Annotated in this window: 55 protein-coding genes and 1 pseudogene (1 of these 56 cut by a window edge); 35 read left to right on the top strand and 21 right to left on the bottom strand. The window is 59.3% G+C overall.

What is annotated here, in order from left to right:
• The 13 genes from AOA62_RS24955 to AOA62_RS24890 form a co-directional block, all read left to right on the top strand.
• Positions 1-360 carry the final stretch of a transaldolase family protein gene (locus tag AOA62_RS24955; RefSeq protein WP_099550101.1) on the top strand. Its footprint begins 864 nt before the window's first position, so 360 of the gene's 1224 nt are visible here — the last part of the coding sequence; its start codon lies beyond the left edge, outside the window; it ends in the stop codon at positions 358-360.
• Complete coding sequence (locus tag AOA62_RS24950) at positions 357-1085, top strand: sulfotransferase family protein (protein WP_099550082.1); 729 nt, start codon at positions 357-359, stop codon at positions 1083-1085. The genes AOA62_RS24955 and AOA62_RS24950 overlap by 4 nt, the downstream gene beginning before the upstream one ends.
• Positions 1086-1095: 10 nt before the next feature.
• Complete coding sequence (locus AOA62_RS24945; RefSeq protein WP_017135316.1) at positions 1096-1821, top strand: SDR family oxidoreductase; 726 nt, start codon at positions 1096-1098, stop codon at positions 1819-1821.
• The gene (locus AOA62_RS24940) at positions 1818-2954 is read left to right on the top strand and encodes a hypothetical protein (RefSeq protein WP_017135315.1); all 1137 of its coding nucleotides are present in this window, start codon (positions 1818-1820) and stop codon (positions 2952-2954) included. Before AOA62_RS24945 ends, AOA62_RS24940 begins: the two co-directional genes overlap by 4 nt.
• Before the next feature lie 12 nt (positions 2955-2966).
• The gene (locus tag AOA62_RS24935) at positions 2967-3737 is read left to right on the top strand and encodes a bifunctional 2-polyprenyl-6-hydroxyphenol methylase/3-demethylubiquinol 3-O-methyltransferase UbiG (protein WP_099550081.1); all 771 of its coding nucleotides are present in this window, start codon (positions 2967-2969) and stop codon (positions 3735-3737) included.
• Positions 3738-3747: 10 nt separating this feature from the next.
• On the top strand, positions 3748-4977 hold the full coding sequence (locus AOA62_RS24930) for a nitrate/nitrite transporter (RefSeq protein WP_099550100.1): 1230 nt from the start codon (positions 3748-3750) through the stop codon (positions 4975-4977).
• On the top strand, positions 4974-5588 hold the full coding sequence (cysC, locus tag AOA62_RS24925; protein WP_099550080.1) for an adenylyl-sulfate kinase: 615 nt from the start codon (positions 4974-4976) through the stop codon (positions 5586-5588). The genes AOA62_RS24930 and cysC overlap by 4 nt, the downstream gene beginning before the upstream one ends.
• Positions 5589-5682: 94 nt before the next feature.
• Positions 5683-6327 (top strand): CGNR zinc finger domain-containing protein, encoded by a 645-nt coding sequence (locus AOA62_RS24920; protein ID WP_099550079.1) that lies wholly within the window; start codon positions 5683-5685, stop codon positions 6325-6327.
• Between the two features lie 90 nt (positions 6328-6417).
• Positions 6418-6918, top strand: coding sequence for a sigma-70 family RNA polymerase sigma factor (locus AOA62_RS24915; RefSeq protein ID WP_017135310.1), 501 nt, complete (start codon positions 6418-6420; stop codon positions 6916-6918).
• Positions 6919-6950: 32 nt separating this feature from the next.
• Entirely contained in the window at positions 6951-7901 is a 951-nt protein-coding gene (locus tag AOA62_RS24910) for a FecR family protein (protein WP_099550078.1), read from the top strand.
• A 97-nt stretch (positions 7902-7998) separates the two neighbouring features.
• Positions 7999-10404 (top strand): TonB-dependent receptor, encoded by a 2406-nt coding sequence (locus tag AOA62_RS24905; RefSeq protein ID WP_099550077.1) that lies wholly within the window; start codon positions 7999-8001, stop codon positions 10402-10404.
• 814 nt (positions 10405-11218) lie between these two features.
• Positions 11219-11440: a hypothetical protein gene (locus tag AOA62_RS24895; protein ID WP_099550076.1), complete on the top strand. Its 222-nt coding sequence runs from the start codon at positions 11219-11221 to the stop codon at positions 11438-11440.
• Positions 11441-11453: 13 nt separating this feature from the next.
• Positions 11454-11990, top strand: a complete 537-nt coding sequence (locus tag AOA62_RS24890; protein WP_178110951.1) for a type III secretion effector protein — start codon at positions 11454-11456, stop codon at positions 11988-11990.
• A 25-nt stretch (positions 11991-12015) separates the two neighbouring features.
• Here AOA62_RS24890 and AOA62_RS24885 read toward each other — a convergent pair whose 3' ends face one another.
• Positions 12016-13167, bottom strand: a complete 1152-nt coding sequence (locus tag AOA62_RS24885; protein ID WP_099550074.1) for an MFS transporter — start codon at positions 13165-13167, stop codon at positions 12016-12018.
• A 356-nt stretch (positions 13168-13523) separates the two neighbouring features.
• Between AOA62_RS24885 and AOA62_RS24880 the strand changes: the two genes are divergently transcribed.
• From AOA62_RS24880 to AOA62_RS24860, 5 genes are all read left to right on the top strand, one after another.
• Positions 13524-14510 (top strand): diaminopimelate epimerase, encoded by a 987-nt coding sequence (locus AOA62_RS24880; RefSeq protein ID WP_099550073.1) that lies wholly within the window; start codon positions 13524-13526, stop codon positions 14508-14510.
• A gap of 302 nt (positions 14511-14812) precedes the next feature.
• Positions 14813-16831 (top strand): type VI secretion system tip protein TssI/VgrG, encoded by a 2019-nt coding sequence (gene tssI, locus AOA62_RS24875; RefSeq protein WP_099550072.1) that lies wholly within the window; start codon positions 14813-14815, stop codon positions 16829-16831.
• Entirely contained in the window at positions 16831-17655 is an 825-nt protein-coding gene (locus tag AOA62_RS24870) for a DUF4123 domain-containing protein (protein ID WP_099550071.1), read from the top strand. The genes tssI and AOA62_RS24870 overlap by 1 nt, the downstream gene beginning before the upstream one ends.
• A complete protein-coding gene (locus AOA62_RS24865) occupies positions 17648-18433 on the top strand; it encodes a hypothetical protein (RefSeq protein WP_099550070.1) in 786 nt (261 codons plus the stop codon). Before AOA62_RS24870 ends, AOA62_RS24865 begins: the two co-directional genes overlap by 8 nt.
• Positions 18434-18447: 14 nt before the next feature.
• Entirely contained in the window at positions 18448-20604 is a 2157-nt protein-coding gene (locus AOA62_RS24860; RefSeq protein ID WP_099550069.1) for a lipase family protein, read from the top strand.
• Positions 20605-20613: 9 nt separating this feature from the next.
• Here the strand turns inward: AOA62_RS24860 and codA are convergent, their stop codons facing one another.
• The 7 genes from codA to AOA62_RS24820 form a co-directional block, all read right to left on the bottom strand.
• Positions 20614-21849 (bottom strand): cytosine deaminase, encoded by a 1236-nt coding sequence (gene codA, locus AOA62_RS24855; protein WP_017135300.1) that lies wholly within the window; start codon positions 21847-21849, stop codon positions 20614-20616.
• A 98-nt stretch (positions 21850-21947) separates the two neighbouring features.
• Positions 21948-23216 carry a cytosine permease gene (gene codB / locus AOA62_RS24850; protein ID WP_099550068.1) on the bottom strand — a complete coding sequence of 423 codons (1269 nt, stop codon included), beginning with the start codon at positions 23214-23216 and terminating at the stop codon, positions 21948-21950.
• Positions 23217-23356: 140 nt separating this feature from the next.
• Positions 23357-23980, bottom strand: coding sequence for an NUDIX hydrolase (locus AOA62_RS24845; protein WP_017135298.1), 624 nt, complete (start codon positions 23978-23980; stop codon positions 23357-23359).
• 9 nt (positions 23981-23989) lie between these two features.
• The gene (locus AOA62_RS24840; RefSeq protein WP_099550067.1) at positions 23990-24430 is read right to left on the bottom strand and encodes a GNAT family N-acetyltransferase; all 441 of its coding nucleotides are present in this window, start codon (positions 24428-24430) and stop codon (positions 23990-23992) included.
• A 25-nt stretch (positions 24431-24455) separates the two neighbouring features.
• Positions 24456-24653, bottom strand: coding sequence for a helix-turn-helix transcriptional regulator (locus AOA62_RS24835; protein WP_017135296.1), 198 nt, complete (start codon positions 24651-24653; stop codon positions 24456-24458).
• Between the two features lie 234 nt (positions 24654-24887).
• On the bottom strand, positions 24888-25244 hold the full coding sequence (gene queD, locus AOA62_RS24825) for a 6-carboxytetrahydropterin synthase QueD (RefSeq protein ID WP_003237990.1): 357 nt from the start codon (positions 25242-25244) through the stop codon (positions 24888-24890).
• 76 nt (positions 25245-25320) lie between these two features.
• The gene (locus AOA62_RS24820) at positions 25321-26400 is read right to left on the bottom strand and encodes a patatin-like phospholipase family protein (RefSeq protein ID WP_099550066.1); all 1080 of its coding nucleotides are present in this window, start codon (positions 26398-26400) and stop codon (positions 25321-25323) included.
• A gap of 171 nt (positions 26401-26571) precedes the next feature.
• Here AOA62_RS24820 and AOA62_RS24815 point away from each other — a divergent pair, with 171 nt between their 5' ends.
• Genes AOA62_RS24815 through AOA62_RS24805 form a run of 3 tightly spaced genes read left to right on the top strand, consistent with a single transcriptional unit; the run spans position 26572 to position 28873 of the window.
• On the top strand, positions 26572-26895 hold the full coding sequence (locus AOA62_RS24815) for a PepSY domain-containing protein (RefSeq protein WP_099550065.1): 324 nt from the start codon (positions 26572-26574) through the stop codon (positions 26893-26895).
• Positions 26895-27563: a response regulator transcription factor gene (locus tag AOA62_RS24810; RefSeq protein ID WP_017135293.1), complete on the top strand. Its 669-nt coding sequence runs from the start codon at positions 26895-26897 to the stop codon at positions 27561-27563. Before AOA62_RS24815 ends, AOA62_RS24810 begins: the two co-directional genes overlap by 1 nt.
• Positions 27560-28873 (top strand): sensor histidine kinase, encoded by a 1314-nt coding sequence (locus tag AOA62_RS24805; protein ID WP_099550064.1) that lies wholly within the window; start codon positions 27560-27562, stop codon positions 28871-28873. The genes AOA62_RS24810 and AOA62_RS24805 overlap by 4 nt, the downstream gene beginning before the upstream one ends.
• 109 nt (positions 28874-28982) lie before the next feature.
• On the opposite strand, the gene AOA62_RS24800 is transcribed toward AOA62_RS24805, so the two are convergent.
• Complete coding sequence (locus tag AOA62_RS24800) at positions 28983-31130, bottom strand: methyl-accepting chemotaxis protein (RefSeq protein WP_099550063.1); 2148 nt, start codon at positions 31128-31130, stop codon at positions 28983-28985.
• Between the two features lie 308 nt (positions 31131-31438).
• On the opposite strand from AOA62_RS24800, the gene AOA62_RS24795 reads away from it, so the two are divergent.
• Positions 31439-32758 (top strand): Na+/H+ antiporter family protein, encoded by a 1320-nt coding sequence (locus tag AOA62_RS24795; protein WP_169987274.1) that lies wholly within the window; start codon positions 31439-31441, stop codon positions 32756-32758.
• Between the two features lie 246 nt (positions 32759-33004).
• Positions 33005-34684, top strand: a complete 1680-nt coding sequence (locus AOA62_RS24790; protein WP_099550062.1) for a methyl-accepting chemotaxis protein — start codon at positions 33005-33007, stop codon at positions 34682-34684.
• Between the two features lie 65 nt (positions 34685-34749).
• Here the strand turns inward: AOA62_RS24790 and yegQ are convergent, their stop codons facing one another.
• The gene (gene yegQ, locus AOA62_RS24785) at positions 34750-36063 is read right to left on the bottom strand and encodes a tRNA 5-hydroxyuridine modification protein YegQ (protein ID WP_099550061.1); all 1314 of its coding nucleotides are present in this window, start codon (positions 36061-36063) and stop codon (positions 34750-34752) included.
• Between the two features lie 266 nt (positions 36064-36329).
• Between yegQ and AOA62_RS24780 the strand changes: the two are divergent.
• Both AOA62_RS24780 and AOA62_RS24775 read left to right on the top strand, forming a co-directional pair.
• Positions 36330-36776 (top strand): annotated as a pseudogene (locus AOA62_RS24780) (thioredoxin family protein); the annotation flags it as partial.
• Positions 36777-36869: 93 nt separating this feature from the next.
• The gene (locus tag AOA62_RS24775) at positions 36870-37937 is read left to right on the top strand and encodes an AI-2E family transporter (RefSeq protein WP_017135286.1); all 1068 of its coding nucleotides are present in this window, start codon (positions 36870-36872) and stop codon (positions 37935-37937) included.
• A gap of 31 nt (positions 37938-37968) precedes the next feature.
• On the opposite strand, the gene AOA62_RS24770 is transcribed toward AOA62_RS24775, so the two are convergent.
• The 3 genes from AOA62_RS24770 to AOA62_RS24760 form a co-directional block, all read right to left on the bottom strand.
• A complete protein-coding gene (locus AOA62_RS24770; protein WP_017135285.1) occupies positions 37969-38151 on the bottom strand; it encodes a hypothetical protein in 183 nt (60 codons plus the stop codon).
• A 90-nt stretch (positions 38152-38241) separates the two neighbouring features.
• Complete coding sequence (locus AOA62_RS24765) at positions 38242-38436, bottom strand: hypothetical protein (RefSeq protein WP_010211349.1); 195 nt, start codon at positions 38434-38436, stop codon at positions 38242-38244.
• A gap of 256 nt (positions 38437-38692) precedes the next feature.
• Entirely contained in the window at positions 38693-39046 is a 354-nt protein-coding gene (locus AOA62_RS24760; protein ID WP_017135284.1) for a hypothetical protein, read from the bottom strand.
• Between the two features lie 156 nt (positions 39047-39202).
• Here AOA62_RS24760 and AOA62_RS24755 point away from each other — a divergent pair, with 156 nt between their 5' ends.
• The gene (locus AOA62_RS24755; RefSeq protein WP_017135283.1) at positions 39203-40021 is read left to right on the top strand and encodes a shikimate 5-dehydrogenase; all 819 of its coding nucleotides are present in this window, start codon (positions 39203-39205) and stop codon (positions 40019-40021) included.
• Positions 40022-40141: 120 nt separating this feature from the next.
• Here AOA62_RS24755 and AOA62_RS24750 read toward each other — a convergent pair whose 3' ends face one another.
• Positions 40142-40792 (bottom strand): YceH family protein, encoded by a 651-nt coding sequence (locus AOA62_RS24750; RefSeq protein ID WP_099550060.1) that lies wholly within the window; start codon positions 40790-40792, stop codon positions 40142-40144.
• A 117-nt stretch (positions 40793-40909) separates the two neighbouring features.
• Between AOA62_RS24750 and AOA62_RS24745 the strand changes: the two genes are divergently transcribed.
• Positions 40910-41419 (top strand): DUF1993 family protein, encoded by a 510-nt coding sequence (locus AOA62_RS24745; protein WP_099550059.1) that lies wholly within the window; start codon positions 40910-40912, stop codon positions 41417-41419.
• Between the two features lie 68 nt (positions 41420-41487).
• Here AOA62_RS24745 and sstT read toward each other — a convergent pair whose 3' ends face one another.
• Entirely contained in the window at positions 41488-42708 is a 1221-nt protein-coding gene (gene sstT / locus AOA62_RS24740) for a serine/threonine transporter SstT (RefSeq protein WP_017134563.1), read from the bottom strand.
• A gap of 242 nt (positions 42709-42950) precedes the next feature.
• On the opposite strand from sstT, the gene AOA62_RS24735 reads away from it, so the two are divergent.
• Positions 42951-44108 carry an MFS transporter gene (locus tag AOA62_RS24735; RefSeq protein ID WP_099550058.1) on the top strand — a complete coding sequence of 386 codons (1158 nt, stop codon included), beginning with the start codon at positions 42951-42953 and terminating at the stop codon, positions 44106-44108.
• A gap of 126 nt (positions 44109-44234) precedes the next feature.
• Here the strand turns inward: AOA62_RS24735 and nhaR are convergent, their stop codons facing one another.
• Entirely contained in the window at positions 44235-45137 is a 903-nt protein-coding gene (gene nhaR / locus AOA62_RS24730) for a transcriptional activator NhaR (protein ID WP_017134561.1), read from the bottom strand.
• 134 nt (positions 45138-45271) lie between these two features.
• Between nhaR and AOA62_RS24725 the strand changes: the two genes are divergently transcribed.
• The 4 genes from AOA62_RS24725 to mnmH all read left to right on the top strand — a co-directional run bounded on the left by AOA62_RS24725 (position 45272) and on the right by mnmH (position 48532).
• The gene (locus AOA62_RS24725; RefSeq protein ID WP_017134560.1) at positions 45272-45523 is read left to right on the top strand and encodes a hypothetical protein; all 252 of its coding nucleotides are present in this window, start codon (positions 45272-45274) and stop codon (positions 45521-45523) included.
• Positions 45524-45551: 28 nt separating this feature from the next.
• Positions 45552-46301 (top strand): TerC family protein, encoded by a 750-nt coding sequence (locus tag AOA62_RS24720; RefSeq protein ID WP_099550057.1) that lies wholly within the window; start codon positions 45552-45554, stop codon positions 46299-46301.
• Positions 46302-46394: 93 nt separating this feature from the next.
• Positions 46395-47429: a selenide, water dikinase SelD gene (gene selD / locus AOA62_RS24715; protein ID WP_017134558.1), complete on the top strand. Its 1035-nt coding sequence runs from the start codon at positions 46395-46397 to the stop codon at positions 47427-47429.
• The gene (mnmH, locus tag AOA62_RS24710; protein WP_099550056.1) at positions 47429-48532 is read left to right on the top strand and encodes a tRNA 2-selenouridine(34) synthase MnmH; all 1104 of its coding nucleotides are present in this window, start codon (positions 47429-47431) and stop codon (positions 48530-48532) included. Before selD ends, mnmH begins: the two co-directional genes overlap by 1 nt.
• 118 nt (positions 48533-48650) lie before the next feature.
• On the opposite strand, the gene AOA62_RS24705 is transcribed toward mnmH, so the two are convergent.
• Complete coding sequence (locus AOA62_RS24705) at positions 48651-49706, bottom strand: permease (RefSeq protein WP_099550055.1); 1056 nt, start codon at positions 49704-49706, stop codon at positions 48651-48653.
• 199 nt (positions 49707-49905) lie between these two features.
• Positions 49906-50607 (bottom strand): histidine phosphatase family protein, encoded by a 702-nt coding sequence (locus AOA62_RS24700; RefSeq protein WP_099550054.1) that lies wholly within the window; start codon positions 50605-50607, stop codon positions 49906-49908.
• A 251-nt stretch (positions 50608-50858) separates the two neighbouring features.
• Here AOA62_RS24700 and AOA62_RS24695 point away from each other — a divergent pair, with 251 nt between their 5' ends.
• From AOA62_RS24695 to hemB, 3 genes are all read left to right on the top strand, one after another.
• On the top strand, positions 50859-51557 hold the full coding sequence (locus AOA62_RS24695) for a glutathione S-transferase N-terminal domain-containing protein (protein ID WP_017137779.1): 699 nt from the start codon (positions 50859-50861) through the stop codon (positions 51555-51557).
• Positions 51558-51560: 3 nt separating this feature from the next.
• Positions 51561-52403, top strand: coding sequence for a PhzF family phenazine biosynthesis protein (locus AOA62_RS24690; protein ID WP_099550053.1), 843 nt, complete (start codon positions 51561-51563; stop codon positions 52401-52403).
• Between the two features lie 115 nt (positions 52404-52518).
• Positions 52519-53493, top strand: coding sequence for a porphobilinogen synthase (hemB, locus tag AOA62_RS24685; protein ID WP_017137781.1), 975 nt, complete (start codon positions 52519-52521; stop codon positions 53491-53493).
• A 53-nt stretch (positions 53494-53546) separates the two neighbouring features.
• Here the strand turns inward: hemB and AOA62_RS24680 are convergent, their stop codons facing one another.
• The 3 genes from AOA62_RS24680 to AOA62_RS24670 form a co-directional block, all read right to left on the bottom strand.
• A complete protein-coding gene (locus tag AOA62_RS24680) occupies positions 53547-53933 on the bottom strand; it encodes a hypothetical protein (RefSeq protein WP_017137782.1) in 387 nt (128 codons plus the stop codon).
• Positions 53934-54152: 219 nt separating this feature from the next.
• Entirely contained in the window at positions 54153-54584 is a 432-nt protein-coding gene (locus tag AOA62_RS24675) for a hypothetical protein (protein ID WP_017137783.1), read from the bottom strand.
• Positions 54581-56401 (bottom strand): RHS repeat-associated core domain-containing protein (locus AOA62_RS24670; RefSeq protein WP_178075656.1); only part of this gene is annotated, 1821 nt, incomplete at its 5' end. The genes AOA62_RS24670 and AOA62_RS24675, both read right to left, overlap by 4 nt.

The following is a 56401-nucleotide window of genomic DNA, read 5'->3' as shown; positions in this document are numbered from 1 at the left end:
CACTTGGAGAAGACCGGCTTGTCGGCGACGTGCTACACACTGACGCCGGAGGTGGTTGAGTTTTTGATTGAGCGCGAAAGTCGCGGTAAACCTGTATTTCCTGCAGGGGAACCCTTGAAGCCCCCGGCTTCGACGCTCGCGAAGTTGTTTCGTATTCCGTATTTCTGCGAAGCCTACTGCCTGGATGGCATTGAGCCTTATGACTTTTGCAATCATGAGGCTTTTATCAACACGTGCAATGAGGCCAACAGTGCGCACCGACGCTTGGCCGATTTTTGCACTCGACTCTGCCCCCCTGTGCACGCTTTCAGTCGCTCGCTCAGTGCGATCATGGCGGCCGAATATGGGGTGCTCGTATGAACAAGATGGTCGGGTTATGGGCGCACCCCCGTTCTCGTTCAACGGTGTTGGAGCGCGTGTTTATCGAGCGCAAAGACTTTGAAGTCTTCCACGAGCCGTTTGCTCATATGGCATTTTCTGCAGACTCTGCCATTCCTTCGGATGAATGGGATCATAGTTTTCCAACCACGTATCAGGGCATAAAAGAACGACTGGTCAAGGCCAGGGAGACGGCCAGCGTATTTCACAAAGACATGTGTTATCACTGCCTCGATGACTTAAAAGTAGACGTGGACTTTCTGGCGCAACAAGACAATATCTTTCTTATTCGGGAGCCCGCCAGCAGCATTCTTTCGCATTATCGAATACACCCCAACATGCCGTTGCAAGCCATCGGGCATAAAGCCTTGTATGAGATCTTTTGTGTGGTCACCAAACTCACCGGCAAAGTGCCCTATGTGATTAATGCTGATGACCTGGCGGCAGCGCCGGAGCGCGTGATTGGCAAACTGTGTGACTATTTGGATATTGAATTTCTGCCGCAAGCCATGGTGTGGAAACGCGAGTGCCCTCCGCAATGGAAAACCTGGCGAAGTTGGCACGTCGCCGCAGAAAACAGTGAGTGCATTATTTCGTCGAGTAAGACTCAGCCCGATAAAGAGGTTCTCGATAATACGCCAGCGTTAAAAGCGATGTATGACTATCACCGGGTTTTTTACGCGCGCATGAACGAATTCTGTCAATAGGAAACAGGGCATGAAAAAATTGATTATTACCGGTGCCGCTAATGGAATTGGTAGGGCGACACTGGAGCAGGCGATTGTTGATGGTTACTTTGTGATTGCCGTCGATAAGGACGTGGATGCGCTCAACACCTTGCAACAGACTTACAGTGCGAGTGTATTAGAGACACAGGTTGCCGATCTTTCCAGTGACGCTGTGATCAAGGGCTTTATTCCAAGCCTGTATGAGCGTCATGCCACTATCTATGGGTTAATTAATAATGCAGGGCTGTATCACGGCAAAAGCATTTATGCCTATTCCGATAACGAAGTGGATGAAATGCTTAACGTTAACCTTAAAGCCTTGGTTTACCTTTCCAAAGATTTCGCCGAACGCGAAATGAAGCACGAAGCACCGCGCAGCATCGTCAATATCACCTCAGTGGCAGGGGAAGTGGGCAGTTGTGATGCCCTGTACGGCGCCACGAAGGCTGCAGTGATCGGTTTGACCAAGGCCAATGCCTGGAACTTTGCCCCTTTTGTGCGGGTAAACGCGGTGTCTCCGGCACTGATTCACGACACGGCCATCTACGACACTATTCCTGAATATCGGCGGGCTGAATACGCGCGCCAGGAAATTCTTAAAGACCCCATCCTGCCCAGTGGTGTTGCTGAGGTTATTTTGCTGTTGGTCGGTGAAGGTTTTCGTCATATGACCGGCAAGGTTATCCCGGTTGATAACGGAGCCTACCCACGGTGAGCCAGCCCATACCGAAGAAAAAGTTGCTGTTGGTGGGCGCAGGTAATTTGTGCCTGCACATTCTCAAGATTCTGGCGCCCAGGAACAGGTTCGAGTTTGTCGTGCTGGGGCGCAACGAAGAAATGACCATCCGGATGTGTAACCTGGTGACGCTGTCGTGCGCACAACTGGAGCAGTATGTTGCTATCTCGCCAGTGATCGCGGACTTGACGGATATCGGCAGCGTTACCCAAGTGCTTCGGGAACATGCGCCGGACATCATCGTGAACTGCGCCTCGTTGCAGTCATGGAGAGTGATCACCGGGTTGCCCAAACACTCGTTCGAACAACTTGACCAGGCACAGTTCGGTCCCTGGTTACCCATGCACCTGACACTGATGCATGACTTGATGCAGGCAGTGAAGGCTTCCGGTATCACGACCCTGACCGTCAATGCGGCCTTTCCTGACGCCGTCAATCCGATTCTGGCCAGGGTCGGTCTGGCCCCAGACATCGGGGTGGGTAATGTCGCCAACCTGATTCCGGCCGTGCGTTTCTCCATCGCGCGGTTGCTGAAGTGTTCTCCCGCTGACGTGGAGGTGATGCTGTATGCCCAGCATTATTTCAGCCACTACGTGCCACGGGGCGGACGGCCCCCGCGTGCCAGCTATCGCTTGTTGTATGAGGTTCGCGGCCGGCGCGAAGTCGCTCGTCTGTCCGATGAGGTGATTTTTTCTACGGTGAAATCCGAGTTTCGTCGCTTGGGCGGGGTTGATGGGCAGTTTCTAACCGCGTGTTCTGCGGTCACCGTGATCGAAGGGCTGTTCTCACCGACGCCGGTACTGGTGCACGCGCCCGGTCCGTTGGGGCTTCCGGGCGGCTATCCGGTCTGGCTTCAGGACGGACGCATCAATGTGCAGTTCTCCGACAAATGCCCCTACGACGACGCGGTGCGCCTTAACAGCATTTGCCAAAGCCACGACGGTATCGACGAAATCCATTGTGACGGCTCGGTCACCTTCAACCCCAGGTGCATGGCAATCATGCAGACGATGCTGGGGTACTCCAAGGACATCATGTCGGTTCGGCAGTCCGCGGACTGTGCTCGGGAGTTGGCGGGAAAGTACCTGTCTTTCAAGAATTCAATCGGCTAGGAGCGGTGTGCCATGAGTCAAATTCTGGGGTATGAACACGAGGAAGTAGCCAATTACTCAACTCAATATTCGTCGGACTTTGTCGAGCGCTGGGACGCGTTGATTGATTGGGAAAAAAGAAAGGCCGGCGAGAAGGGGTTCTTTGAGCAGTTGCTGAAAAGTCACGGTGTGAGTTCGGTGCTGGATGTATCCACGGGCAGTGGTTTTCATGCCGTGCAACTCACACAGGCAGGTTTCAAGGTGGTCGCTACGGACGGTAGCGGCACGATGTTGAAAAAAGCCCGGCAAAACTTCCTTGAACGTAAATTGGCTATTGAATCCCACCATATGGAATGGCTTGACCTCGACCCGGACGTGCTGGGCACGTTCGATGCCGTAGTGTGCCTGGGCAGTTCACTGTGCCATGTGTTTGAGGCGCACGACCGCATGAGCGTGCTGCGCAAGTTCAGGGCCTTGCTCAAGCCAGGCGGTGTGTTGATTGTTGATCAGCGTAATTTTTTTGCTATCCGCGCGGGCAACTTCAAATCCAGCGGCAATTATTATTACTGCGGGGCCAGTGCGTCGGTCAGCCTGGGAAGGGTCGATGCACAGGTGTGCGAGTTCATTTACGACTTTGAAGATAAACAACGCTACAGCCTGAAAGTGTATCCGTTATTACCCAAAGAACTGGCCGACGAGATTCAGGCTAGCGGCTTCTCTGCCCATGAAGATTACGGTGATTTTCAGCGTGACTTCGACAGGATGAATTGTGATTTTGTCATCCACACCGCCCGCGCCGTGTGAGGGCGTCATGATGAGCACACTCGTACAGAATAATTCTCGCGCGCTGGACAGCGTGGTGCTGGCAGTCGTACTGACAGGGTTTGTGGCCAGTACCTATGGGTTCGGCGTTTACTTGTTCGCCAACCTGGTCGTTGATATGCGCCGAGATATCGGCTTTGACTACACCACTGTGGGCTTGATCACCGGCGGCGCACAGATCGGCTTTCTGCTGTTTTCTTCGGTCACCAGTTACATCAGCCGTTTTTTCGAAGGTTGGAAAATCAGCCTGGTATCCACCGTGGTGACGTCTCTGGCCCTGCTGGGCTTGAGCGTCAGCGACAGCATTTGGTTGTCGGGTGGGTTGTTGATTTTGCTGGGAGGGTGCTCCGCTTCGGTTTACATCCCGCTGGCAGAAATCGTCACCAAGGGTTTCAGTCCAGGTAATCGCTCCCGGGTCATGGGGCTGATCTCCAGTGGCACCAGCTATGGCGTGTTCATCAACGGGTTACTGGTGTCGTTTCTCACCTTGCAGGGTGGATGGCGCTCGATCTGGTTGACCGCCGGCCTTGTGTCATTGGGCCTCTGTTTCGTGGCCTGGTTTCTGTTGCGTAACATGGGGGCGGAGCAGGCGGCTGGTTTTTCAGGTGAGCGCTCGCGGTCGCTCGATGGCCACACGCCATGGCTGAGCCGTTCGCTGTACCTGATCTGGGGCATCGCCTTTCTCAATGGGATGGCACTGCTGCCGTTTCAGACTTACCTGGCACCTTACCTGCGCGATGAGTTAGGCGTTTCGGTACAGGACGCAGGGTTTATCTGGACGACGATCGGCGCTGTAGGGATGGCGTCGGGCTTTTTGGTGGGATGGGTAGCAGACAAAGTGGGTGCCAGGGCGGCCTTGGCCCTGTGCTTTCTGAGCGCGGCTCTGGCAGCCATGCTGATGTTCAGTTTTAACGCTATCGCGTTGTTCTATTTGGCGGCTTTTTTGTTTGCGCTGGCGTTCTACCCTATCTTCGGGCTGGTCCCCAGCTATATCGGACAAATCGTTCCGGTCAACCGGCTGACGCAGGCATTTGGCATTGCCAATGTGCTGATTGGCCTGGGTGGCGTGTGCGGTAACTTTCTGGGCGGGCTGTCCAAAGACCTGACAGGGTCGTTCGCGACAGTCTATTGGGTGGTTTCGCTGCTTCTGTTATTGCAATGCGTGATGGTGTTCATGTTGGGCAAACAGCCTGTTTCGCTGACGGAGGGAGAACGGTCATGAGCTATTTTGCACAGGGCCCACAACAGAATTTGCATGAGTTTGCGTTCAGCCACGCGCGTGCCGAACAGTCACTTATGACGCAAATACCTAGGGTCATTTGGATGACTGGCCTTTCTGCCTCCGGGAAATCGACCATTGCCGATGCGCTGGATATTGCCTTAAGGGCCCAAGGCCGGTTTACCTGCATCATTGACGGCGATTCGGTACGCAGTGGGCTTTGTCGTGACTTGGGGTTTACCGACAGTGATCGGGATGAAAACATTCGGCGGGTCGCTGAGGTGGCGGGTTTGATGGTGGAGGCGGGACTTATCGTCATTGTTGCGCTGATCTCGCCGTCATCGGCCAGTCGGCATTACGCGCGCTCGATTATTGGCAACGACCATTTTGTAGAAGTCCACGTGGATGCCCCACTGGCAACTGTCGAACAGCGGGACCCTAAAGGTTTGTATAAAAAGGCGCGATCCGGGCTGCTCAAGAACTTTACGGGTATTGATTCGAACTACGACACTCCGCTGTTTCCTGAAGTGCATCTGCAGACCCACGTGTTTTCGGTTGAACAATCGGTCGGGATCATTCTTGATTGGATGGCGCGTGCGCAGGCCCCTGCTTAGCCATTGGTCTTCCAGCTACGGGGTGGCGACTTCGACTCCAAGAAACGAGGTATTCTCTGCCAAGGCAGAGCGTGCAGGTTTTTCGGGAGTTGGAATGACACATTTCACGGGCACTGCAAAATCAATCCGGCTGATCGGCGGCGCCCGGGTATTGGATTTTATCAATACCACTAATGGGCGCAGGCCGTATTCCACACTTAAGGTGACGGAAGAGCGGCTCACCAGTTTTAAGTTCTTCATTGAGTGGGCATTACACGCCTCTTTGCTCTCTGAGCAAGAGTACGATGCATATTCGCCTATAGTGTTTGACTCGCCTATATCCTTCCAGCCAGACCTGGACGCTGTTATTGCATTCAGAGAGCGTCTGTACGGCGTCTTCCACAACCTGTCATTACGCCAGAACGTCACCGATGAGGCATTACAGCAGATCAATCTGCACTACCAACAAGGCGCGGTGTGGCGAGTATTGCGCTCCATTGACGGGATGCCCGCATGGGGTTGGCGCACCTGCAGCTCTGCGCAAGAGTTGACGTCGATGCTGATAGCGCGCCTGGCCACAGACGCGACGCAACTGCTGGTATCGAGCCAGCTTCACGCGTTGAGGAGCTGCAGTTGTACCGATTGCGATTGGATATTTCTCGACCTCTCCAAAAGTAAACAACGCAAATGGTGCCAGATGAGTGTGTGTGGCAGTCGAGAGAAGCTGAGCCGACTCAAACAGGTGGCCGGTCATCTTTAGTTGCAACGCAGTAAGGCGAGCGATGGGAAGCAATTGCTCCGCTTAATAGGAAGCATTACTATTCACGCCCCGCCTCCCAGTGCTCACGCGATGATTCCTCAGCCGCCCCGCAGAACAGGCTTTTTCGAGCATTACGAAGAGTTGATCGGTACCTGGACACGCCGCCTGAGAAACCGTCAGCAGGCTGAAGACCTGGCTCACGACACCTTCGTGCGCGTGCTTGAGTCGCGTTCGAGCGACGTTGAGCAACCGCGCGCCTATCTGCATCAAACGGCGCGCAACATTGCGGTGGACGCTTACCGTCGCGAAGACCGGCGTGAGGCGCTGGCATTGGACGCCTTTGATCAGCGTTCGCCCCACAACGGTGACCCGGAGCATGTCATGCACGCGATCCAATTGGCGGACTCCATCGAGCGGGCCTTGGCCGAACTGCCACTCAACTGTCGCAAGATATTTATCTGGCAGAAAATCGAGGGCCTCACCCAGCAAGAAATCGCCGTACGCCTGGGCCTGTCTAAAAACATGGTGGAAAAGTATATGATCCGCACCTTGCGGCATCTGCGCGACCGTCTGGACGCGATGGCCCCATGAACTCTGCCCGTTTTGAAACAGGATCTTCCACGATGGATAGCCGTGCTCGCGACGAAGCCGCGCAATGGTTTGTACGCCTGCAAAACGCCGAGTTGAACCCCGAAGTACAACAGAGTTTTGATGCGTGGTGTGCCGAGCAGCCTGAGCATCAATACGAATTTGAAGTGCTGCAAGGCCTGTGGAACGCCGCCGACCTTGTGCCCACGGCGCGTTTGCAAGCGCTGTGCGAGGCCTCGGTCGAACGCCCCAAACGTCGCGCTATTGTGCGTTACGCCGTGGCTGCCAGTGTGGTGGCCATCGCCTTGGGGCTTGGCCTGTTCAGCGGGCTTGATCATCCCAAACCCTACAGTGCCGAGTTCAGCACGCGCTTGGGCGAGCATCGCCAAGTGGCATTGCCCGACGGTTCGGTGATGGACCTGAATAGCCGCAGCGTGGTGGCGGTGCACTATGAAAAGGGGCGGCGCGGCGTAGAAATCAAACAGGGCGAAGCCATGTTCAGCGTCGAGCACGACACCCGCCGCCCATTTGTGGTGGCCGCCGGAGCAGGGCAGGTGACGGTCACCGGCACGCGTTTTGATGTTCGCCGTGATGACGACCAGACCCGCGTGGTGGTCGAGGCCGGCACGGTCAAGGTGCAGGGGCGTGCGTCGGATCAGATCGTGATGCTCACGGCAGGGCTGGGCACGCATGTCGATTCTACCGGGCAAGTCGTTACGGCGTATGCCGTGAATGCTGATGAGCTGACAGCCTGGCGCACGGGCAAGTTGGTGTTCAACAACGCCACCCTCGGCGAAGTCGCGCGGGAAGTATCGCGCTATCGCGAGCAGCCGTTGCGGGTCAACACGGCGGCGGTGAGCAACCTGCGGCTGACCAGCGTGTTCAAATCCAGCGACACCGACGCCTTGCTCAAAGCGCTGCCACATATCCTGCCAGTGGCCGTACGAGCCTTGCCGGACGGCAGTCAGGAAATTATTTCACGCTGATATTCAGGTTTTTTTCGAGTTCTTCGTCTTCTTCTGCAACTGCAACTGGTTTGCATTAACAGCCGCACACTCTTGCGATCACAGGACTAGGTTCGACGTGAAAAAACTTGTCGTGAACAACAATAAAGTCTCCCGTTGGGCGCCCCTGGCGCTGGCGCTTGCGGTCAGTTCCGCCCTGCCTGCGGCCTCTGCGGCCGACGGCATCCATATTCGCTCGCAGCCGCTGGGCGCTGCGCTGAGTCAACTGGGCCAGCAGACTTCCCTGCAAGTGTTCTTCAGCCCTGACATGGTCGCGGGCAAGCATGCGCCTGCAGTGGACGGCAACCTGTCTCCCGAGCAGGCTCTGCGCCAATTGCTCCAGGGCAGCGGCCTGGATTACCAGATCGATGCCGGTTCCGTGACCCTTCGTCCACTGCGCAGCGGCACGGGGGAAGCCGGCTCGCCGGTGGAGTTGGGCGTCACTGACATCAAAGTGGTCGGCGACTGGCTGGGCGATGCCAATGCCGAAGTGGTGCAGAACCATCCGGGCGCACGTACTGTGATCCGCCGTGAAGCCATGGTGGAGCAGGGGGCGATGAATGTCAGTGACGTGCTGCGCCGCGTCCCTGGCGTGCAGGTGCAAGAGGCTAACGGCACGGGTGGCAGCGATATTTCCCTCAACGTCGGCGTGCGTGGCCTGACCTCGCGCCTGTCGCCGCGCTCCACCGTATTGATCGACGGTGTGCCGGCGGCGTTCGCTCCGTATGGTCAGCCGCAACTGTCGATGGCGCCGATTTCTGCCGGTAACCTGGACAGTATCGACGTGGTGCGCGGCGCAGGTTCTGTCCGTTATGGGCCGCAGAACGTCGGCGGCGTGATCAACTTCGTGACCCGCGCGATTCCTGAGCAAGCCTCGGGCGAAGTCGGCACTACCCTGGAAACCTCTGCCCACGGCGGCTGGAAACACGTCGACAATGCTTTTGTCGGCGGTACTGCCGATAACGGCATGGGCGTGGCGTTGCTGTATACCGGGGTAAATGGCAACGGCTACCGCAACAGCAACAACTCCAACGACATCGACGACGTGATCCTCAAGACCCACTGGGCGCCGACCGATCAAGACGATTTCTCGCTGAACCTTCACTATTACAATGCCAACGCCGATATGCCCGGCGGCCTGACCCAGAAGCAATTTGACGCCAACCCGTATCAGTCGATGCGCGATTGGGACAATTTCAGCGGCCGTCGCAAGGATGTGTCCTTCAAGTACCTCCGCCAGATCGACGACCGTACCCAGGCCGAAGTGCTGACCTATTACATCGACAGCTTCCGTGGCAGCAACATTGCCAACCGCGACCTCAAGACCATCAGTTCCTACCCGCGCAGCTACTACACCTTCGGCATCGAGCCGCGGATCTCCCATGTGTTCGACGTGGGCCCGAGCACCCAGGAAGTCAGCGTCGGTTATCGCTACCTCAAAGAAGGCATGCATGAACAGGCCAGCAGCCTCAATCTGGTCAACAACGTGCCGACGCCGGGCGGGCAAAATGACGGGCATGTTTACCAGGATCGCACTGGTGGCACCGTCGCCAACGCGTTCTACATCGACAACAAAATCGATATCGGCAAGTGGACCGTCACGCCGGGCATTCGCTTTGAACACATTGAAACCAACTGGCATGACCGCCCGGTGGTTGCCTTGAACGGTGTGCGCACCGTGGAAAAGAATCGCAAAATCAATAGTAACGAGCCGTTGCCGGCGTTGAGCGTGATGTACCACATTTCCGATGCCTGGAAAGTCTTCGCCAACTACGAAACCTCATTCGGCAGCCTGCAGTACGCGCAGATCGGGCAGGGCGGTCGCGTCAACCAGGCGGCCGACGGCCTGAACCCGGAAAAAGCCAAGACCTACGAGATCGGCACACGCTACAACGACAGTGTCTGGGGCGGCGAAGTGACGCTGTTCTACATCGACTTCTCGGATGAGCTGCAATATGTGAGCAACGACGTGGGTTGGACCAACCTCGGCGCCACCAGGCACCAGGGTATCGAAACCTCGGCCCACTACGACCTGTCGAACCTGGACCCACGCCTCGATGGCCTGACTGCCAACGCGGGCTTCACCTACACCAAGGCGACTGCCGAGGGTGATGTGCCGTTCAAGGGCCGCGACCTGCCGCTCTACTCCCGTGAAGTGCTGACGGCGGGCCTGCGCTACGACATCAATCACTGGACCCATAACCTGGACGTCTATGCCCAATCCGGTCAGCGTGCGCCGGGTACTGGCACCACCTACATCACCCAGGGCACCGCCGATGGGCAGTACGGCGATATCCCCGGCTATGTCTCGGTCAACGTGCGCAGCGGGTATGACTTCGGCGCGCAACTGTCGAACCTGAAACTGGGTGTGGGCGTGAAGAACGTCTTTGACCAACAGCACTACACGCGATCCAGTGACAACAACGCCGGGTTGTACCTCGGTCAGCCGCGTACGTTCTTCGTGCAGGCGAGCGTCGGCTTCTGACCGACCGTTTGTAAGAAAAATCGCAGCTCAAGGGCTGCGATTTTTTTTGACTTGTTTTTCAAGGTGCTCACCAAGCTGCCCGGACCCGGGCAGGAACTGTTTCCGCGCGTTTGCCACACAGGTTGTAACCAGCGACGTTGATCGTACTGGTCGTTTTCAGACGCTGAACCAGGGGCCAGACATGACTTCACCTTCGTTTCAATCCGGCCAGACCGATGGCCGGTGCACCTTTGATGGCTGGCATGAAGTTGCTTGCTCGACATCGTCAAGTAAGGAAGACACCTGCGCAGCCTTGTCGACGGTATACGCCACCGAAACGCTGCGAATGAAAGCATTTGTGGGTCAAAAAAAATTCCAGGCGCCCGTCGCAGATGATTTTGCCCGCGGGCTGCATGCGTCAGGGCCTGCCGACAACGCTAACGCTCACTGCTTGAGGCGCCCCATTTTTCGCTGGGCTGCGCTGATCAATGGCCTCTGCTCCCGGTGGCGTGGGCAAACACCTGGGTGATCCAGTGTTACATGCTGTTATTGGGATGCTCCTGCCGGCCGGAACTATCGCGTGGCGCTAACCACATATCGGTTGCTTGCTGCCCAGAGGGCGAATCGATGATTCGGGCCACTCTGGTACTGACTTTCAGGCAAGCATGGATCTGCAAAAGGCGAGAGATGAAGCATGAAGATTGAGGGTGCAATACTGCGCGCGCAGCCAATCGGCCTGGGCGGGCCAGAGGTAGGTCGGGTTTCATCGTCCCGCGTTTTTCATTCGCCCGGCGATGAGTCATTCGCAACGCGGGAGTTGCCGTCGCAGCGACCCATGTTGTGGCGTGGAGGCTTGTCTTCGCTGCGCCAGCAGGCGCTGCAAAATGCACCCACGGCTCGCGCCAACACCACACCGCCAGGTCCGAGTTCCACAGATAGCCAATTGGCGGGCGAGCTGGAGAAACACTTTGGCGAGCTGCACGGTTTTTTAAAAGAAGGCCGCTTGACGCAGGCGTCGTTGCGCCAGATCGCAGCTCAAACCTTGAGTGGAGAGTAAGGTGCGCGACCGTATGATCCTGCTGGTCAGGGAAATTCTCAACCGCCCGCTGCTGAACGACGCGATCATCGACGGCGCGGGATACATCACCCGCGACAGCCTGAGCGCAGCCGCCGCAGCGTTGCTGGGTAACAGCTCCCCTGGCGCCTTCAGCCAGGACCCTTTTCATGATCAGGGCAACGCCGAGGTCGTAATGGCTTTGCAAGGCTATTTCAAACAGTTGCGGGACATACCCAAAGACCGCACGGTATTTTTTGAAGCGCTTGAATACGTGGAAATAACCCAGCTCAAAATCGTGATGAGTGATCCTGACGACCTCGATTCGCAGGGCCGGCCCCTGTTGGAGCCCGCTACTGGGCTACCGAGGAAAAAGTACAGTGAACACTGCGTCTACACCGCCAAAAATATCATTGAGCGCCCAGGCCTGCTGCGTTCGCTGGAGCGTGCCAACAACATGCGTTTGCTGGGGCGTCCCAGGCATGAGGGTTGGCTTTGTAACAAAAGCCTGGAACGCTGGCTGGAACAATACGAAGCGCACAAAGCCAGATAGCCCATGGCCTTGTGCGGTGAGCTTGTTACACCTTGAGAATTTTACCGCTGATGGCCACCCCGGCCAGCAGCAGCGCAATCAGCACAAAGGCCGTGCTCAGGCTACTGCCGTGGGCGATAAACCCGATAACTGCAGGCCCGGCGAGAATACCGGCATACCCCAGCGTGGTGATGGCCGGCACGGCGATATGTTCCGGCATGACCGTTTGTTTACCGACGGCGGTGTACAGCACCGGTACGATATTCGAGCAGCCGGCGCCCACCAAGGCATACCCCAACAGCGCCGTTTCCCAGGCCGGCAATAATGTCGCGAGCAACATGCCGGCAGTCGCCAGCGCGCCGCCAATGACGATCACGCGGGTGGCGCCCAGGCGGCGGACAATCGAATCACCGGTCAGGCGCCCTGCGGTCATGGTCAAGGCAAACGCCGCGTACCCCAAGCCTGCGTAAGCTTCATCCAGACCGCGTTCTGCATTGAGAAACACCGCGCTCCAATCCAGCACGGCGCCTTCGGCCAGGAACACGATGAAACACAGGCAGCCGATAAACAACACCACACCGTGCGGCACGGCAAACGCCGGGCCTGAGCTTTCGCTGCCGTAGGGCAGTAGATGAGGCCCGGCCTTGAACAATGCAAGCGCCATGATGACGATCACCACCAGGGTCGCCTGCAACGGCGACAAGCCCAGCCCCAGCAGCCCGGCAACCCCTGCTGCGCCGACGATGCCGCCAAGGCTGAACAACCCGTGGAAGCCCGACATCATGGTTTTGCCGCTGGCACGCTCAACGATGACCGCCTGCAGGTTGACCGTCGAATCCACAGTGCCCAGGCCCCCACCGAACAGGAACAGCCCGGCGATCAGCAAGGGGATTGAACTGACCGTGGCGAGCATCGGCAGTGCCAGGCAGATCATGATTGTGCCGGCGGTCAGCACCCGGCGGCAGCCGAAGCGTGAAGCCAGGGCGCCAGCCATCGGCATGGCGATGATCGATCCGACGCCCAGGCACAACAGCAACAGGCCCAGCGTGCCTTCATTGAGGTTTGCCCGTGCCTTGGCGTAGGGCACCAGCGGCGCCCAAGCCGCGATACCGAAGCCGGCGATGAAAAAGGCAATGCGGGTCGACATTTGTTCCAGCCGTCCGGGAACCTCGGGCGCTGGGGTGGGGATGGCAGTCATGAAAAATCCTTGGTTTTGCGTTCAACGAACGATGTCCGGCGCGACATCCTTGCACATCATGCCCTGTCGAGCGAGCCGGGTTCCCTTGAAGAGAGGGGCTGACACGCAGGTGCAGGTTTATTGTTACAGCAGCGGAACGTCATGGACGGTGGCGACCACACAGAGGCTATCGGATTGTTGGGCGGTGGTCTGGAAGGTGCGTAATCTGCGTGAAAACGGATGAACCCCAGGTTTTTGCGTTGGATTACCACCTTCCAGTCCACTTCCCACTGCGCCGGTTTTCTGTAATACGCTGCTACCAAGTGTGTAGGCAATCGGAGAAATTTTCCGGTGAATTTTCTTGGGAAGGTGTCTCGATGACTCTGTTCTATGACGCGCGGGGCAATATTTACGGTGTGGCCAGCCCCGACTACCTACGCAGCAGGGGCATTGCCGTGCCTGAATGTGCCGACCGCGCTGCCAGCACTCGAAAAGAGTGGGCAGCATTGGCTATCGCGTCGGAGTGTGAATGGGGCACGTTACCGCGTGCGGCCACTCCCAAGGCACACCGCTGCGATGGTTTGCTGGTCGGGCCGTTCCAGTCTGCGCCGCCGTTTGACGTATTGATCGTCAATACTGATGGCACGCTCGCCGAACGCAGTGGTAACGGGTTGACGATTTTTTCCCAGGCGCTGACGGATCAAGGTTTGATGACGCAAGGGTGTGAGTTGCAGGTGCATCACGACAAGCAGGATTCAGTCTCTGTGCTGGTGACCTATTCACAACCGGCGATCTTTGAACAGGTTGCAGGCTTCTGGCTGGCCTTGGGCCGGCCGAGTTTCGGGCCAGCAGCGGTGGCCGCTACCGGTACTGGCGCAGCAACATTGGGGCAATGTGAGTTCAGCCATGTGGCTGCACTGGCGGCGATTGACCCGCAATGGGCCGTCAGCCAGTTCGTTCGTGTGGGCAATCCTCATTGTGTGACGCTCGTCGAGCACGCACAGGCCTTGCCGGACAATCAGTCGATGCACCAGCCCGCACTGTTTGAGTCGTTACGGGCCATTGCCTTTGCACCGCCAGGTGGGCGCGGCCAACCTTGTTTGGCGGGGATCAATCTGCAATGGGCCGCACATGCTTCGGGCAATCGGGTCATCGCGCGGGTGTTTGAGCGAGGAGAAGGACCCACCGCGTCCTCGGGTACCAGCGCGAGCGCAGTTGCCTGCGCGGCATGGCGCGCGGGTTGGGTTGACGCCGGCGAGGTGGCTGTGGTCATGCCAGGTGGCACAGTGCCGGTGCGTTTACAGTGCCAGGCCGAAACGCTGCTGAGCGTCAGTCTGTTCGGGACTGCATGCGTGCAAGCCTGAAGGCGCAGAAGTGGCTGATATCTTGAATGCGTGTCAGCCGTTTCTTTATCGGTTAGTTGTGTGGTTAAAGTTGGCGTAAGAAGTTTCTTGTTGTTGAGTGCTACTAAATTCTGCGAATTTATTATTTTGTAAAAGACACGTCCTACCACGTTGTGCGAAACGTCTTTTTTATTTTTAAAGGGTCAAATTCCGCCTGAAATCGCTAAGATTTATTGGGTTCAGGCGCTTTTTCCCGGCAGTTCAATCAATGCCCGATGGGGGGAGGCCTTTCAGTCAAATAATTGATGATGGGTAACTTAGGGATGGTTGAAACATCTGCCGCGCCACGTTTCAAGTTGATACTTCCAGAAATAAACAATGACTTTCAGGTACTCGCTTTCAAAGGCCGAGAAGGCCTTGATCAGCCTTACTTCATTACCGTGCACTTGGTCAGCGAAAATCCCTCTCTGGATCTGGAGGCGCTGCTTCACCAGCCGGCTTATCTGGACTTTGGCGAATCCGCTGCGGGGCTGCATGGGCGCATCTACGCTATCGGCCGTGAGGGGCCCGGCGTTCGGCTCACTCGCTATCGTCTCACCCTGGCACCACGCCTGGCGTGTCTTGCCCATCGACACAACCAGCGGATCTTCCAGCAACGCAGTGTGCCGCAGATTATTGCGGCGGTCCTTGAGCACCACGGCATTCTGGCGGACGCCTATGCCTTCGAACTGGGCCCTGTGGCTTACCCATCCCGTCCGTTCTGCGTTCAGTACGCGGAAACCGACCTGCACTTTATCCAGCGGTTGTGCGAGGAGGAGGGTATTCACTACCACTTTCGCCATGGCCCGAATAATCACGTGCTGGTGTTCGGTGATGACCAGACGGTGTTTCGGCGTCTGGCTGCACAGCGATTTTGCGCGACGCACGAGCTGGCAGCCAAAACGAGAGCTATCCGGCAGTTCGACGTGCGCCTGGAGACCCGTACCCAGCTGACGGTGCGCCGTGATCATGACTTCGAGCATCCGTCGCTGCGCCTGGAAGACAAGGCCGGGCCTGCATTGACGCAGCGCCTTGAGGATTACCATTACCCTGGTGGTTTCAGCGACCATGCGCGAGGTCGGCAATTGGCGCAAAGGGGCTTGGAGCGGCATCTGCGTGACCGCCATCGTGCCGTGGGCAAAAGTGATCAACCGGCGCTGGGCAGCGGCCATTTTCTTGAGCTGTGTGACCACCCTGATCCCACCTGCAACGATTTGTGGTTGCTCACGTCGGTGCATCACGAAGGCTATCAACCGCAGGTGCTGGAGGAAGCAGCGCCCGTAGCGGGCACATTCCACGGCTACCGAAACCGGTTTACCGCAACACCCTGGCGCGCCGTGCATCGGCCCCCCATCAGACACCCGAAACCTACCCTCAACGGCAGCCAAACCGCCATCGTGACGGGGCCAGCAGACGAGGAGGTGCACTGCGACGCCTACGGTCGAGTAAAGGTACGTTTTCATTGGGACCGCCTGGACCCCACCGATGACAACAGCAGTTGTTGGGTACGGGTAGCATCCGGTTGGGCGGGCGATGGCTTCGGCGCCATGCTGATTCCGCGGGTGGGCATGGAGGTGCTGGTGACCTTTCTGGAAGGCGACCCGGACCAGCCGTTGATCAACGGCTGCCTGCCCAATGCGCTGCACAGGCCGGCTTACCCTTTGCCACAACACAAGACACGCAGCGTGTTGCGCAGCCGCAGTGTTCCGGGGGGCACGGGGGCCAACGAACTGCACCTTGAGGATCGCCACGGCGAGGAACTCATCTTCCTGCGCGCCCAACGGGACCTGGAACAGCAGGTCGGCCATGACAGTCGTCTTGAGGTGGCGGGAGAGCGGCGTGAAATCATCCGCGGGTTAAGCACGGTTCATTTGGAAAGTGGCGAGCAGCGACACATCACCGGAGACCGCACTGCCATGCTTGGCACGAACGATCGGCAGGATGTGCAGGGAGACAGCCAGACGCATATCGGTCAGTCCATGGTTATCCAGGCCGGGCAGCAGATCGTCCTCAAGGCCGGCGCCAGCCTGATCATCGATGCGGGCGCACAATTGAGCCTCAAGGCTGGAGGCGAGCACCTGATTATCCAGGCGGGCGGCATTTTCAGCAGCCGGCCTGTCACCGTTGGCGGCTTGCCGCCCCTCACTCGGTCCGCGAACCCATTATCGGCCATGGATGCGCCGAACCTCTCGACGGCCCAAGGCACCCTTCTGGACGAGGCCCGGCAGTTGGGCGCGGACTTCTGCCCGGTGTGCGAGGCGTGTCGTGAAGGTCAGTGCACACTCATGCGGAGGGCTGCCTGATGCCAAGTGAGCCAGGCCAGTGGATGGCCGAACAGCATCAGGCGGGGCGCCGACTGTGCTTGATCCTTGATGGTCACCACGGCGCACGTCAACAGCTGTTGGCGGTGCGTAACCTGTCGCAGTATTGCAGCCTGTACGCTGAGACCGCCTTGGTCGAGTTGGCAGCGGCAGGCCCGTTGATTCTGTTGGTGGAGCAGGCGGACGAGCCTGCGCTGGTTGATCTGCTGCAACACCCCGAGACGAACTGGGGCTGGCTGGGCAGCCTGCCCGGTGATGATCTGGCTGGCGTGGTTCGGCATTGGCGCGAACGTCTGCTGGTAGGGCGCCAGGGAAGCCAGGCCGTGTATCGCTTTCACGATAACCGTACCTTGGCACGTGCTTTGACCCATTTACAGGGCGAGCACTGGCCAGTGTTTCTCGGCCCACTGATGAGTGTGTGCTATTGGCACCAAGGCTGTTGGTGTCGGGGTGAAAACCCAATGCCGGGGGAGTATCCCGTGCCTGTGGCTGTGCCCTGGCTGAACACGCCCAACCCTCAGGCCGAAGTGATTCTGCACGCCAATATCCTGCGTTATCTGCTGACTGAACACAGCGAAAAACTCGCCGGCTTGGTCGAGTTTCAGAACCCCAGAATCTGGCTGGCGCAGGTTCTGGAGCAGGCCCGTGCCTGGCAATGGCGAGGCTCCCAGCAGCTCGAGTTTCTGGTGGTGCGTCGGTTGGAGGAGGCGACGCAAGGCAGCACGATTCGGTGGCAGCCGATAGAGGGCGAGGCGCCGTCGGAACATTTTGAGCGGGTGTTACGGGAGTGGCAAAAGCATGAATAGTTGGACGCGCAGCGTTTTGATAACGCTCGGTGCAGGATGGCTCTCGGGTTGTGCGCTGGCACCGCCGGCTAAGCGTTTTACCCTGGAGGTGGATTTACCCGCACAGTTTCGATTCATCGGTGCCGCTAACTACCGTCCCGCCAGATATGAACTCTGCACCTTGCCGCAGCGTCGAGGCAAAAGGCCGGAACGCAAGATCTTTATTGCCGATTACAAACCCGTGGCCGAACGAGTGAGCTATGAGTTCCCGCTGACTGAAACCATTGAGGGGTGCCCTACGGTGTTGCGTAGCGTGGAGTTCACTCTTTATGCGAAGTGGGGTGAACTCGACACTGATGTCGGTGGCAGTTTCGCGGCAATTTCTTTCGCAGATCCTATCGAGTCTGAACGCGTAGCAGCGATGCCCGAGTCGGGTGTGCAGGAGTTTTTTGGACAATGCATGTGGTTTTTTCGGACGGCCGGCCCCGAGCATGCGATCAGAAAATTGTTGGAATGTAACGCGTTGGACACGAAGGGGAAAAGGCAAGAAACGCGCCCGGGTGGCGTGGCGCAGAGAGAGCTGCTCCCAGGGAAAAAAGTAAGGCTGACGTTGAGCGTTACAGACGAGGAGGCCCCCGCTTTTCAGGACACCTGGCTAGCTGTACCGGGGGGGTGGAAACGGTGCCGGGGTAAAAGCTTTGAAGATCTGTCCGGATACTGTGGCAGTAACACCACGGACTTTAAACCTATAACGATGCCGGATGGACGTGTTTGCGATGTTTACCCAACGTGCAATTAACAAGGAGATGATTCATGAGCCAGGCAGCATGGAAGCAACCTTTTTTCAGCAGCAAGATGCCTGCTTGCCCGTTGAAAGGGCATTGGGCAAGCGTTTGCCTGGTGGATGAAACGGGCAGCGGGAAGGCTTACGGTGGGCTGGTCTACACAATCCAGGACACTACAGGGCGCCGGTACAACGGAAGGTTGAATGGAGAGGGATACGCCAAGGTGGAAGGGTTTTATTGCGGCCCTGTCATTCTTTCTTTGGATGCGCAGTATTCAGGCGACGAAGAGCCATATTCCAAATTGATAAAGCGCAAGACTTACCCGTTACCTATCACCGAACTTCAAGCCCGCGCCGAACACACCCGATTTTCAGCGGCTGATGGCCAACGTATCGAGGGTAACCCTGCACAACGCCAGGCAGACCGGTTTTATCAGGTTGAGGTGCGCGACCTGGTTCGACATATTGCCCACCTGCCGCCGTTTGCCTCCGCAACCTATCACCCTCCAAGGCATGCATTGAAAATGATGGCTGAGCTGGGGTTTGGTCCGCCGCAGCCCGCATTGTCAGGCGTCGTGCTGTTCCCCAACCTGCACACGGTGTTGGAGGTACGGCCTTTGCGGGCCCTGCGCCCGATGTTGTCGACCGATGATCAGTTTTGTGCGTTGAACCTGTATCAATTGGCGTTGATGTCCACATTGAGTTACTGCGATTTTGGCCAGCAACCTCCAAAACCTCCGGTGGAACACGTCAGTTTTCCCCTGGATCCCAGCGCAGGCAATCTGTTCGCGGAAAAACTCTCGGGGTTTCAAGAAGCCTGGAAGGTCGATCGTGATCAGGCTCAGCGCTTCTACCCGCTGTATGAAGAGGTTCCATACTCCCAGCGGTTTGAGATTTTGCCCTTCGATCCTGAGTTGTATCCACAGAATCGTCCGCAGCTTGGTGAGAAACAGGAGCATCCCGCCAGCCTGCACTTTTTTGATGATGAAGCGTTTGGTACGGATACCCAGGCCTTTATCAGTCATCACAACGAAGTAATTCTGATCGCTGTTCGAGGCACCGCCAGTGGTGCCGATGCACTACGCGACGCGAATGCCCACCAAGTGCCATTTACCGAAGGTGTTGGCAAAGCCCATGAGGGCTTTTATCAGGCATATCGAGCGATGCGCGATTTTGTTCTGTACTACCTTGATCAATTCCACAGCGGCCAGCGCATTGTGATTTGTGGCCACAGCCTTGGCGGCGCCATCGCGTTGCTCTTGGCAGAGGGGTTACGCCGAGTTACACGCGTGAAGTACAACATCCTCCTCTACACCTACGGCGCTCCCCGCGCCGCAGACTCCGAGTTTACCGACGGCGCCTCAGCCCTTATCCATCACCGCATCGTCAACCACAACGACCCGGTTCCCAGTGTCCCTGCCACGTGGATGAACACCACCGCCAAACTCTGGGTGCCGGGCGCCGTCACGCTTTTTGCCGCGCCCGGTGCGGGTGGCCTGCTGTTCGCCGCTGGCCTTGTGCGCGTCGGCGGCAATCCTTACCAGCATCACGGCGAACAACAGCACTTCATGCCCATCAAGCTGCCGGACGGCACGCACTCCTCAGTGTTATGGACGCCCGGTTGTGAGTCCATCCTTGAGGCGGGATGCAACCGTATGCTGCAACTGCATGGCGATATGCCCGAGCGTGCCAACCTGTTGAAACAACTGTTCCAGGCCAGCCAGCATTTCATGACCGCCAGCTACATTCCAGCCGCGTGGGCCACTCTGCGCCGCTGGCAGCAAACCGTGGAGTGCCAGGGGCCTTTGATCACCGCCAGAGAGTTCGAGTTGATAGACCTGGCGCTCGACACCATGACCCAACAACTGCGCGACAAGAACCGCGAGCTCGAGCGTCGTCGCCCACCGAACCAACGCGATTATGGGCATGCGCATAACCAGGCACTGAACGCTGAAGTCGACCGCTTGCGCAGCAGTCGGCGCCGATTGGAGTCGTTACGCTGGCGCCGTCTGGACGTGCGTGACGTGTATGGCAGCCACGCTCATTCCACCGGCTTGCAGCCCAGCGTGAAACGCTGGTTGCGCCACCGCGAAAACCGCAAGTTGGCGCAAATCGCCAGTATTCCTGCGCCACTTCAGGACGGCGCCGGCCGGGTGCAGCCACTGGATATTGATTCAATCGTCTGACCCCGGGGCTTACAAAAACTCCACCTGTGCCGGTCTGCGTTGCATCAGCACCTTGCCATTGCGGATCGAATACAACGGCAGGCCTTGGCTGCGGATCACCTCGTAGTCACTGTCTGCCGAAAGCACCAGCAGGTTGGCCGGGCGACCGGCTTCCAGGCCGTAACGGTCACCCAGGGCCATGGCCTTGGCGCTGTTGTCGGTGACCAGGTCCAGGGCGCTTTGCAGGTTGCGGTAGCCCAGCATATGGCAGATGTGCAGACCGGCTTCCAGCACGCGCAGGATGTTGCCGTTGCCCAGCGGGTACCATGGGTCGACGATGGAGTCCTGGCCGAAGCAGACGTTCATGCCGGCCTCGAGCAGTTCATTGACGCGGGTGACGCCTCGGCGTTTCGGGAAACTGTCGAAGCGGCCCTGCAGGTGAATGCTTTCGGTAGGGCATGAAACGAAGCTGATGCCCGAGTGGCCCAGCAGGCGAAACAGTTTGGCGCAGTAGGCGTTGTCGTAGGAACCCATCGCCGTGGTGTGGCTGGCGGTGACGCGCTCGCCCATGCCGCGGCTGCGGGCTTCTTCGGCGAGTACTTCGAGAAAGCGCGAGTGTGGGTCATCGGTTTCGTCGCAGTGCACGTCCACCAGGCAGCCGGTGCGTTCGGCCAGGTCCATCAGGAACTTCACCGAGCTAACCCCTTGGTCGCGGGTGTATTCAAAGTGCGGGATGCCTCCGACCACATCAGCGCCCAGCCGAATGGCTTCCTGCATCAGTTCGCGGCCGTTGCGGTAAGACTCGATGCCTTCCTGCGGGAAAGCGACGATTTGCAGGTCGATCAGGTGCGTGCTTTCTTCACGCACCTCCAACATGGCTTTGAGCGCGGTGAGGTCAGGGTCGGTGACATCAACGTGGGTGCGCACATGCTGGATGCCATGGGCGGCCAGGGCCTGGATGGTTTTCTTGGCGCGGGCCTTGGTGTCTTCCTGGGTGATGGTGGCTTTGCGTTCGCCCCAGCACTCAATGCCCTCGAACAGGGTACCGCTCATGTTCCAGCGTGGCTCGCCAGCGGTCAGCGTCGCATCCAGGTGGATATGGGGTTCCACGAACGGAGGTATGACCAGGTTGCCAGCGGCGTCAAGATCGTCAGCTGTTAATGTCGGCGCCACGGTTTGTGCAGTAATGCGGGCGATCCGGCCGTGTTCCAGGTGCAGATCATGCAGGCCTTCACGGTTGCGCAGGCGGGCATTGATGATATGCATGGGCAAGTTCCTCTTGGCTTTGGATAATCAGGCAGTCAGCCGCCAGGTCATCAGGGTTATCAGCCACAAGGTTACCATCCTCATGGCAACAGTCGGGTTCATGCCTGTACGTCAGCCAAAGGTGCGCGCACGCGCAGGGCCGCGGTGAGTGCGATGTAGGCCAGGGACGCGGCCACAATCCCCACCAACGGCGCCACCCACGGTGAGTGAAACGCCAGCACGGTGCCCACGGCATACGCCGCCAGCCCTGGCCAATTGAACGCCGGCAGGCGTACATCGGCCAGACGCGGGTACTGGCCGCGATAGCGGTAGAAGAAGTCCGCCATGATGACCCCGCCAATCGGCGGGATCACGGTGCCCAACAGAATCAGATAAGGCACCAGCAAGTCGTACATGCCAAGCAGTGCCAGCAGGGTGCCGATCACCGCGCCGGCCAGGGTTACGGTTTTGCGCCGCCGGGTACGCAGCAGATTGCAGCCGGCCACGGCGAAGTTGTAGATGGTGTTGTCCTGCGTGCTCCAGATGTTGAGCAGCAACATGACCATCGCCGCCATGGCGAAACCTTGCAGCAACAGTACTTCGACCACATCGGGTTGCTGATAGACGATGGCGCCATAGGCACCGATCAACACCATCAAGCCATTGCCGATAAAAAAGCCGATCAGGCTGGCCAGCACCGCGACCTTGGCCGAACGAGAAAAACGCGTCCAGTTGGTCGCCTGGGTGGCGCCGCTGACAAAAGTGCCGAATACCAGCGTGATGGCGGTGGACAAGTCCAGCTCCGCCGTCGGCACCACTGCCAGCAAGCCTTCCAGGCCGCCGACTTTGACGGTGGCGACCCACATCGACAGCAACAGCAGGATGCCCATGGCCGGCACCGCGATATAGGACAGAATCTCCAGCCCGCGATAGCCGATATACGCGGTGGCGCAGAACAGCAGGCCAAACAGCACCATCAGTGCCAGCACCGTGCCTTGGTTCAATTCGAAATATTTGCCCAGCACCACGGCTGCGGTGGCGGTGCCCCAGGCGTACCAGCCGATCTGGGTGAAGCCGAGGATCAAGTCGCTGAGTTTGCTGCCCACCTCGCCAAAGCAGAAGCGCCCCATCAGGACCGAATTCAAGCCGCTCTTGAAGGCGATGTAGCCCAGGCCTGCGGCGTAAATACCCAGCAACAGGTTACCCAGGGCCACGACGCCGAGCATGTCGGTAAAACTGAACGCCACGCCCAGCTTGCCGCCGGCGAACATGGTCGCGGTGAAGAAGGTGAAGCCCAGCAACACCATGGCGGTGGACGCAAGGCCCTTGCGCGCATGCATCGGCACTTCGCTGAGGGGGTAATCGTTACCCGGTTCTTGCTGCGTCATGGCCTTGCTCCCTGGATGACTGACGCAGCGCTGTTGCACTGCGCGTGCCAAACCGGCAGCGCGGCGTATTTGTCGCCAGGCAGCTGTGTCGAGCGCGCCCAAGCAGGCACGAAAGCAGTGCAGCGGTGAGACAAAATGGATCAGTCGAACAGCGTCTGGGTGGTCTCGCCACGATGAAACGCAAACGCCGCTTCAAGGTCGCTTTCGATGGTGCGCCCACGGGACAGGGGCGGCAGGTCGTCGAGGGTAAAAAAGCCCACTTCAGTGGTTTCAAAACCCGCCATCGGCGCCCGTTGGTCGACCCGCTCGCACAGGAAATACAGCTTGTAGAAGTCCCGCACATCCGGGCGATACAAGCCCTTGGCCTTGTGCGTGACGCTGTACAGCGCGCGTGCCGTGACGCTCAGCCCGGCTTCCTCACGGATCTCCTTGACGATGTTTTCCGCCGCCGACAGGCCGATATCTGCGTACCCACCGGGCAGGGCCCAGCAGCCGTCGGTCAATTCGCGCACCAGCAGTATCCGGTCGCCCTCGATCACCGCGCCGCGTACGTCAATCATCGGGGTTGAATAACGCTTGGCAAAATCCGGCACCAGCCCGGTGATGCGCGCAAGCGGCACATCCGCCAGTTGCGCGAGCATGCTGTGGGCAATCTCGGCAATTTCCTCAAGGCGCTCACGCTCAAAGTCGTCAGTGCAAAAATGCAGCCCCGTGGACGCCAGTGCCTGCAAGCGTTTGGCCTGGGCCAGCCAGAGGTTTTCCATGGGGTGCTCCTATAGATGTTTGATCATAAATACGCGGCGCAGGCCGTGTTCCTCGGCGCGATGGGTTTGCACATAGCCACGGCGACTGTACAGCGCGAGGTTCTCGGTCATCACCTCATTGGTGTACAGGCGGATGGCACTGTAGCCGGCATCAAGTGCCTGCTGTTCGGCAAAATCCATCAGTTGTCGGCCGAAACCAAGGCCCTGGGCTTGTGGGGTGACGGCGAGGTTCTCCAACAGCAACGCCGTGTCGGTGTGCCTCAGGATAACAAAGCCTTGAACCTGCCCGGCGTGGTCCAGCACATGCACGCCCCCGTCTTCGACCAACTGCGGGTAGTCCTCCAGCATTGGCCCGGGCTTGCGGCCGATGCGCTCAATGTAGGGCGCATAGGCAGCCTGGACGATGGCCTCGATAGCGGCACTATCATTGGTAGTGGCGGGGCGTATCAATTCAGCGTGCTCCTGTCATAAAGGCTCAGTCCACTGGCGCTTCGAAGATCGCTTCGATGGGCCGTTCGAACACCTTGGCGATCTTGAACGCCAGCGGCAAGCTCGGGTCGTAGCGGCCGGTCTCGATGGCGTTGATGGTCTGGCGCGACACGCCCAGGCGCTGCGCCAGATCGGCCTGGGACCAACCCAGTTCTGCGCGTAACTGGCGCAACTGATTATTCATTGATAGCGCCTTGTGCCAATGATTGTGGCCACACACCAGACGCCGCTCATGATCGGCCAGACCATGAAGGCCGACAGGCGCGGCAGGCCCGCGGTTTCCAGGAAACCGTCGCTGAAGTTTAAGCAAAGGATGCTTTACGTTGGGTGTGCAGGTTTTTCATGTCAAGCACGCTTTACAACTGCAGTGGCCAGGCATAAAAAAACCACCCGCAGGTGGTTTTAAACACTCAAGCGCTTACTCGCCGCGATAGATGCAACCGCTGGTGCAGGTCTCGTGGATGCGAATCGCGCTGAGTTCCGGCAACAGGGGCTTGAGTTCGGTCCAGATCCACTTGGCCAGCACTTCGCTGGTCGGATTCTCCAGGCCTGGGATGTCATTGAGGTAGTTATGGTCGAGGCGCTCGTAGAGCGGCTTGAAAATCGCCTTGATTTCCGAGAAATCGCGGATCCAGCCGGTATGGGGATCCAGGTCGCCGCTCAGGTGGATCGCCACCTTGAACGAATGCCCGTGCAGGCGCCCGCATTTGTGGCCTTCCGGTACATGGGGCAGGCGGTGGGCGGACTCGAAGGTAAACTCTTTGAAGATTTCCACAGTATTTTCAGCTCGGTCAGGTATCTGGCAGGCGGCGAGTTTAACAGTTTGATCCTCTGCCGCGCATACCGCTGGGTTACAGCGCTTGCAGCCGCTCGCCCAGCCCACCATTGTCCGCCAGTTGCAGGAACTCATCCCCCAGCCGTTGGCTTTCGCTCATCGCGGTTTGCCAGTATTTGTTGCGGCTAGAGTCATCGCCCATAAAGCGCTTGAAGTCGCTGCGGTCCGGCAATTTCCCATGGGGCAGACGGGCCAGGTAGTCTTTGGAGGGCGCCAGTAGCAGCACATCCTGCAAGCCTTGTGGATTACTGCGTCGCCACGGCAGGCCCTTGTCGAACCAGCCGGGGATCACCCGGTCGGTGAAATGCGGGTACAGCACAATGTCGTCGCCGTGATAGGGCAGGTCGAGGTGATAGTCCAGCAGGCCACCGTCGCGGTAAGTGCCCGTGCCTGCGCCGGGCAGGTCGCGCACGCCTTGCATCACCATGGGGATGGAACCGGAGGCCAGCAGCGCCTGGCGCAGGTTGCCCAGCTGCAGGTCGAGGAAGCGCGAGGGAAAGTCCGTCAGCGCATGCACCGGTGGCGCCTGGCGCGGGTCGTGGATGATCAACCGCTCAAAATGCCGCGACAGCCGCGCACGGCCACGCAGGTTGTCGGCAATCACCGACGACAGGCCCAGCCCCAGTCGCCCACGGTGGTCATCGGCGAGCAGGCCGTGGCTCTTGACCACCATGATATTCAGGCGGTAGTCGGGGTTGTCCAGCACCCGCGCATCGCGGCCGGCCAACAGGTCGTCGAGCATGCGCTGGCAGCTGTGGCTGACTTCGGCCATGGTCACGCCCTTGGCAAAGCGTTGTTCGTTGTACAAGCGGCCGAGGTCCAGCAAGCCTTGCACCGGGTCGGGCAGGCACGCACTGGCAAACCGCCAGGAGCCGATGGACGCGCCGATCAGTGCACGCTCACGCGGCGCGCGTGGCAGCCAATCGCCGAACAGCGCCAGGTCCAGGCCTTGAATGCCCAACGCCTTGGGGCCACCGGCCGCACCGGGTAGGATACCGACATCCGCCGGCGCAAGGCCTTGCTCGCGAATGCGTGTGAAAGCGCGTTTGCCGGCCTTGAGGGTCAGCGCGGGAAACTTGATGTGGATGGCAGTCATACAGGTCTCGGTTGCAGCGAACAGGCAATATAAGAGAATTCCTGCAGCGATGGGTAAGGTTGCCGATTGAAAATTGCCATGGTGGCAATTCAGTTTCAGTTAAGTTGTCACGGGTACCGTGGTGGCCCATGTCCCGCATCGGGCCGCCCTCAAGGAACATCAGGATACGTAATGAAGGTAAATCTACGCGCGGGCAGTCAGGTGGCGCTGGTATTGCTACTGAGCAGCGCCAGCCTGTCGGCCCATGACCTTGGTCAGGATGAAGCCCTGCGATTGCGTCAGGAGGGCGTCATCGCGCCGCTGGAACAGTTGCTGGGGCCGGCGCTGGAGCGCTACCCGGGTGCCAAGCTGCTGGACGCCGAGCTTGAGGAGCACAAGGATCGCTCGGTGCGCTATATCTACGAAATCGAACTGTTGACCGCCGAAGGCGTGGTGCGTGAAATCGAGCTCGACGCCAGTACCGGTAAGCTGCTCAAAGATAAGGAAGACGACTGATGCGCCTGCTCCTGGTAGAAGACAACGTACCGCTGGCTGATGAACTGTTGGCCGGTCTGCAGCGCCAGGGCTACGCGGTCGACTGGCTGGCCGATGGGCGCGACGCCGCGTATCAAGGCCGCAGCGAACCCTATGACCTGATCATCCTCGACCTCGGCTTGCCGGGCCTGCCGGGCCTGGAGGTGCTCGCGCAATGGCGCGCCGCGGCCTTGGCCACGCCCGTGCTGGTGCTGACCGCGCGCGATTCCTGGGCCGAACGTATCGAAGGGCTCAAGGCCGGCGCCGACGATTACCTGAGCAAACCCTTTCACCCCGAAGAACTCTACCTGCGCATCCAGGCATTGTTGCGCCGTTCCCACGGCCAGGCCAACCAGCCGACGCTGCAAGCCGCCGGCCTGCACCTGGATGAAGGGCGCCAGTGTGTGCTGCGCGATGGCGACGAGATCCAGCTGACCGCCGCCGAATTCCGCCTGCTGCGCTACTTCATGCTGCACCCGGAGCAGATTCTGTCGAAAAGCCATCTGGCCGAACATTTGTATGACGGCGAAACCGAGCGCGACTCCAATGTGCTGGAAGTGCACGTCAACCACCTGCGCCGCAAATTGGGGCGCAGTGTGATTGAAACCCGGCGTGGCCAGGGTTACCGGTTTGGCGCCGCCCCGGCATGAGGTCGATTCAACGGCGTTTGAGCCTGGGTCTGATCAGCGTCATGGTGGTGGTGGGCGTGGTGCTGGCGCAAACCAGTTTGTGGTTGTTCGAGGCCGGTTTGCAGCGCTACCTGGAAGCCGGGCTGCGCAACGACAGCGAGAACCTGCTGGCAGCACTGGTGCGTGGGCCGGAGGGTGTTCATTTGGATGAGCAGCGTCTGTCACCGGCCTATCAGCGACCGTTTTCCGGGCATTATTTCCGCATCGATTTTGCCGACGTTCAATGGCGCTCCCGCTCGTTGTGGGACCAGGAACTGCCGCGCCTGACCGAGCCGGGGCTCAAGGGCAACCTGCAACTGGGGCCGGAACGCCAGCAACTGCTGGTGTTGCGTTCGGACTACAAGCGTTTCGGCCAGTCAATTTCCATCAGCGTGGCCCAGGACTACACGCCCGTGCGCGAAAGTTTTCGCCTGATGCGCCAGATCGGCCTGATCATCGGCTTGGCGGCGCTGTTACTGGTGCTGATCCTGCAACGGGTCACCGTGCGCCGCGCCTTGCGCCCGCTGGAGACGGCACGCAACCAGATTGCCCAACTGCAACAGGGCCGGCGCTCGCAACTTGATACCCAAGTGCCGCTGGAACTGGAGCCGTTGGTGGCGCAGATCAACCATCTGCTGGCCCATACCGAAGACAGCCTCAAGCGCTCACGCAATGCTTTGGGCAACCTCGGCCATGCGCTGAAAACCCCATTGGCGGTGCTACTGAGTGCAGCCTCCAGTGAAGCGCTCAAGGACCACCCCGAAATCGGCAAGCTGCTGCGCGAGCAGCTTGACCAGGTGCAACAACGTCTCAACCGCGAACTTAACCGCGCCCGCCTGGCCGGTGAAACCCTGCCCGGCGCGCTGTTTGACTGTGAAAAAGAACTGCCCGGCCTGCTGGCCACCTTGAGCATGATCCACGGTGAACACCTGGACTTGAGCTACCACGTCGACCCCGGCCTGCAATTGCCCTGGGACCGCGAAGATCTGCTGGAACTGCTCGGCAACCTGCTGGATAACGCCTGCAAATGGGCGGATGCCGACGTGCGCTTGACGGTCAGCGAAACCCCGCGCAGCTTTCTGCTGGCAGTCGAAGACGACGGCCCCGGCATCCCGCCGGCTCAGCGTGAGCAAGTGCTCAGCCGGGGCGCGCGTCTGGATGAGCAGATTGACGGCCATGGCCTGGGGCTGGGGATCGTGCGGGATATTGTCGAGGTGTGGGGTGGTACGTTGCGGTTGCAGGACAGCGAGCTGGGCGGGCTCAAGGTGCTGATCGAATTACCCAAACGTTGAGATCGTTCCCACGCTCTGCGTGGTAACGCCGCCTTGGACGCTCGGCGTCCCGCTGTCGACGGGCGACGCGGAGCGTCACAGGAGGCGCGCCCACGCGTGGGAACGATCATTACACCCGAAACTGATCCATCAACCCCTGCTGCTGATTCGCCAGGCTGTTCAACGCCTGGCTCACCCGCGCCGATTCATTCGCCTGCTCCGACAGCGATTCAGTCACATCCCGTATCGTCGCCACATTGCTGTTGATCTCTTCGGCCACGGCGCTTTGCTGTTCGGCGGCGCTGGCGATTTGCAGGTTCATGTCGCTGATCACCGTGACCGCCTCACCAATCTGACGCAGGGCGGTGACCGCCTGGCCGACCTGTTCGACACTGCCTTGGGCCTGCCGATAGCTATTGCCCATGGAGCCAACCACGTCGGTGGTGCCGCTTTGCAGGTGCTCAATCACCAGGCGGGTTTCTTCTACCGACTCCTGGGTGCGCTGCGCCAGGTTGCGTACTTCGTCGGCGACCACCGCAAAACCACGCCCAGCCTCACCGGCGCGGGCGGCTTCGATGGCGGCGTTGAGTGCCAGCAGGTTGGTTTGCTCGGCGATGCCGCGAATCACTTCCAGCACCGAACCGATCTTCTCGCTATTGGCCGCCAAGCCTTCGACCTGGGCCATGGCGGTGCTCATATCCGCCGCCAGGTTGCCGATATTGGTGGTGGTGCGGTCGATCACACTCAAGCCGTCGCGTGTGGCCTGGTCGGCATCGCGTGCGGCGTGTGCCGCCTGGGCAGCACTGCGGGCGACGTCCTGGGCGGTGGCGCTCATTTCGTGGGAGGCGGTGGCCACTTGGTCGACCTGACGGTATTGCTGCTCCATGCCGGCGCTTGTTTGCGTGGCGATTTCGGCGGACTGGTCGGCAGTGCCACGGGCGTCCTGCACGGAGCGTTTCACTTGGGCAATGATCGGTTGCAGCTTGTCGAGAAAGCGGTTGAACCAGCCGGCCAGTTGGCCCAGTTCATCCTGTTTGTCGTAGGCCAGGCGGCGGGTGAGGTCGCCTTCGCCGCTGGCGATGTCTTCGAGCATGCGTGCCACGCCGAGGATCGGCCGGGTCACGCTGCGGGCCATCAGCCACACAAGCACTAAGCCAACCACGGCCGCCAGCAGGCCCAGGCTCAATTCCAGCAGCGTGCCACGGGCGTTGTCCGCGTCCAACTGCGCCTTGAGTGTTTCGGCGGGGCCGACCAGGACTTTTTCCGGCACATCCAGCAACACGCCCCACGGCTTGCCGCCGGGAATCGGCGCGAAGGGCGCCAGCACCTTGAGTTGGTGATCGGTACGCAGGCTGCTGGTCTGAGGGTTACTGGCCAGTACGCTGATCAGTTGCGCGCCGCTGGCGCTGTCGACCTGATCCAGACGCTGGCTGAGTTTGCCGGCGTCCGGGCTGTAGCCGGCGAGCAAACCGGTGGGGCTGAGGATGCTGACCTGGGTCTGGCCGTCATACAGCTTCTGGCTGGCCTGTTGGCTCACGGCCTGCAGGCTGTTGAGGTTGATGTCCACCGACAGCGAGGCAATAACTTTGCCGTTGACCATCAACGGGAAGACGATGCTGGTCATCAGCACGTTTTGCCCGTCGATCACATAAAAGTACGGTTCGATCACGCAGGGTTTCAGCGTAGTGCGTGGGCAGGTGAACCAGGCGTTAGCCTTTTCGCCGCTGGGGCCGACGCTGATGTCGGCCATGTCGCTTTCGGGTAGTGACATGGAGGTGAGTTTGCCGGGTGTGGGCTGCGACCAGTAGAGGGCGAAGCGGCCTTTGTCGTTGCTGCCCAGTTCTGCCTGATTGGCGAACAACTCGTCCTTGCCGTCCAGCGCATTGGCCTCAAACACCAACGACAGGCCGAGCAGATCGGGGTTGGCTTGCAGGGCGGCCTTGACTTGGCGGGTCAGGTCTTCGCGGGGATCGAAGGCGTCGAGGAAACGTTTTTCCGCCTGCTCACGCAAAAACAACACTTGGCGCGAAAAACCATGGCCGTACTGATAGGCGTCCATGAATTGCTGGCGAATGCCCAGCGCCTGCACTTCACCTTGGGCCTCGATGCGCGCCTGGGCGGACGCGTCGAGCATCTGCATGCTGGACGCTTTGACCTGCTGTGAACTCTGCTCCATGCGAAAAAGCGACAGACCCACCAGCAGGGTCACGATCCCCAGCAGGCACAGGCCCGCGAGCAGGGTGATTTTCCATTGAATGGAGAGCTGTCTAAGCGACATCGAGGAGCATCCTTAACCTGAAAACACAGAGAGCCTTTGTATCGGCTGCCTTTCACGCTTCTTTATTCTGTGGCGAGGGAGCTTGCTCCCGCTGGCGCTCCAGTGCGCAGCGCTCCTGTTTTTTTGGGGCTGCTGCGCAGCCCAGCGGGAGCAAGCTCCCTCGCCACAGTTTTTGACATGACGGCCCGCCTGCGGCAAAGTGCGCGCCCTCTAATAAGACCTCTTAAAGCCTGCACACGGACGCCACTAGATGGCCGCCCGGTCGCGGGCCTGTCTGTTTTTTATGTTTTTTGCTTGAGGTAACCATGATTAACGCAGTCATCGCCGCGGTCGGCACCATGCTGGTGCTCAGTTTGTCCCGTGTGCATGTGGTCATCGCCATCATCGTCGGCGCCCTGGTCGGTGGCTTGACCGGCGGGTTGGGCATCGAGGCCACGCTCAAGGCGTTTAACGGCGGCTTGGGCGGCGGCGCGACCGTGGCGTTGTCCTACGCCTTGCTCGGCGCTTTCGCGGTGGCGATTGCCAAGTCCGGCCTGGCGCATGCATTGGCGGACAAGGCGCTGCTGTTGGTCGATCGCCAGGAAGCCACCGGCGGAAGTCATGTCAAATGGCTGCTGATTGGTCTGTTGTGGGTGGTGGCGATTGCTTCGCAGAATATTCTGCCGATCCATATTGCGTTTATCCCGCTGCTGGTGCCGCCACTGCTTTACGTGCTGACCAAGCTGCAACTGGACCGCCGGCTGATCGCCTGCGTGATGACCTTCGGCCTGATCACGCCCTACATGTTCCTGCCGGTGGGCTTCGGCAATATCTTCCTTAATCAGATCCTGTTGGCCAACGTGGCCAAGAGCGGCGTGGACATCAGCCAAGTCAACGTCACCCATGCCATGGGCTTGCCCGCGTTGGGCATGGTGGTGGGCCTGCTGGTGGCGGTGTTTATCAGCTACCGCAAAAAGCGTGTGTATGACCTGGAAAAAATCGAGCGCGTCGAGCAAGTAGCCGTGCAGTACAACCCGCTGACCCTGCTGGTGGCCGGGCTGGCAATTGCCTCGGCGTTTATCATTCAGCTGTGGCTGGATTCGATGATCATCGGCGCCCTGGCTGGGTTTCTGATCTTTTCGGTGTCGGGCATTGTGCGCTGGCGCGAAACCGACGACCTGTTCACCGAAGGCATGAAGATGATGGCGATGATCGGCTTCATCATGATCGCCTCATCGGGGTTTGCCGAAGTGCTCAAGGCCACCGGTGACGTGCGCTCACTGGTGGAGGCCTCGGCGGCATTCATTGGTCACAGCCGTGGTGTGGGCGCGCTGCTGATGTTGCTGGTGGGGCTGTTGGTGACCATGGGCATTGGTTCGTCATTTTCTACGGTGCCGATTCTGGCGGCGATTTTTGTGCCGTTGTGTGTGCAGCTGGGCTTCAGTCCGTTGGCGATTGTGTGCATCGTGGGTACGGCGGGGGCGCTGGGCGATGCCGGTTCGCCAGCGTCGGACTCCACGCTCGGCCCGACTTCCGGCCTGAATATTGACGGCCAGCATCACCATATCTGGGACACCGTGGTGCCGACCTTCCTGCACTACAACATTCCGTTGCTGGCGTTTGGCTGGTTTGCCGCGATGACCCTCTAGTATCTGGAACAGGTTCAATTGTGGCGAGCAGGCTTGCCCTGCGTTGGAGCGCGAAGCGGTCCTGAATCCAGACACCTCGATCTACCTGGCGTGTTACGGCGCCTGAAAAGGGGGCTGCTACGCAGCCCAACGCAGGGCAAGCCTGTTCGCCACAACAGTCCAGTCGCCACTCAGCCAAGGTGTCCTACAGATATTTCGCCACTGGCCGTTAACCTCTCAAGTCGCCACGAATAAGAGAGAAAAGCCATGCGTCTGAGTTTGAAGGCCAAAGTCCTGTCCCTGGCCGTCGTGCCTGTGTTGTTGTTTGCCGTGGTCATCAGCCTGACCACGGTGTGGATCCTGCAGGGCCAGGCGCGCAATGAGGTGGATGAAACCCGCCAGCGCCTGCTCAATGACGCCAAGGCCACGCTGCAAAGTTATGTGGAAGTGGCGATGACCACCATCAAGCCGCTCTACGACGCGGCCGCCCCCGGCGACACGGCGGTGCGGGCGCAGGTAGTCAAACTGTTGTCCAACACCACCTACGGCAAGGACGGCTACTTCTTCGGCTACGACTCCGAGACCATCCGCCTGTTCAAGGGCAACAGCCCGGACGGCGTAGGCAAGAGCTTCAAGGACAACCGTGACCCCAACGGTGTCTACGTCAACCGCGACCTGGTCAAGGTCGGCAAGGACGGCACCCACTACCTGCAATACAGCTCGACCCAGCCCGGCCAGACCGAACTGGTGCCCAAGCTTGGCTACACCGAATACTTGCCCAAGTGGGACATGGTGATTGGTACGTCGGTGAACCTCGATGGCATCGAAGCCCAGGTGGCGGTGGTCGAGGCCAAGGTCGAAAAACGCATGGAAGGTGTGCTGCTGAGCATCCTTGGCGTGGCGGTGGTGGTGCTGCTGGTGATTGCTGCAGTGGGCATGTTGGTGGCCAATACCATCTTGCGCCCACTGAGCCTGATGAAAGCCAACCTCGACGATATCGCCGCGGGCGAGGGCGACTTGACCCGCCGCCTGGCCATCACCAGTCAGGATGAGTTGGGGGACTTGGCCGGCGCGTTCAACCGCTTTGTCGACAAGATCCACGGCCTGGTGCGCCAGATCACCGAGATGACCGCGCAACTCACCGGGCTGGTCAGCCAGGTGTCCGATCAGGCCCAGCGCTCGGAAACCGCCATGGAACGCCAGCGCCACGAGACCGATCAGGTGGCCACCGCGATCAACCAAATGTCCTCGGCGGCCCACGAAGTGGCGCGCAGTGCCCAAGGCGCTGCGGTGGCCGCGCAACAGACCGATGCCGAAGGCCAGGCCGCCAAGCGGGTAGTGGATGGCAGCATCGCGCAGATCCATGCGCTGGTGAACGACATCCGCAGCAGCGGCGTGTCCCTCGACAGCTTGCAGCAGGACGTGTCGTCGATCGTCAGCGTGCTCGGCGTGATCCGATCGATTGCCGAGCAGACCAACCTGCTGGCGCTCAACGCCGCCATCGAAGCCGCACGGGCAGGCGAGGCTGGTCGCGGGTTTGCCGTGGTCGCCGACGAGGTGCGTGCGCTGGCCAGTCGCACGCAAACCAGCACCCAGGAAATCCAGGGCATGATCGACCGCCTGCAAAAAGGCACCGTCGCCGCCGTGGATGCCATGCGCCGCTCCAGCGATGCCGGTGATGGCACTTCGGCCCAGGCCAACCAAGCCGGCGCGTCGCTGGATACCATGGCGCAGTTGATCGGCACCATTAACTCGATGAACGCGCAAATCGCCAGCGCCGCCGAAGAGCAGACCGCCGTGGCCGAAGAGATCAACCGCAGCGTGCATCAGATTGCCGTGGCGGTGGACAGCGTGGCGGATGAAACCCAATTGGGCGCGCAAACCTCGCGCAGCCTGGCGGACCTGGGCCAGCGCCTGGGGCAGTTGGTGGGGCAGTTCAGGATCTGATCAACCCTGGCCTCAGCGTATGTTTGCCTGGCGCTGATACAAATAGGCCTGTCACCGCCCCTGCGTTAGACGTCACGCATCAGCAGGCCGAAGCGCAGGTCCATGTCGCTCGGCAGTGGCACATACACCGTGTGCCCATCCCCCGGCGCCACGTCTATGGCCTCGCTCTTGGCGTTGTGCAGGTTGGTCAGGTCAAAGTGAAAGTTGCCGGCCGGTGTCATCAATTCCAGATGATTACCCACGGCAAAGCGGTTTTTCACCTTGACCTCGGCCAGTTCGCCCCGGCGCTCGCCGGTCAATTCGCCGACAAACTGCTGGCGCTCCGACACCGAGCTGCCGTTCTGGTAGTTCTGGTATTCGTCGTGCACATGGCGACGCAGGAAACCTTCGGTGTAGCCGCGTTGGGCCAGGGACTCAAGATCAGTCATCAGGTTGCGGTCAAACGCACGGCCAGCCACCGCATCGTCAATGGCCTGGCGATACACCTGGGTGGTGCGCGCGCAATAGAAGTGGGACTTGGTGCGCCCTTCGATCTTCAGCGAATGCACGCCCATGTGCGCCAGGCGCTCCACGTGCTGCACGGCGCGCAGGTCCTTGGCGTTCATGATGTAGGTGCCGTGTTCGTCTTCGAAGGCGGGCATCTGCTCATCCGGGCGGTTGGCTTCCTGCAGCAGGAACACCTGATCGGTCGGCGCGCCGATACCCAAGGTCGGTTCACACTGCTGGACGATATCGCCCGTGGCGTTCTCCACCGCCGGCGTGGCCTGGTATTTCCAGCGGCACGCGTTGGTGCAGGTGCCTTGGTTGGCATCGCGCTTGTTCATATAGCCGGACAACAAACAGCGCCCGGAATAGGCCATGCACAGGGCGCCGTGCACAAACACTTCCAGCTCCATGGCCGGCACCTGTTGGCGGATTTCGCCGATTTCTTCCAGTGACAATTCCCGCGACAGAATCACCCGGCAGATACCTTGCTGCTGCCAAAACTCGACGCTGGCCCAATTCACCGTATTGGCCTGTACCGACAAGTGAATCGGCACGCACGGGAAGTGACGGCGTACCAGCATGATCAAGCCTGGGTCGGACATGATCAACGCGTCCGGCCCCATGGCGATCACCGGGGCCAAATCCTTGAGGAAGGTCTTGAGCTTGGCGTTGTGCGGGGCAATGTTGACCACCACGTAGAAACGCTTGCCCAGTGCATGCGCCTCCTGGATGCCGAGTGCGAGGTTGGCGTGGTCGAACTCGTTATTGCGCACCCGCAGGCTGTAGCGCGGCTGGCCGGCGTAGACCGCATCGGCGCCGTAGGCGAAGGCATAGCGCATGTTTTTCAGGGTGCCGGCGGGGGCGAGTAGTTCGGGGGCAATCACGGGGGGCATGGGCTCGGGTCGCAAAAGGTCGCGAGCGTAAAGGAGCTGGCACACGCATTTATTGATCCAGGTCGGGCTTTTGCGGGTTTTGTATCGCTGTGTATCGGCGGGTGCCGTTCGACACAGGCGTGATACCTCAGAGGGTTTCAATAGGCACTCTGCGACTCGACAAGGTAATCACCATGCGACCTATCACATTCCTGTTTACCAGCCTGCTGCTGGCTTTCGCTCTGACCGCAAGCTGGATGGCCAGTGGCGAGAGCAAGCAACCTGCGGGTGCCACGCCGTCGCTGGCGGGAGCGGTCGAATGGCTCAACTCACCGCCTCTGAGCCTTGAAGCGCTCAAAGGCAAAGTGGTGCTGGTGGATTTCTGGACCTATGACTGCATCAACTGCCGGCGTGCGCTGCCCTACGTCAATACCTGGGCCAAACGCTATGAAAAAGACGGTTTGGTGGTGATTGGCGTACACACGCCCGAATACGCGTTTGAGCACATCCCGGCCAACGTCAAGGAACAGGTGCGCAAGCTGGGCATCGGTTATCCGGTGGCTATCGACAATAACTACGCGATCTGGCGCAGCTTCGATAACCAATATTGGCCGGCCCACTACCTGATCGATGCCAAGGGGCACGTGCGTTACAGCCACTTCGGTGAGGGACGCTACGAGGCTCAGGAACAGGTGATTGAAGTACTGTTGAATGAGGCCAGGGCGATTCAATGAGGCGGTCTACGCTTGAAGGGCACTCCCAGGTTCTGCCGCGGACTAAGCAACAGGGCCGCTGAAGGCCCTCTGCTTTTCTGACATGGACCGGACATGAACCAAACCAACCTTCAATTCAAAACCCTGCTGTTATTGCTGGCCCTGGTGACCATCGCCTTTATCTGGATATTGCTGCCGTTCTATGGCGCGGTGTTCTGGGCGGTCATCCTTGGCATCATCTTCGCCCCGATGCAGCGGCGCCTGCAGCAACGCTTCAGCTGGAACCGCAACCTGACGTCCCTGGCCACCCTTACGGTATGCCTGGTGATCGCAATTTTGCCGGTGATCATCACCAGCGTGCTGCTGGTGCAAGAGGGCGCCACCCTCTATAAAAATATCGAAAGCGGCAAATTGGACGTGGCGGGGTATATCGAACAGTTCAAGAACATCCTGCCACCGTACTTCCAGCACCTGCTCGACCGCTTCGGCATGGGTAACCTGGAGGGGCTGCGGGAAAAGATCGTCAAGAGCGCCATGCAAGGCAGCCAGTTCTTTGCCACCCAGGCGTTCAGCTTCGGCCAGGGCACCTTTGATTTCCTGGTGAGCTTTTTCATCATGCTGTACCTGCTGTTTTTCCTGCTGCGTGACGGCCCGGAACTGGTGCGCAAAGTACGTACGGCGGTGCCGTTGGCCGAGCCGCAAAAGCGTCGGCTGCAACTCAAGTTCAATCGGGTGGTACGTGCGACCGTCAAGGGCAACGTATTGGTCGCCGTGACCCAGGGTGCGCTGGGCGGTTTGATCTTCTGGTTTCTGGACATTCCCAGCGCGTTGCTCTGGGCGGTGTTGATGGCGTTTCTGTCGTTGCTGCCAGCCGTCGGCGCTGGGATCGTGTGGGGGCCGGTGGCCGCCTACTTCCTGTTGAGCGGTTCGATCTGGCAGGGCGTGGTACTGGGCTTGTTCGGCGTGTTCGTGATCGGGCTGGTGGACAATGTATTGCGCCCGATCCTGGTGGGCAAAGACACCAAGATGCCGGATTACCTGATCCTGATCTCGACCTTGGGCGGCCTGTCGGTGTTTGGCTTGAATGGCTTTGTGATCGGGCCGCTGGTGGCGGCGCTGTTTATGTCCAGTTGGGCGTTGTTTGTCGAAAGCAAGCCGCGGGTCAAACTGCCATTGCCCTAGTTCTCAGGCGTGAGTTTTCAGGCCAGAGGCTTCAGGCATGGAGCCTGAAGTTCGACACCTGCTGTTGCTGTTGTTGCGCAGCGGACAGCGAGGTGAGCGGGCCGCTGATGGTTTCGCCATCGCGTACCACATACCAGCAGGCCAGCAACCCGAGCTCCCGGAGTGGGGCGGGGACGGCACTGCCGACAACGGACATGATTTGAACAGTAGGCATAGGCACCTCCAAAGGTATGGGGGTCACCTTACGGGCTGATGGCGCGTAGGAAAAATCACCCTTCTCGATAGTCAACATTAACGCCAGGCGTCAATCCACTACTTGATCGAGCATGTTCACCACTTCCTGCTCGCTGAGCAGGCCTTTGCGCACCAGGTTTTCTGCCAGCAGCGCGAGAAATTTTGCGCTGCGGTGGCCCTCTAGGTGCTTGAGTTCGGTAAGTGCGCTGTAAACCTTGCTGGACGTGCACAGGCCAGCGGTGCGGTGCGGGTTTTGCGTGGGCATGGTCAGTCGTCCTTAATTGTTATTGGGTGGACCGCTCGATAGTGAGACCGTTGAGTGACGTAAACATGACAGCGCAGGCCCAGGTCAAGCAAGTGGACATTTGACCGTCATGATGTGGGATTGCGGCTCGGGCATTGTCCTCATAGCGACCTTGGCATGATAAAACCGGGCTTTTCAGGCAAAACTCAGGCAAAACGCAGGTAAAAAAAGACCCCGCGTGTGGGCGAGGCCTGTTCATTTCTAACCTGACTGCGTGTTACCAGCCGCGGCCATAATAACCGTGGGGAGGGCCATAGTAGCCACGTGGTGGGCCGTAATAGACCGGCGCCGGGCGGTAGTAAACCCGCTGTTGCACATACACCGGCGGTGGCGGTGCGTAGTAGACCGGCGGCGGCGCGGCATACACCGGTTGCGGCTGGACATACACCGGTTGCTGCACGTAAACCGGCTGGGATTGGCTGGCAACTACGGAGCCAACAACGGCTGCGCCGATCAAACCACCCAATATGGCCGGGCCACCCCAACCACCACCGTGGGCGGAGGCTTGGCCTGCCATAGCGAGTGCGCCGATAAGCAAGGCGATTTTGGGGATTTTACGAATCATGGTCATTCCTCGGTTAGCCCCTGCGCTTGTGGTCTGCAATCAATAGACTCAAGGATTGTCGCGGGGATACTTTTAAGACAACGTATTTCTGAAAAACAGCACCGCCGCTAGGTAAAGGTTGTGTAAGGTCTGTACCGATTTGCTTACTCAAAGGAGTTTTCCATGCAGATGCACCCCAACAAGGACACCCAACTGTGCATGTCATTGTCGGCGCGTCCCGGGAATTTTGGCTTGCGATTTCACAACCATCTGTACGAACAGCTGGGGCTGAACTTCTACTATAAAGCCTTCAGCAGCCAGGATTTGCCCGGCGCGATCGGCGGCATTCGGGCGCTGGGCATCCGTGGTTGCGGGGTGTCCATGCCGTTCAAGGAAGCTGCCATTGCCCTGGTCGATGAGTTGGATGCCTCGGTCAAGGCCATTACTTCGCTCAACACCATCGTTAATACCGACGGCCATCTCAAGGCCTACAACACCGACTACATTGCCGTGGAACAATTGCTGAAAAAGCACGCGGTGCCCAAGGATTCGACCTTCGCGCTGCGTGGCAGCGGCGGCATGGGCAAGGCGGTGGCCAGTGCCCTGCGTGACGGCGGTTATGCCAACGGCGTGATTGTGGCACGCAACGAAGCGGCGGGCCGGGCGTTGGCGCAGAGCCTGGGGTATGAGTGGCAAGCAGAGCTGGGCGAGTTGCGCCCACAGATGCTGGTCAACGTGACGCCGATCGGCATGACCGGCGGTGCAGAAGCGGACCAGTTGGCCTTTGCGGCCGATGCTGTGGACGCTGCTGACACGGTGTTCGATGTGGTGGCGATCCCCGCCGAAACGCCGTTGATCGAGCGCGGGCGTGCCCAGGGCAAACGGGTGATTACCGGGTTGGAAGTGATCGCAATCCAGGCGTTGGAGCAGTTTGTGCTGTACACCGGTGTGCGGCCGACGGATGAACAGTTCCAGGCGGCAGTGGCTTTCGCTCGAAATTAAAGCACTGCGCAGATCCAAATGTGGGAGCGGGCTTGCCCGCGATGAGGGCGTGTCAGCCGCCTTATACATCACTGACCCACCGCAATCGCGGGCAAGCCCGCTCCCACATTTTTAATCGGGTTAAGCCTGTTCCAACTGGGCCAGGCGCTCTTCCAACGCTGCGATCCTGGCTTCAAGCTCCTCAATACGCTCCACCGAAACCCCACCCGGCGAGCGCTCCACCGGGCTCCCGCGTGCCGCGATGATCGCCTCAATATCCGCCGGATCCCCCAACGCATGGGTATAACGATCTTCCCGTTGCCCTGCCTGGCGCGGCACCAATACTGCCAGCCCGCGCGCAATCAGGCGTTCAAGCTGGTGCACGACCTGTTCGGCATCTTCAAAGTCATGCATGCGCCCGCTGCGGGTCAGCAGTTCGTTGACGGTCTGCGGTCCGCGCAGAAACAGCAGCCCGATCAGGATTACCTGGGCCGGCACCAGCTCCAGTGCCTTGTCCACCCGATGCTCCCAGCGGTCGGCGCGGCTGCCCATCACCAGGCGGGTAAAGCCTTGGCCCTCGAGCACCCGCAGGCTCTGGCCGACCTGGCCCTGGCTCAAGTTGGTCACCGGTTCCCGGCTGGTCTTCTGGTTGCAGGCCAGCACCAGCGCATTGAGTGTGAGCGGGTAGGTTTCCGGGTTGGTCGCCTGTTTTTCGATCAGGCAGCCCAGGATGCGGATTTCCGTGCTGTTCAGGCGCGGCTCAGGGGTGTCGGTGTCGTGCTCGGCGGTCATCGCGCTTTCCCTATGCAGTGAAGCTCACTAGCCTAATCCTGAAAAAATAAAAGACAAGCCGCAGGCATGGCTATAATCGCCGCTGGTTCCAAACCCTGCCATCACCGTGAGACTGTCATGACTATTTCCCTGTACGCCGCCTCCATCCCGGTCTTCAAGCAAATGCTCAACGCGCTGAGCGAAGTGCTGAACAAAGCCGAAGCCCACGCCACCGCCAAGAACATCGAACCCAATGCCTTGCTGCAAGCGCGTCTGTTCCCGGACATGTTCCCGCTGGTGCGCCAGGTGCAGATCGCCGTCGACTTCGCCAAGGGCGTTTCCGCGCGCCTGGCCGAGATCGAAGTGCCGAAGTACGAAGACAGCGAAGTGACCTTCGCCGATCTGCAAGCACTGATCGCCAAGGTGCTGGCATTTGTCGACACCATCAAGCCTGAGCAAATCGACGGCAAGGAAGGCATCGAGATCATCACCCGCCCAGGCACGCCGAAAGAGAAGCGCTTCAGCGGTCAGTCTTACCTGCTGACTTATGGCCTGCCGCAGTTCTTCTTCCACGTCACCACCGCTTACGCTTTGCTGCGTCACAACGGTGTGGAAGTGGGCAAACGCGATTACATGGGCGCTTTCTAAGCATCCAGATACAAAAAAGCCCGGGATCGTTGCTGTCGAACGCCCCGGGCTTTTTTACGCCTGGATAGTTAAGCCGTTTGCTCTTCCTTGCCCAGGCAGGCGGCTGCCGTGAACAGCACATCGGTGGACGAGTTGAGCGCGGTTTCCGCCGAGTCCTGCAGCACACCGATGATGAAACCTACGGCCACCACCTGCATGGCGATCTCGCTGGGAATGCCGAACAGGCTGCACGCCAGGGGAATCAGCAGCAACGAGCCACCGGCCACACCCGACGCGCCGCAGGCACATACCGCCGCGACCACGCTGAGGAGCACGGCGGTTGGCAGGTCCACGGCAATACCGAGCGTGTGCACGGCGGCCAGGGTCAACACGGTGATGGTAATCGCCGCGCCGGCCATATTGATGGTGGCGCCCAGCGGGATCGACACCGAGTAAGTGTCTTCATGCAGGCCCAGGCGTTTGCTCAGCGCCAGGTTCACCGGAATATTCGCCGCCGAACTGCGGGTGAAGAACGCGGTGATGCCGCTTTCGCGCAAGCACATCAGCACCAGCGGATAAGGGTTGCGGCGCAGTTTCCAGAACACGATGGCGGGGTTGATCACCAGCGCGACAAACAGCATGCAGCCGATCAGCACCACCAGCAGGTGGGCATAGCCGAGCAGGGCGCCGAAACCGGAGGTGGCCAGGGTCGAGGCCACCAGGCCGAAGATACCCAGCGGCGCAAAGCGGATGACGACGCGCACGATCAGGGTGACGCCATTGGACAGGTCATCGAGCACCGTGCGGGTGGTAACACCTGCATGGCGAATCGCGATGCCCATGCCGATGGCCCAGGCCAGGATGCCGATAAAGTTGGCATTCATCAGCGCGCTCACCGGGTTATCCACCACGCTCAGCAGCAGGCTTTGCAGCACTTCGCCGATACCGCCGGGGGCGCTGACGGTGGCGTCATGGGTAGCCAGCACCAAAGGCGACGGGAACAGCATGCTGGCAACCACTGCGACGACGGCAGCGGCAAAGGTGCCGAGCAGGTACAGGAACAGGATTGGCTTGATATGGGTTTCCTGGCCATGTTTATGGTTGGCGATAGACGCCATGACCAAGACAAACACCAGAATCGGCGCAACGGCCTTCAGCGCGGTGACAAACACCTTGCCGATAAAACCAGTGGCTCGCGCAGCCTCGGGCAACAGCAAGGCCAGTAAGATACCGGCCACCAGGCCGATGACAATTTGGGTGACCAGGCTGACGCGCATCAGTCGTTGCAGCAGGGAAGGGGCAGCAGTCATAAACAGTTGTCTCTAGTTTTTTTAGTAGGACGCAGCATTGCAGGCACATAGCGACGTAGGAAGCAGGCCCAAAGTCTAACATGCTGTAGGAAGCGTCCCGTTTCGGTGCGGCATTCCGTCACCCGCAACTGTAGGGTTTGGCCAGGCCAAGGCCTATTCTGTTAAGATTGCGGCCTCTCATCTTTCCTCTCCGTCAGCGAGCCCTTCGGGCTGTCGTTGATGTCGTCGTTTCTGGAGTTTTCATGTTGTTCCCTATCCTGCTGCTGTCGGCCGCCGGTTTTACCGTGCTGACCACAGAATTCATCATTGTCGGGCTGCTGCCGTCGATCGCCCGCGACCTGAACGTCAGCGTGTCCCAGGCCGGGCTGCTGGTGACGTTGTTCGCGTTTACCGTGGCGGCATTCGGGCCGTTCCTGACCGCATACTTCGCGCGGTTCCAGCGCAAGCGCCTGTTTATCTGCATCCTGATCATGTTTGCGCTGGCTAATACCGTGGCGGCATTGGCGCCGAACATCTGGGTCATGGCCTTGGCGCGCTTGATTCCGGCGTTGGGGTTGCCAGTGTTTTGGGCCTTGGCGAGTGAAACAGCGGTGGATATCGTCGGGCCGGAGTTTGCCGGCCGGGCCATTGAAAAGATCGGTTTCGGGATTGTCTGCGCCACGGTGTTCGGCATTCCGGTTGGCACCTTGATCTCCGATATGTTCGGCTGGCGCACAGCGTTTGCGATTCTCGCCGTGGTGGCGTTGGCCAAGGCCTTGCTGCTGTTTATCTACCTGCCGGTGACCACACCGAAGAACGATCAGGTGAGCCTGCGCTCGCAGTTCAAGCTCCTGCGCAACCCGTTGATGCAGGGCCATATCCTGCTGTCGATCCTGGTCTTCAGCGGCATGTTTACCGCTTACACCTACCTGGCAGACATCCTTGAGCGCCTGGCCGGCTTCGACGGCACGCTGGTGGGCTGGTGCTTGATGGGTTTTGGCGCGGTGGGCCTGATCGGCAACGCCCTCGGCGGGCGTGCGGTGGATCGTCACCCGCTGATTGCGTCCATGGTGTTTTGCGGGTTCATGATCGCCGGCATGGTCGCGGTGGTCCCGGCGATTCACTCCACCCTCGGCCTGGCAGCGGCGATGGCGGTGTGGGGCGTGACCCAGGCGGCGATGTTTCTGGTCAGCCATGTGCGCCTGATGAAAGCCGCGCCCCACGCCCCGGCGTTTGCGGCGTCGCTGAATATCGCCGGCGCCAACTTGGGTATTGGCCTGGGGGCAATGGTGGGTGGGCATGTGATCGACACCCTGGGCCTTGCCAACCTGGGCTTTGCGGCGTCCGGGTTTATCCTGGTGTCGATTTTGCTGGCGCTGTGGTTGATGACCGCCGAGCAGCCGATGGCGTCCAGCGCCTGAGTCAGCCTGGCTGGGACGGGATCAGGCTTATGTGGGAGCCGGGCTTGCCCGCGATGCAGGCACCTCGGTGTATCAGTAAGACCGAGGTGATGCTATCGCAGGCAAGCCAGCTCCCACACCTTGCCGTCAGGGCAGGGCGGTAAACAGCTCGCGCCGCGCCCCTTCGGTAATCGCCACGATGCCGGGGTGCTTGATCTTGCGTTCCACCGAGATCGCGTAGAACGACTCGGTGACCGCATCGGTCTGGCCGATCAGCGCCACGCCATATTGGCGCACCACCTCATCGGCGATCACGCTGGGGGCGATAAATATCCCGCTGCCCGACTGCCCAAACGCCTGCATCAACGCGCTGTCGTCGAACTCACCGATGATCTTCGGCTGGATCTGCTGCTCGGCAAACCAGCGCTGCAAGCGGCTGCGCACCACCGTCTCTGCGCCCGGAATCAATAACGGCGCGCCCTGCAGGCAGTGTGGGAAATCGCCGCCGTATTGGTCCGCCAATGCCTGGGTGGCGAAAAAGCTGATGCCGCATTCCCCGAGTTTCTGACTGTAGCCTTTGATGTCCAGATGCGTGGGCATAGGGCTGTCGGAGATCACCAGGTCCAGGCGCTGGATCGCCAGGTCGGCCAATAACCGTTCGAGTTTGTCTTCGCGGCAGGTGATGCGCATCGGCTCGCTCAACTCCATGGTCGGCGCGATCAGCCGATAAACGATGGATTTTGGCACCACATCCGCGACCCCGACCCGAAACAGGATCTGCTGTTCGTCGGGTGCTGCGCGCAACATGGCTTCCAGCTCGTTACCGGTCTGGAACATCTGCTCGGCATAGGGCAAGGCCCGTCGCCCGGCTTCGGTGAGTTCCAATTGGCGACCGACACGCTGAAACAGGGCGATACCAAAGGTCTGCTCCAGCAGGCTGATCTGGCCGCTGATGGTCTGCGGCGTGAGGTTCAGTTGCTCACAGGCGCGCACAATACTGCCGGTCTTGGCCACCACCCAGAAGTAATGCAATTGTCGATAATTGAGCATGGCGGTCTACACTTCGTAAAAACCGAAGTATACGTGAGAAAAAAACGAATTTTACTGAACTGTTCAGCTGCATAGAATGCCTCGCTATCGAGGGGCCACTATTTGGACCCAATGGTTCTAACGAGGAATACATGATGAAACTCAATTCCCTGGGCGCGGCGTCCGTACTTGCGCTTTCATTGGTGATGATCAGCGGCTGTGATCAAGTCGAAAAGAGCGCGCAGCAGGTGCTGGGCAAAGCCACCGAATCGGCCAAACAAGCCATCGATGACACCCACAAGGCCGCCGAGCAGGCATTGAGTGAAGCGACCCAAGGTTTGATCAAACCTGAAAAAGACGCTGAGCAGGCCGAAAAAGAATCTGAAACCCAGCGTAAAGAAGCTTAATTTCCCAGCACAACGTCAGGACTGACCTATGGACTACCTTTTACTACTGGCCGCCAGCCCGACCGCCTGGGTGGCACTGGCCACCTTGATCGTCATGGAAATCGTGCTGGGCATCGACAACCTGATCTTCATCTCGATCCTCACCAACAAGCTGCCCGAAAAACACCGGGCCAAAGCGCGGCGTATAGGCATCAGCATGGCGTTGATCCTGCGTCTGGGCCTGTTGAGTACCATCGCGTTTATCGTGCAACTGACCGCGCCGGTGTTCGAAATTTTCGGCCAGGCGTTTTCCTGGAAGGACATGATCCTGATCGCCGGTGGCCTGTTCCTGGTGTGGAAGGCCACCACCGAGATCCACCACAGCATGGACCCGGAGCCCGAGGAGAAAGCCAGCGTCAGCAACACCGTGGCCATCGGCTTTGCCGCCGCGATTGGGCAGATCCTGTTGCTCGACCTGGTGTTCTCCATCGACAGCATCATTACCGCCGTGGGCATGACTGAGCACTTGCCGATCATGATCATCGCCGTGGTGGTCTCGGTGATCGTGATGCTGGTGGCGGCCGAGCCGTTGGCCAAGTTCATCAACGACAACCCGACCGTGGTGATGCTGGCCCTGGGCTTCTTGATCATGATCGGCATGACGCTGATCGCCGAAGGTTTCGGCGCCCATGTGCCAAAAGGCTATGTGTATGCGGCCATGGCGTTCTCGGCGGTGATCGAATGCCTGAACATTGCCCGGCGTAACCGTCACAAACGCTTGCTCGCAGCCCGCCCGTAAGCGCTGAAGCAAAAAGCCGGCTGTGCTCACAAGAGCCCAGCCGGCTTTTTGCTGTCTGTTAGAATCGGCCCACTTGATACCTTGAGGTCCACCATGAACGAGCCGATTCGCCTCACCCAGTACAGCCACGGCGCGGGTTGCGGCTGCAAGATTTCGCCCCAGGTGCTGGAAGTGATCCTCGCCGGCAGCGGCGCACAGAACCTCGACCCCAACCTGTGGGTGGGCAACGCCTCGCGTGACGATGCGGCGGTGTACGCCATCGACGACGAACGCGGCGTGGTCTCCACCACCGACTTTTTCATGCCGATTGTCGATGATCCGTTCGACTTCGGCCGTATTGCCGCCACCAACGCGATCAGCGATATCTACGCCATGGGCGGCGACCCGCTGATGGCCATTGCGATTCTGGGCTGGCCAGTAAATGTGCTGGCGCCGGAAGTAGCCCGCGAAGTGATCCGTGGCGGCCGCTCGGTGTGCGACGCCGCCGGTATTCCGCTGGCCGGCGGGCACTCTATCGACGCGCCGGAGCCGATCTTCGGCCTGGCCGTGACCGGCATCGTGCAAAAGCGCCATATGAAGCGCAACGACACCGCCACCGCGGGTTGCAAGCTGTACCTGACCAAACCGCTGGGCATCGGCATCCTTACCACCGCCGAGAAGAAGGGCAAATTGCGCGAGGCGGACATCGGCCTGGCCCGTGACTGGATGTGCACGCTCAACAAGCCTGGCAGCCGTTTTGGCAAGTTGGCCGGCGTAACGGCCATGACCGATGTCACCGGTTTCGGCCTGTTGGGTCATCTGGTGGAAATGGCCGACGGCAGTGGTCTCACCGCCCGCATCGAATATGCCAAAGTCCCACGCCTGGCCGGAATCGAGGACTACTTGGACCAAGGCTGCATGCCCGGTGGCACCTTGCGTAATTTCGACAGCTATTCAAGCAAGCTGGGGCGTCTGCAGGAACTGCACAAGCGCGTGCTGTGCGACCCACAGACCAGCGGCGGCCTGCTGATCGCCGTTACCCCGGAGGGCGACGCCGAGTTTCACTCTGTGGCCGCAGAACTGGGCCTGAGCCTTGAGCCAATCGGCGCACTGGTTGAGCGACAGACCCACGCGGTAGAGGTGTTTTGATGGCAACTGACATCACCAACTACCGCGACATCTTCCTCAACGACCGGCCGATGATGGATACCCGCGCGCCGATCGAGTTCACCAAGGGCGCGTTTCCCGGCGTGGTCAACCTGCCGCTGATGACCGACGACGAACGCCAGCGGGTCGGCACCTGCTACAAACAGCAGGGCCAGCAAGCGGCCATCGTGCTGGGGCATGAGTTGGTGTCCGGGGCAATCAAGGCCGAGCGCATCGAGCATTGGGCGCAATTCGCCCAGGCCAACCCCGACGGTTACCTGTACTGCTTTCGCGGTGGGCTGCGGTCGCAGATCGTGCAGCAATGGTTGAAGACCGAAGCGGGTATCGAGTATCCCCGCGTCGGTGGTGGTTACAAGGCCATGCGCACCTTTCTGCTGGAAACCCTGGAGCAAGCGACGGCCGAGTGTGATTTCGTCTTGCTCGGCGGCATGACCGGGACCGGCAAGACCGAGGTGTTGAGCCAGTTGCGCAATGCCTTGGACCTTGAAGGGCACGCCAACCATCGCGGCTCCAGCTTCGGCAAGCGCGCGACGGCGCAACCGTCCAACATCGACTTTGAGAACCGCCTGGCGGTGGACCTGCTGAAGAAACGCACGGGCGGTATCGAACAGTTTGTGGTCGAGGACGAAAGCCGCATGATCGGCAGCTGTGCACTGCCGTTGCCGTTGCATAAGGGCATGCAGACCTTCCCGATGGTGTGGCTGCAAGACAGTGTTGAAGGCCGCGTCGAACGGATTCTGCGCGATTACGTGGTTGATCTTTGCGCCGAATTTATCGCGGTGTTTGGCGAAAGCGGGCAGGCGTTGTTTGCCGAGCGCTTGACCCAGAGCCTGGCCAACATCCACAAGCGCCTGGGTGGCGAACGCTTCCAGCGCTTGCAGGCCATTTTGCAAGATGCCCTGGCAGAGCAGGCGCGCAGCGGTGCTGTGGATTTACACCGGGTGTGGATCGAAGGCCTGTTGCGCGAGTATTACGACCCGATGTATGCGTTCCAGCGTGAAAGCAAAGGCGCGCGAATCGAGTTTGCCGGGGAGCAGGGCGCGGTGGTGGCGTACTTGCGCGAGCGGGGTGCCAGGCGGGGGTGATGCGGTGGGTTTGAGGACCTCATCGCAGGCAAGCCAGCTCCCACATTTGACTGCATTCACAGATCAACATGTGGGAGCTGGCTTGCCTGCGATTAGGCCCTAAGCCCCACAACAAAGCCTAAAGAATCACCGCCCCGATCAACCCACACACCACCCCCACCAGCATGGTCAGCCCGGCCACCGTCACCAGCACCCGCGCGTCGAAGTCCTTGCGCAGCATCAACAGCGACGGCAGGCTCACGCTGGGCAAGGTCATCAGCAACGCCACGGCCGGGCCGGTGCCCATGCCCAATGTCATCATGGTTTGTACGATAGGAATCTCGGCTGCCGTAGGAATGACGAACAGCGTGCCGGCGATGGCCAGCGGTATCAGCCACACCAGGCTATTGGCCATGGCCCCGTCGACATGGGGAAACAGCCACACCCGCGCGGCGCCCAGAATCAGCACGGCGAGGATATAGATCGGGATCGTGCTCCAGAACAGCTGCCACAGAGTCCGCAGCCACCGGCTCAAAAATGGCTGCGACTCGGTCTGACTCGCGTCAGCCACTGCGTCCAGTGCCGCTTCCGGCACATGGTCGGGACGGGAAATGCGTTGTGCGACCAGCGACACGCCCACCACCAGCACAATCCCCGCCACCAGGCGTAACGCGGTAAAGCCCCAACCCAGCACAAAGCCCATGAACACTAAGGTTGCCGGGTTCAGCACCGGGTTGGCGATCCAGAAGGCCAGCGCCGCGCCCACCGACACCTGCTGACGGCGCATGCCCGCTGCCACCGGGGCCGCGCAGCAACTGCACATCATCCCCGGCAAGGCGAACAGCCCGCCACGCAGGGTCGAACCCAGCCCGGCGCGGCCAAACAGGCGCAATAGCCAGTCGCGGGGGATCAACACTTGCAGCAGTGACCCCAGAATCACCGCCAATACGGCAGCTTTCCAGATCGCCAGGAAATACACCTGAGCATAGGCCTGTGCCGCGGCCAAGGGTGAGCTTTGCTGATCGTTGAGAATCGAGGCGCCGATGCTGTGGTTATCCGCAGCGACAAAGGCCTTGAGGTAGTAGGGCGACCACTTCACGTAATAGAGGCCGATGCAGGCCACCAATATGAACAGCGCTGGTTTCCACCAGAACGACCAGCCCCGGTTGGGCTGGGTGGAGATGAGGTTGGGCATGGTGCAGGTCCGCAGATGATTCAATAGCGGGCCATCATACGCGCCTACCACCGATCGTTCCCACGCTCCTGCGTGGGAATGCAGGCTGAGACGCTCTGCGTCGCGACGCTGGCCCCAGCACCTGAACCTCGCGCAGGGTGAAAGTTGAGCGTTACGGAGTGAATTCCTACGCGGGAGCGTGGGCTCTATCTGCAGGGCTTCAGATATCCGCGCTCACTTGGGTTGCATCCGGGCATGTCTGCTGGCCGTTATCCAGGCCTTGCTTGTAGTTGCGGCTCAGCAGCGAAGCCTTGCCGTTGTGCCAGGTCAGTGTCAGTACATAGAGCGTGTCGTAATCGCCGCCCGACCAATCGTCCGTGATGGTGTGTTTTTCACCCGAGGCTTCACTGGCCACCCGGTTGATCAGCTCCGGCAAATAACCGTGTGACCAGGCGGTGTAGATGATGGAGTTGTGGTACTTGTCTTCCACCAGCTCATCGGCGAGGTCGTGGGTGTCATTGGCGGAGAACTTGATGTTCACCGGCAGGCCGAGCTTGATGGCGCTGGGGCTGATGGTCATCAGGGGTCGAATGTAGCTGTAGGAGTTGTCGTGCTCGCCTTCCTCGACATTGCGCGTCGGGTTGGGCGCAAATACGTAGTTGGCCTTGCCGAATTTTTCCGGCAGCACGGTGGCCAGGTTCATCGCGCGGTTCAAACCCTGGCAATTGAGCTGGCCGAGGCCGCCGACGGGTTTTTCGCCGTGGCGCAGGAACACCAGGGTTTGCACACCGTCCACCGGCGCGGCGCGGCTGATTCGCGACTCCAGGGTCAGGCCGATGGCGCCGCCCACCAGCAACAGCGGCAACATGATGTAGGCATAACGTTTAAGACGTTGCGCAAGGCACAGAGGCTTGATTGTCATTGTAGGTTCGAGTCTTCAGTGCGGCGATTAAGGCGGGCAAGCCTGGCCCCAGCGACGCATCCGGCGTGCTGCGGTTTAACCTGTGATTGTTACGGCGTATCTCCTTTCACCGTCATGGCGCAGTTAAGAGTGTGAATCGGCTCTTTGGTTCGCCTGTGCGCACCATAGCGCGGCTATGTTGCGCAATGATGACCCATGCAGGACGGCGTGCAGGTGGCTATTATGGGGACTTTGAGCCTGGGGACTTCCCGATGAACGCACTTGCCGCTTTCCCGATCAACAGCAAATGGCCCGCCCAGCACCCGGAGCGCTTGCAGCTGTATTCGCTGCCCACGCCCAATGGGGTCAAAGTGTCGATCATGCTGGAGGAACTGGGCCTGCCTTATGAAGCACATAAGGTCAGTTTCGAGACCCAGGACCAGTTGTCGCCAGAGTTCATGTCCCTGAACCCCAACAATAAAATCCCGGCGATCATCGACCCCAATGGCCCGAGCGGTCAGCCGCTGGCGTTGTTCGAGTCCGGGGCGATCCTGATTTACCTGGCGGAAAAAACCAGCCAGTTGCTCTCCGAAGACCCGGCCACCCGTTACGAAACCCTGCAGTGGCTGATGTTCCAGATGGCCGGTATCGGCCCGATGTTTGGTCAGGTCGGGTTCTTCAACAAGTTTGCCGGCAAAGCATACGAAGACAAACGCCCACGTGATCGCTACGCCGCCGAATCTCGGCGTTTGCTCGGCGTGCTGGAAAAACACTTGCTGGGCCGCACCTGGATCATGGGTGATGAATACAGCATCGCCGACATTGCCACCTTCCCATGGATCCGCAACTTGATCGGTTTCTACGAGTCCGGCGACTTGGTTGGCATCGCTGATTTCCCTAATGTGTTGCGTGCACTGGACGGTTTTGTCGCCCGCCCGGCGGTGATTCGTGGCCTGAGTATTCCGAGCTAAGACATGCCGACTTTCGATTTCAAGCAACTGGATGTGTTCAGCCGGGTTTCGCTCAAGGGCAACCCCTTGGCGGTCGTGCTCGGCGCCGATAGCCTCACGGACCAGCAAATGGCCGACTTCGCCAACTGGACCAACCTCAGCGAGACCACGTTTTTGCTGACGCCGCGTGACCCTCGGGCGGATTATCGGGTAAGAATTTTTACCACGCTTAAAGAGCTGCCGTTCGCCGGGCACCCGACCCTGGGCAGTTGCCATGCGTGGCTGCAGGCAGGCGGCGTGCCCAAGGGTGAGGAGATTATCCAGGAGTGCGAAATCGGCCTGGTGCGTGTCCGTCGCCAAGGTGATGAACTGGCGTTTATTGCACCGCCGTTGTTGCGCACAGGGCCGGTGGAAGCGCCCCTGCTGGAGCGCGTGCGCCTGGGGTTGGGCCTGGCACCTGAGGCCATTGTGCGCAGCCAGTGGGTGGATAACGGCGCGGACTGGCTGGCGGTGATGCTGGCCGACCGCGAGCAGGTGTTGGCCTTGCAGCCCGATTACGCGCAATTGCACGGCCTGGCCATTGGCGTCATCGCGCCCTGTGACCCGGCGCGTGACGAGGTGGACACCCACTTTGAAGTGCGCGCTTTTATCGCCGGTGACGGCGCCCAGGAAGACCCGGCCACCGGCAGTTTGAATGCCGGTGTTGCCCAATGGTTGCTGGCCGAAGGCCTCGCGCCCGAGCGGTATGTGGTCAGCCAGGGCACCGCGATTGGGCGTGCCGGGCGAATTCACGTGGAGCGCCAAGGTGATGAAATCTGGGTGGGCGGCGCAGTGGCGGCGTGCATCGAAGGGCGAGTCCAGCTCTAGATCAATATATTGTTACGGCCCACGCAATACACTATTGGCCCCTGGGCGTTTGTGCTGCGGGGGCCAAGGGGCATAAGCTTTTGCCCCAACTATTCTGCCGCTATCCAGGAAAGCCATGACCAGCCAGTTCCCCCAAGCCCGTCCTCGCCGCCTGCGCCGCTCCCCGGAGCTGCGTGGCCTGTTCCAGGAAACCGAATTCACCCTCAACGACCTGGTACTGCCGATTTTTGTCGAAGAAGAAATCGACGACTTTGTGCCGATTACCAGCATGCCGGGCGTGGTGCGTATTCCTGAGAAAAAACTGGCCGGTGAAATCGAGCGTTATGCCCGTGCCGGGATCAAGTCGGTGATGACCTTCGGTGTGTCCCACCACCTGGACGCCAACGGCAGCGACACCTGGAAAGAGCGCGGACTGGTCTCGCGCATGTCCTCGATCATCAAGGACGCCGTGCCGGACATGATCGTGATGTCTGACACCTGCTTCTGCGAATACACCGACCACGGCCACTGCGGCGTGATGCACGGTGCCCACGTCGACAACGACGCGACCCTGGTCAACCTCGGCAAACAAGCCGTGGCCGCCGCCCGCGCCGGTGCCGATGTCATCGCACCGTCGGCCGCCATGGACGGCCAGGTCCAGGCCATTCGCCGTGCCTTGGACGACGCGGGCTTCACCCATATCCCGATCATGGCCTACTCCACCAAATTTGCCTCGGCCCTCTACGGCCCATTCCGCGAAGCCGGCGGCAGCGCCCTCAAGGGCGACCGCAAAAGCTACCAGATGAACCCAATGAACCGCCGCGAAGCCGTACGCGAGTCCCTGCTCGACGAACAGGAAGGCGCCGATGCGCTGATGGTCAAACCGGCTGGCGCCTACCTCGACATCATCCGCGACATTCGCGAAACCTCACGCTTGCCGGTGGCGGCGTATCAAGTGAGTGGCGAATACGCGATGATCAAGTTTGGCGCCCAGGCAGGCGCAATTGATGAGGCCCGAGTGGTGCGCGAGACGTTGGGGTCGATCAAGCGGGCTGGCGCGGATTTGATTTTTACGTATTTTGCGATGGATTTGGCGTTGGCTGGGATTTGAATTTGGGTTGTGGGCCTGTGGCGAGTGAGGTTGCTCGTCACAGGAGCTTGAAGCTATGCATACAGTGATTCAGACCATCGTGTGCGATACGCAATTTGCTCGTTAATGTCGTTTGTGAGTTCATTTTCTTCATAATCGAATATACGAACGAGCTTCGCGTCCGGATCACCTAGTTTTGTTTCGTAAGCAACCAATCCACTAGACATTTGTGAGCACATTGCCGAAGGATATACATTGATTTTAGCGCCTTTACAGAGGAATTTTATGTCGCTAAAGTCTTTTCTCATTAGGCCGAAACACATATAGATGTCAATGTCGGTGTAAGTTTCTTTTACGCCGTTCGCGAACGTTATCGAGAGCGTTGCTGTTTTTCCATCACACTCGATGGTCGCATTTTCGCGAATCGAATTTCTGATCGTGGTGATCTCTAATTTTTTCACTTTCTAACTTCTATTGGGATTAATCAGGTCAACCTCGGCAAACAAGCCGTAGCCGCCTGCGTCGGCGCCCATGCACGGCCAAGTCCAGGCGACCGGCTGCGTACTCGACGACGCTGGCTTCACCCAAATCCAAATCATAGCGTTGGCCGGGATCTGATTTGGTTTGTAGGCCTGTGGCGAGTGAGTATCTCGCCACAGGGTTGGTATTGACTGATTTCGTCAGTCGTTACTTTCTTTTGGATCAAGGGCTTCAGTTCGATCTGCACCTATAGACGTTATCCATTCTTTGTAAAAATTATATTGCTCGTTTGGATCGCTCGTGAGGTTATGTTCTTCAAAGTCAAATATGTTGACCAAATCTTCTCGTGTAGCGCGTTTTCCAAGAGTTAATTCATAAGCAACCATTCCTCCACTCATCTGCGAGGCCATGCTAGAAGGCCTGACATTGATTTTTGCGCCTTTGCAAAGAAACTTTATATGAGGGAATTCTATTCTAACTTTTGCCAAGCATTTGTACATGTCTTCTGCTGTGTATACTTTCGCAAAATTATCTGCTTCGGAAAACTTTAACTTTATATGGGCTGAGTCATACTTGAAAGTGACGTATTTTTCTACACCATTTACTATGGCTTTGATTTTTTTTGTTTTCATTTTATTTTCCTGTTTGGGTTTGGAATCGAATATCCCACATAGCTGCCATCTCGTTTCATAGGCGTCGCACCCAAAATGTCTTCTGTATTTATCTTGCTTTGTATAGCTATTTCGGCTTCATTGTCAAAAGGAGCTAATTTTCCTAATTCTTTGTTAACGTCACGACCGGTAATCTTTTTTAGCGCGTAGAGAAAGCCTTTTCGAGTTCCGTATTCGGTCGCAAAATCAATTCCGATAAGTTTCGAGGGAGAAGTACTTATGAAGTTGCTCGGTGGGTTGTTGCTGTCGAGCGCGTGCAAGTATAAGTCATTGCTGTCGCCCTTGCTTTTAAAACCATATTGAAAAATACGGTCTGGAGTTTTGTCATCGCCACGGAATAAGTATTCGCTGTTGCTGGCTGGCTGTTTGGGCTCTCCCTTGTTTACTTTCGCTTTGGCGATGTCTACCGCTTCAGATTTTGATTTACAGCCATGCTCACCAGGGCACGAGTTCAAACCTAGCGGATCCACCCACCCGGTAGGGTTCGGCACGTATTGGTACGTATTAATCCCACCCGCCAGCTTCACCGGGTCCGGCGTCAGGTAACGACCAATATCCGGATTGTAGTAGCGATGGCGGTTGTAGTGCAGCCCGCTTTCCGCATCAAAATATTGGCCCTGAAAACGCAACGGGTTGTCGATTTTTCTTACGTCTAGGCGGGCGATTTCACCGTAGGCGCGGTAGTGCGCGGACCAGACGATTTCGCCTTCGGGATTTGTGAGTTCCTGCGGCGTGCCCAGGTGGTCGAGTTGGTAGTGGAAGGGTTTTGTTTCTTGTGGGCCAAAGCCTTCCAGCAGTACCAGCGGCCTAAAACTGTCTGGCTCGTAGAGGTAGCTGCGATGCCGATCCGCGTGGTGTTCTGCAACCAGCTTGTCGCCTTGCCAGAAAAACTCCGTGGTTATGTCGTTAACGGTTTTGCTGATCCGCCGCCCAAACGGGTCGTAGCGGTAGCTGGCGGTTTGCCCGTTGGGTTGGGTAATGCCAATCAACCGATGCTGGCAGTCGTAGCGGTATTCAGTAACCAGCTGATGACCCTTGCCACGTCGCTGGCGGATCAAATTGCCGAAGGCGTCATAGTCGTAGTGATGATCGCCTTGGATCATCAACCTGTTCCCCGCCACGATGTCCGGGCCGGGGCGGTCTTGCATGAGCAGGTTGCCGGCCGGGTCGTGGCCGAAGCGTTCCTGTACGTCTTGCGAGTGGTCGGCGCGGGTCAGGCGGGCGAGGGGGTCGTAGTGGTAGTGGTGTTCGCCTTTGCGGGTGTCGAGCAGGCGGGTGAGGTTGCCGCTTTTGTCGTAGTCGTATTGGCGTTGGTAAAGGGTGTGTTGCTGTTGGCTGACCGCGTGGGCGTGCAGGCGGTTTTGGTCGTCGTAGTGGTAGTGACTGAGGAGCTGGCCCTGCTGGCGTTGGTGTTCGCGGCCGGTTTTGAACAGGTGGGAGGTGAGGGTTTCGCCATTCAGCTCGACGGTGGAAAGGTGGCCGCCTTTGTCGTGGTTGAAGGTAAGGCGGTTGTTGTCTGGCAGGCGCAGTTTGTGCAGTTGGCCGCAGGCGTCATAGCCGTAGCGCAAGGTGCCCCAGCCTTGGTGTTCGGCGGTGAGGCGGTTTTGTGGGTCGTACTCGTAGGCCAGCGCCCAGTGGCCGTCGTCGACGCTGAGGAGGTTGCCTTGGCGGTCGTAGGTATAGTCGACAACATTGCCGTCTGGCAGGGTTTTTCTTACGAGGCGCCCGGCGTGGTCTCGCTTGTAACGGGTAACGAGCTGACTGCCGTCGTCGCCGTG

The sequence above is a fragment of the Pseudomonas sp. 2995-3 genome, assembly GCF_002742565.1.
Lineage (GTDB): Bacteria > Pseudomonadota > Gammaproteobacteria > Pseudomonadales > Pseudomonadaceae > Aquipseudomonas > Aquipseudomonas edaphica.
Note: the sequence above shows the minus strand (reverse complement) of the source record. Positions and strands in the feature narration are given on the sequence as shown.

What these genes read in the sequence shown, in the direction of transcription:
- AOA62_RS24950 (WP_099550082.1), top strand. Translation starts at nt 357, where the DNA reads ATGAACAAGATGGTCGGGTTATGGGCGCACCCCCGTTCTCGTTCAACG.
- AOA62_RS24945 (WP_017135316.1), top strand. Translation starts at nt 1,096, where the DNA reads ATGAAAAAATTGATTATTACCGGTGCCGCTAATGGAATTGGTAGGGCG.
- AOA62_RS24935 (WP_099550081.1), top strand. Translation starts at nt 2,967, where the DNA reads ATGAGTCAAATTCTGGGGTATGAACACGAGGAAGTAGCCAATTACTCA.
- AOA62_RS24930 (WP_099550100.1), top strand. Translation starts at nt 3,748, where the DNA reads ATGAGCACACTCGTACAGAATAATTCTCGCGCGCTGGACAGCGTGGTG.
- cysC (WP_099550080.1), top strand. Translation starts at nt 4,974, where the DNA reads ATGAGCTATTTTGCACAGGGCCCACAACAGAATTTGCATGAGTTTGCG.
- AOA62_RS24920 (WP_099550079.1), top strand. Translation starts at nt 5,683, where the DNA reads ATGACACATTTCACGGGCACTGCAAAATCAATCCGGCTGATCGGCGGC.
- AOA62_RS24915 (WP_017135310.1), top strand. Translation starts at nt 6,418, where the DNA reads ATGATTCCTCAGCCGCCCCGCAGAACAGGCTTTTTCGAGCATTACGAA.
- AOA62_RS24910 (WP_099550078.1), top strand. Translation starts at nt 6,951, where the DNA reads ATGGATAGCCGTGCTCGCGACGAAGCCGCGCAATGGTTTGTACGCCTG.
- AOA62_RS24895 (WP_099550076.1), top strand. Translation starts at nt 11,219, where the DNA reads ATGTTGTGGCGTGGAGGCTTGTCTTCGCTGCGCCAGCAGGCGCTGCAA.
- AOA62_RS24890 (WP_178110951.1), top strand. Translation starts at nt 11,454, where the DNA reads ATGATCCTGCTGGTCAGGGAAATTCTCAACCGCCCGCTGCTGAACGAC.
- AOA62_RS24885 (WP_099550074.1), bottom strand. Translation starts at nt 13,167, where the DNA reads ATGACTGCCATCCCCACCCCAGCGCCCGAGGTTCCCGGACGGCTGGAA.
- AOA62_RS24880 (WP_099550073.1), top strand. Translation starts at nt 13,524, where the DNA reads ATGACTCTGTTCTATGACGCGCGGGGCAATATTTACGGTGTGGCCAGC.
- tssI (WP_099550072.1), top strand. Translation starts at nt 14,813, where the DNA reads ATGGTTGAAACATCTGCCGCGCCACGTTTCAAGTTGATACTTCCAGAA.
- AOA62_RS24870 (WP_099550071.1), top strand. Translation starts at nt 16,831, where the DNA reads ATGCCAAGTGAGCCAGGCCAGTGGATGGCCGAACAGCATCAGGCGGGG.
- AOA62_RS24865 (WP_099550070.1), top strand. Translation starts at nt 17,648, where the DNA reads ATGAATAGTTGGACGCGCAGCGTTTTGATAACGCTCGGTGCAGGATGG.
- AOA62_RS24860 (WP_099550069.1), top strand. Translation starts at nt 18,448, where the DNA reads ATGAGCCAGGCAGCATGGAAGCAACCTTTTTTCAGCAGCAAGATGCCT.
- codA (WP_017135300.1), bottom strand. Translation starts at nt 21,849, where the DNA reads ATGCATATCATCAATGCCCGCCTGCGCAACCGTGAAGGCCTGCATGAT.
- codB (WP_099550068.1), bottom strand. Translation starts at nt 23,216, where the DNA reads ATGACGCAGCAAGAACCGGGTAACGATTACCCCCTCAGCGAAGTGCCG.
- AOA62_RS24845 (WP_017135298.1), bottom strand. Translation starts at nt 23,980, where the DNA reads ATGGAAAACCTCTGGCTGGCCCAGGCCAAACGCTTGCAGGCACTGGCG.
- AOA62_RS24835 (WP_017135296.1), bottom strand. Translation starts at nt 24,653, where the DNA reads ATGAATAATCAGTTGCGCCAGTTACGCGCAGAACTGGGTTGGTCCCAG.
- AOA62_RS24820 (WP_099550066.1), bottom strand. Translation starts at nt 26,400, where the DNA reads ATGACTGCCATCCACATCAAGTTTCCCGCGCTGACCCTCAAGGCCGGC.
- AOA62_RS24815 (WP_099550065.1), top strand. Translation starts at nt 26,572, where the DNA reads ATGAAGGTAAATCTACGCGCGGGCAGTCAGGTGGCGCTGGTATTGCTA.
- AOA62_RS24810 (WP_017135293.1), top strand. Translation starts at nt 26,895, where the DNA reads ATGCGCCTGCTCCTGGTAGAAGACAACGTACCGCTGGCTGATGAACTG.
- AOA62_RS24805 (WP_099550064.1), top strand. Translation starts at nt 27,560, where the DNA reads ATGAGGTCGATTCAACGGCGTTTGAGCCTGGGTCTGATCAGCGTCATG.
- AOA62_RS24800 (WP_099550063.1), bottom strand. Translation starts at nt 31,130, where the DNA reads ATGTCGCTTAGACAGCTCTCCATTCAATGGAAAATCACCCTGCTCGCG.
- AOA62_RS24790 (WP_099550062.1), top strand. Translation starts at nt 33,005, where the DNA reads ATGCGTCTGAGTTTGAAGGCCAAAGTCCTGTCCCTGGCCGTCGTGCCT.
- yegQ (WP_099550061.1), bottom strand. Translation starts at nt 36,063, where the DNA reads ATGCCCCCCGTGATTGCCCCCGAACTACTCGCCCCCGCCGGCACCCTG.
- AOA62_RS24775 (WP_017135286.1), top strand. Translation starts at nt 36,870, where the DNA reads ATGAACCAAACCAACCTTCAATTCAAAACCCTGCTGTTATTGCTGGCC.
- AOA62_RS24770 (WP_017135285.1), bottom strand. Translation starts at nt 38,151, where the DNA reads ATGCCTACTGTTCAAATCATGTCCGTTGTCGGCAGTGCCGTCCCCGCC.
- AOA62_RS24765 (WP_010211349.1), bottom strand. Translation starts at nt 38,436, where the DNA reads ATGCCCACGCAAAACCCGCACCGCACCGCTGGCCTGTGCACGTCCAGC.
- AOA62_RS24760 (WP_017135284.1), bottom strand. Translation starts at nt 39,046, where the DNA reads ATGACCATGATTCGTAAAATCCCCAAAATCGCCTTGCTTATCGGCGCA.
- AOA62_RS24755 (WP_017135283.1), top strand. Translation starts at nt 39,203, where the DNA reads ATGCAGATGCACCCCAACAAGGACACCCAACTGTGCATGTCATTGTCG.
- AOA62_RS24750 (WP_099550060.1), bottom strand. Translation starts at nt 40,792, where the DNA reads ATGACCGCCGAGCACGACACCGACACCCCTGAGCCGCGCCTGAACAGC.
- AOA62_RS24745 (WP_099550059.1), top strand. Translation starts at nt 40,910, where the DNA reads ATGACTATTTCCCTGTACGCCGCCTCCATCCCGGTCTTCAAGCAAATG.
- sstT (WP_017134563.1), bottom strand. Translation starts at nt 42,708, where the DNA reads ATGACTGCTGCCCCTTCCCTGCTGCAACGACTGATGCGCGTCAGCCTG.
- AOA62_RS24735 (WP_099550058.1), top strand. Translation starts at nt 42,951, where the DNA reads ATGTTGTTCCCTATCCTGCTGCTGTCGGCCGCCGGTTTTACCGTGCTG.
- nhaR (WP_017134561.1), bottom strand. Translation starts at nt 45,137, where the DNA reads ATGCTCAATTATCGACAATTGCATTACTTCTGGGTGGTGGCCAAGACC.
- AOA62_RS24725 (WP_017134560.1), top strand. Translation starts at nt 45,272, where the DNA reads ATGAAACTCAATTCCCTGGGCGCGGCGTCCGTACTTGCGCTTTCATTG.
- AOA62_RS24720 (WP_099550057.1), top strand. Translation starts at nt 45,552, where the DNA reads ATGGACTACCTTTTACTACTGGCCGCCAGCCCGACCGCCTGGGTGGCA.
- selD (WP_017134558.1), top strand. Translation starts at nt 46,395, where the DNA reads ATGAACGAGCCGATTCGCCTCACCCAGTACAGCCACGGCGCGGGTTGC.
- mnmH (WP_099550056.1), top strand. Translation starts at nt 47,429, where the DNA reads ATGGCAACTGACATCACCAACTACCGCGACATCTTCCTCAACGACCGG.
- AOA62_RS24705 (WP_099550055.1), bottom strand. Translation starts at nt 49,706, where the DNA reads ATGCCCAACCTCATCTCCACCCAGCCCAACCGGGGCTGGTCGTTCTGG.
- AOA62_RS24700 (WP_099550054.1), bottom strand. Translation starts at nt 50,607, where the DNA reads ATGACAATCAAGCCTCTGTGCCTTGCGCAACGTCTTAAACGTTATGCC.
- AOA62_RS24695 (WP_017137779.1), top strand. Translation starts at nt 50,859, where the DNA reads ATGAACGCACTTGCCGCTTTCCCGATCAACAGCAAATGGCCCGCCCAG.
- AOA62_RS24690 (WP_099550053.1), top strand. Translation starts at nt 51,561, where the DNA reads ATGCCGACTTTCGATTTCAAGCAACTGGATGTGTTCAGCCGGGTTTCG.
- hemB (WP_017137781.1), top strand. Translation starts at nt 52,519, where the DNA reads ATGACCAGCCAGTTCCCCCAAGCCCGTCCTCGCCGCCTGCGCCGCTCC.
- AOA62_RS24675 (WP_017137783.1), bottom strand. Translation starts at nt 54,584, where the DNA reads ATGAAAACAAAAAAAATCAAAGCCATAGTAAATGGTGTAGAAAAATAC.